Consider the following 56,859-nt stretch of genomic DNA (forward strand, 5'->3'; position numbering starts at 1 on the left):
TGCTTATTTTTGGCCAGTGGTGGCTCGACCGACGCGCCCGTGCCTAAACGCTCTGGGCGACTACCGAATGGAGATCAGACCATGTTAAACGGCCAATGCCATTGCGCCAACGTCAGCTTTACGACCGATCTCTTGCCGACGCTGCTCACCGACTGTAACTGCTCCATCTGTGTGCGCTACGGTGCCCGCTGGGCACACTTCCGCCCGGACCAGGTGCTGATCACAGTTCGTCGCGGCAGCACCCGTACCTATAGTCGGGGCGAGCACTGCATCGACTTTCATCATTGCCCGGACTGTGGCTGCGTGACCCACTATTGCACCACCGACAAGGCCGATCCGGCCGTGGCACGAGTCAGCATCAACGCCCGAATGTGCCCGCCTGAGCAGGTTCAAGGCATTCAGGTTCGGCTTTTTGATGGTGCCGACCGCTTTGTGTTTTTGGACTAAATGACCCCGATCGAGGATTTACGATGACCCCGGTAATCTATAAAGACACCCCGATATTTCCCGGTAAAATTGTCTGTATTGGCCGCAACTACGCGGGACATATTGCCGAATTGGGCAACGAAATACCCTCGGCGATGGTGGTCTTTAATAAGCCCAGCAGCGCCATCAGCGATCGACTCTTGGCGCACGCTGGTGGGCCGGTGGATTACGAATGTGAGCTGTGTTTTCTGATCGGTGACGGCGCGCTGGTGGGGATCGGGCTGGGGCTTGATTTGACCCGGCGCGACCTACAAAACCAGCTTAAACAGCAGGGTCTGCCCTGGGAGCGAGCCAAGGCCTTCGATGGCTCAGCCACCTTCAGTCCGTTTGTCGCCCTGCCAGATGACATCAATAGACTGTCCTTTACCCTGCATATCGACGATAAACTGACCCAAGCGGGCGATCCGGGTCTAATGCTGTACCCGCCGCAGACTATAATCTCAGAACTGACCCGCTTTATGAGCCTACAGGACAACGACATCCTCATGACGGGCACGCCCATGGGCGTCGGTCGGGTGATGGCAGGTTGCCAATTTGTCGCGCGTCTGTACGACGATCGACAGCTGCTGATTGAACACTCCTGGCGAGGCATTGCCCTATGACTACAAAACTCATTATCGGTAATAAGAACTATTCAACCTGGTCCTTGCGCCCCTGGCTATTGCTGAGCGCTTTTGACCTGCCCTTCGACGAAGTGAACGAGTCGCTCCAGCCCGACCGACTGCGCGCCCGATTGCTGACGCATTCGCCAGCGGGCAAGGTACCGGTTTTGGTCGACGCCGACGTTCTGGTCTGGGACTCACTGGCTATCTGTGAATATGTCTCCGAGGTCCACTTGGCAGGTCAAGGCTGGCCGCGCAACGCGCCAGACCGAGCCAAGGCGCGCGCCATCTGCTGCGAAATGCATGCCGGTTTTACGGCCCTGCGCGCCGCGCTGCCGATGAACATTCGCGCCAAACGCAAGGTTGACCTCAGTGCTGCATGTAGAGCCGACATCGCCCGCATCGATGCCATCTGGTCCGATCATCGGCCCGATAACTGGTTATTTGACACCTTCGGCATCGCCGACTGTTTCTATGCCCCGGTGGCGCTGCGCTTTGAGACCTATGGTATTGAGCTATCGCCGGCCGCACGTGCCTATCAGGTCAAATTGCTCGCTCATCCTGCCGTGCAACGTTGGACCGAGGCGGCCCTGAGCGAAACCGACGTGGTCGCCGCAGATGAGGCTGGGCTTGAGATATAAGGTTTGCCGGCCGTGCGCCGATCGGCCAAGACGAAATTAATCGCCCACCGACGGCGCTTCGGGCTAAACTGGCGCGCTTCAATACCACCAACCGAGTTTTTTGAGGATAAAGCATGACCGAACTCAGTGTGAACCTGAATAAAATTGCCCTGTTGCGCAATGCCCGCGGGCACGATGCGCCGAATGTCGTGGAATTTGCGAAAAAATTCATCACCTTGGGTGTTAAGGGCATCACCATTCACCCACGCCCGGACGAACGCCATATCACCCGTCAGGATGCTCATGACCTGGGTGACCTGATTCGCCCATTGGACGGGATTGAACTGAACATCGAAGGCTATCCGTCGGAAGATTTTCTCCAGCTGATCGAGGCCGTTCGGCCGGACCAGACTACCCTGGTGCCCGATTTACCGGGCCAACTGACATCCGATCACGGTTTCGACTTTCACACCCAGGGTGCTTTCTTAGCACCGATCCTCAGTCGACTGAAAAACAGCGGCACACGGATTTCGATCTTCCTCGATCCGGATTTGGCACAGGTAAGGCTTGCGGCCCAATCCCAAGCGGATCGGATCGAACTCTACACCGAGGCCTATGCCGACACCTTTAATCGGCCGAACCGACAGGACATCTACCAACAATATCACGAGGCTGCGGCTCTGGCCGTCAGCCTGGGGCTGGGTGTGAACGCCGGGCACGACCTCAATCTGGACAATCTGCCGCGCTTCGTTACCATCCCCGGTATTCAGGAAGTTTCGATCGGCCATGCTTTGGTGGTTGAATGTCTGGAGCTCGGTATCAATACCGTCGTACGACAGTATCTGGCCATCTGTCAGCAAGGCCACTAGCAAGACGCCACTGGACAAGCTTACCGCGCGTGCCCGTGGCGCCGATACAGCGCGGTAGCAAGGATGCTGCCAACGGCCGACTGGTTCGACTTAACGAAAATCCTCTGCTATCGTTTTTAGGTGCGTATCAAGCATTTAGGATTCGGCATAGTGTCAACAAGCGTTCCAGTTGTAGTGATGGTTAATCTCGCGGTCATGGTTATCGGACTGGCTGCTTTTGTGGTCTATCAGTTGGCTCAGCATCACCAAACCAACCGCAGCTTGGCAGGCCAGGTCCAACAGTTAAAAAGCTTACTGGCCGGGTTGCGCGGAGCGCTAAAGGCAGACCCTGTTGCCGACAACCGGGATCATCTCAGCGCGGCCTCATTGCGCACCCATCAGCTCAACATTCTCAATGCGACCTTAGACCTTGAAGAGCGGATTACCCATACCGATCCGAGCGTCGCGACAAAGTTGGCGGCACAACTCAATGCGCTGAAAACGCAGGCCAATTATGCCCATAAGATGTCCGAACAATTAGGCGCGCAGGCCAACTCCAGCCGGTTCAGACGCCTGTCGTTGGAAAACAAACTGAAGCAGAGGCAGGTGGCCCTGAATAAGGCACGCTCGGTCAATCGCCAGCTTAAAGACCATTACGCAACGATCAAAGTTGCCCACCAGCAGATATTAGAGCGACGGGCAGAACTGCGCATTACCAAAGACCAACTGACTCAGGCGGCCGATGAAAATGGTCGACTCAATGCCCAATTAAGCGACTTACGGAGCGGTTAAGCCTCAGCGAAAGGTCAGGCTGTAGCGATAAGCGGTGCGCGCCAAGAGAAACTCTGGATGCACACTGGGGCTCCAGGAATCATCCCCACCCACGCCCATATGCTCGGCATCGAGCCGCAGATACAGGCAGCTATCCTTCTGCAGCTCATGGGTATGTTTGGCCGAGGCCACCGTGCTCTGACTGTACCGACTGACGCCCAGATGAAAGGCCCCGGCAACCGCGACCCCGGCAACTTGGACCGACTGGCAATCGCAGCGCAGGCCGCTTTCGGTCGGAAACACATAAGGGGTAAAAAAATCATCGATCGGCGCCGAATAGGCACCGAACAGGGCCGAATGTTTGCGATCGGGATAGTTCTCGTGCGGCCCACGGCCGACCCAATCGACTCGACTCTGAATGTCTCTCAAGCCCAATTCAATACCGACCCGCGCCAAGGGTGGTAAGCCAGGCGCCACCTGCACCGAGATTGCCAAGTCCCAGCTGCCGTCGGCATAAAAGCTATAGCGCCAAACGGAGGCAAGCAGCACATTACCATCGACACAATGCTGCTGACTGACGCAGACAGCCACCCTCGACTCGTGCTGCTCGGTATCGATCGACACCAGGGTGCGCGCCAGGCGATCCAGTCCGGCGGCCTGCCAGCGACTCATCCAGGCATTGGGGTCCATCTTATGGGCTTCGCTGGTGCCAATATCGTTATCGAGCGGCGCGCGCCAAAAATTGTCGAGCGGCGCGCGGGCGATCAGCTCGACACCGTCGGCCTTACGCCAACTGAGCAACAGGCCGGTGTGGGCATTGAACTGCCATTCGGCCGCGCCACACTGCACCCTGTGGATCTCGCCTAGTACCAGCGTGAGCGCACCACTGGGCCTGATCACAGCCGGAGCCAGTGCCATCGACATCGGCAAGGCTATCTGGGCTTGGGCCAACAGATGCGCCGCCTCGGCCCAGGCAGTGGCCGCCTTGAGGTGCACTTCGAGCGTCAACTGGTAGTTGCAACCGGGACGAACCGGCGGCAAGGCAGTCGCGAGCTCAATACGCTCGCTGCCCCCCGCTTGGACCATTATCGGCGCCTGACCGGCAAGGATCGCCACGCCGTCTTCCAGCACGCGCCAACTCAGGATCTCATTATCGGTACTGCGAAAGAGAAACTCACTGCTTACTCGCACCGCCAAGGCATCGCCCGGTATCCGCTCAAAGTGCAGATGCTGTTGGCAGAATTTGGCTTCGAATGCTGTTGGATGGGGCGTTCGATCGGGGAACATCAGACCATTGATACAGAATTGTCGGTCGTTCGGGACATCGCCGAAGTCGCCACCATAGGCCGAAAATTCGGTGCCCTGAGCATCGACTTGGGTTAGGCCCTGATCGACCCAGTCCCAAATAAAACCACCCTGCAAGCGGGGGTATTGGCGAAAGGCCTGCCAATACTTATCGAACGAACCCAGGCTATTGCCCATGGCGTGCGCGTATTCACAGAGAATCAGTGGGCGCTGTTCATCGGGCAGACCGAGCCATTTTTTGATGGACCACTTGGGCACCGCCGGATGCGCCATATCGGTATCGACGCGCGCATACATCGGGCAAATAATATCGGTCACCGCCGAATCGGCCCCACCGCCTTCATATTGGATCGGGCGGGTCGGATCGATCGCCTGAGTCCACTGATACATCACATGATGGTTCTTGCCGACACCCGATTCATTGCCGAGTGACCAGATAATAATCGACGGGTGATTGCGATCGCGCAGCACCAAGCGGGTCATCCGTTCGACATAGGCATTGAGCCAGAGCGGATCTTCCGATAGCCGAGAGCAGGGCCACATGCCGTGTGTTTCAACGTTCGCCTCATCGACCACATAGAGCCCGTATTGGTCGCATAGGGCATAGAAGTCGGGATGATTGGGGTAGTGCGAGGTGCGCACGGCATTGAAGTTGAATTGCTTCATCAGGCGCACGTCTTGTTCCATATCGGCGCGCGTCACGGCATGGCCACGGGTTGGGTGGTGCTCGTGTCGGTTTACGCCACGGATCAGCAAAGCCTGGCCGTTGACCCGCAACTGCCCGCCGCGAATCTCCACCGTGCGAAAACCGACCTGAGTGCGTTCGACATCGAGTACCTCGCCCTGGCTATCTTCAAGGCTCAATACCAGGGTATAGAGATTGGGTGTTTCATCGGTCCATTTACGCGGATTGAGCAGCGCTATCGAGTGATGGGCTAATTCGGGATAGCCGCCATGCTCATCGACGGCGGCGCTGCCCAGATTGACCCGCTCATCGGCGATGCAATGATCGGCATCGAACAGTTGCGCCCGAAGCTGGGCCGGGGCGGCCGGCAAGGTGCCCGAAATACGCGTTTCGATGCGCAGTTCAGCATCGCGATAGAGGGCATCTAGGTGGGTCTGGACACAATAGTCGGCAATGGCGAACGCCGGCTTGAGCAGCAGGGACACGTCGCGGAACAGGCCACTGAGCCACCACATATCCTGATCTTCCAGATAGCTGCCATCGCACCAGCGCAAGACCATGGCGGTAATCTGATTGTGGCCCTCGACCACAAAGGCGGACAGGTCAAACTCGGCCGGCAGCCGGCTGTCTTTGCTCAGACCCACGTAATGACCGTTGCAAAACAGATAGAGCATGGCGTTGGCACCATCGAAAATGATCCGACACTGGCTCTGGAGATCGGTACTGGACAGGTCAAAATTTCGCCGATAGACACCGGTCGGATTGTCCACTGGCACAGTCGGTGGATTCACGGCGAAGGGATATTGCACATTGGTGTAGATCGGTCGATCGTGGCCCTGCAGTTGCCAATTGGAGGGCACCGTCTGCGTTTCGCTAAAGGGATAGGCATCGAACACGATTGTATCGGGCACCGCCTCGGGCCGTTCGAAGTAGGCAAAGGACCAATCACCGTTAAGCAGGCGTCGTTGCGAGCTGATTTGCGCTCGGGCTTGGTCGGTCGAGCGGTAGCCGGCCAGCGGCGCGTGGGCCGGCAGGCGATTGTGCTGCACCAGGGTCGGATTCTGCCAAGCGTTCTGGAGCAGCAGGTCACTGATTTTAGTCATGGGGGGAGCCTCGGCAGATGATTTGGTAACGTTTTCAAATTAGCCGAAATCATAGCCCAAGCCCTGCTCGGGCACAAAGGGTTTTGCCCCGCTGGATCCGCCTGGGCGTTAGCTTCGGTTGCCAGCGGAGGCCTTGACCAGAGCCAGCAAGGCCACCAGCGCCATCAGGGCGCAGACGCCAAATACCGCCTGAATACTCAGCCACTGGGCAACGGCACCGCCTAACAGGGCGCCGACCAGACTGCCGACCTTGATGGCGTTACTGTACAGGGTCGATGCCATGCCCATCCGACCCTGCATCAGGGCCTGAAATACCGAGATACCCAGGCCCGCCATCACGCCGATAAAGGCGCCATTAAAGATCTGCAACAGCACCAGCGGGACCAGACTGTCGGACCAATAAACCCCCAAATAGAACAGCAGGCCACAGCCAGCGGCCAGTTTGAGCGGGGAAAACAGGCGCCAACGACCGGCGAAAATGCCGGCGCCAATCATAATGGGGATTTCCAGTCCGGCGGCGGCGCCCATCAGAAAGCCCGGCACCACGGCCGCCAGTTGCAAGCTGTCGTAGCTGTAAATCGGCATATAGACGATATACATATTGTTCGAGGCAAAGGTGGCGGCAATCGCCAGGATCATCCATTTCAGGCGACTATCAGTCGGCTGCGGCTCGGTGCGCACGGCGGGCAGCGGCGCGTCTTGGATTGAGGCAACATTCAGACGGGTAAGCAAGAAAATCAGCGCGCAGATCAGGGTCAGGCCTAAGAAGCCAATCCGGGCGAACAGTAGGTAGGCGAGCGGTGGCCCGATAATCCAGCTGAGCGAGAAGGTTGCGCGCAAGAGCGACTGAAACAGGGTGGCATCGGCATCGCCAACCTGCTCGCGCGCCAGCGCAAAGAGCTGCGGCTGCACCGGCGACACCGCACCAAACATCAGCATCCCGGTAATTAGCAGCAGCCAGTATTGTTCGGCCAAACCCAGCCCGATGGAGGCCACGAAGGAAATCGAGACGCAGACTCGAATAATACCGATGCGGCTCAGTCCGGCATCGGATTGTTTGGCCAACCAGTGCGACACCAGGACCCCGGACAGGGTATTGGCGGCAAACAGGACACCGATCCACATCGGCTCGATGTGCAGGTTTACCGCCAAATGGGTGCTCATCACCGGCATAATGGCCGCGCCGGCCAAGCCCATTGCGAGCGACAAGAGGATCAATCGCAACCGCGTGGCGTCGAGTATCAAACTCTTCAGTGATGCATGGCTCAAGGCTGACTTATTGCCCCCAAGGTTTGGCGGCAGGCGGTCGATTATCGACGCAGATTTCAATCTGTGCCATCACCTCGGGGGTGAGTAACGGCACGCAGTCGAGTGCTTTGAGGTTATCCTCCAGTTGCGTCAATTTGGACGCACCGAGGATAACGGTGCTGACGTTCGGATTTTTCAGGCACCAGGCCAGTGACAGATGGGTCAGGCTTATGCCCAACTTATCGGCCAATTCACCGAGCGCGCGAATCTTCGCCATCTTCTGCGCACCGTCGGCAGTGCTCCAGAGATCCCGCAGCCACTCATAACCGGGCAAGGCCAGCCGGCTGTCATCGGGAATGCCGGCACTGTACTTGCCGGTCAGCAGACCAGAGGCCAGCGGTGACCAGATGGTCGTACCCATGCCGTAATCTTCGTACAGGGGCCGAAATTCCGCCTCAACCTTATCCCGATGCAACAGGTGGTATTGCGGTTGCTCCATGGTCGGCGGGGTCAAATTGTATTGACGGGCCACGGCATGAGCCTCGGTGATCGCCTGAGCAGACCATTCAGAGGTGCCCCAATAGATGATTTTGCCCTGCAGCACCAACTGGTGCATGGCGCGAACCGTTTCTTCGATCGGCGTGTCGATATCGGGACGGTGGCAAAAAAACAGATCCAGGTAGTCAACCTTAAGGCGCACCAATGCCGCGTCGCAGGCATCGCGCACGTGCTTGGCACTCAAGCCCATCTGGGTCGGCTTGGCACCGCCCCAAAAGACCTTAGACGACACGGCATAGGTATCGCGCGCAAGGCCCAGGCCGGCAATGGCCTCACCCATAATCTGTTCCGATAGCCCGGCCTCATAGCCTTCGGCGTTGTCGAAAAAATTAACGCCGGCATCATAAGCGGTTTTCAGCAGCGCCGTGGCATCGGTCATATCGACCTGTTTGCCAAAGGTCACCCAGGAACCCAGGGATAGGGCACTTACTTTCAGTCCGGACTTGCCTAAACGACGATATTCCATTGTATCTCCCATCTATTCTAAAGGTTACCAGGGTAGCAGCTGCTGGCCTGAGGTGGTGAGGCTATTCCAATACTGTTCCAGCTTTGATCGTTGCACGGCGTTGAGGCTCAGGCCGGCACTGGAAAAATTCGCCTGTAACTGTTCGCTCGAACGGATGCCGGGGATCACCGCCGTCACCTCAGCATAGCTGAGCAAATAGGCGAGAGCTTGCTGACCGAGGCTGCGATCGGCCGAGACCAACCACTGTAAATCATCGATGCACGCCGCACGCCGACGCACCTCGGTCGCATCCCAGCGCGCGCGCACCCCATCAAAGGTACTCTGGGCATGGTATTTTCCGCTCAGCCAACCGCTGTCGAGCGGAACCTTGGTGATCACGCCGATGTCATGTTGCCGCACCAGATCGAAGGCCAGGCGGACATCCTGATGCAATACATTGAACATCAGCTCCAGCACCTGGGCATCGGTGGTTTGCAGCGTTTCACGCACCTCATGGGCATAGTCGACACTGGCACCGTAGTGGCGGATTTTGCCCTGCTGTTGGGCCTCGCGCAACGCGGGCCAAATTTCATGCTGGCCATTAAGGACGTCCATCGGGGGTGAATGGGCCAAGAAGACATCCAGGTAGTCGGTCTTCAGGCGGGCCAGGGAGCCGTGCAGACTGCGCCAAAAGCCATCGGCGCTGAAATCCAACCCGCCGCCCGGTTGGTGACCAAACTTGCTCACGATCACCACCTTGTCGCGCTTACCCTGCAGCGCCTCGCCAAGCAGCCGTTCGCTATGGCTTAGGGCGTAGTTCGGTGCCGTATCGAAGAGGTTACAGCCCAGGTCAATCGCCTGATGCACCAGTTTGTGGGCCAGTGCATCGGTCATGCCGCCCCATTGATCACCGTTGCCCAATTGCCAGGCACCGAAGCCCACTTCAGACACCAGCAACTCGGTCTGGCCGAGTCGGCGCAGGGGTAACATCAGATAACGCCTCGGATGTGCGCACGCACGTGCAGGCGATAAAAGTCGGCCAGGGCCTTGTGGGTATCGGCGCTCAGCGGCGCTAATTGGGATGCCTCGGCGTTACGCTCAATCTGCTCGGCCGAGCTGGCCCCAGTAATTACGGAACTGACCGCCGCGTGGTCGAGCAACCAACGCAAGGCCAGTTGCGCCATGTTTAGGCCCGCCGGCACCATCGGGCGTAACTGTTCGATTAGGTCGATGGCCTGCTCAAAAGGCAAGCCGGAAAAGGTTTCGCCGACGTGAAAAGCGGCGCCATCTCTATTGAACGTTCGGTGATCCTGCGGCGTAAAACGCTGATCTTTGGTCATCTTGCCGGCCAACAGACCGCTCGCCAAGCCGAGCCGGACGATCACGCCAACGCCCTTGGCTTGGGCCAGCGGTAAGACCTGCTCGGCCATATCCTGACGCAACAGATTAAAAATCAACTGGAGGGAAGCAACACCGGTCTCGTTCAGGCAGAACAGAGCCTCCTCGATGGTTTCCACGCTCGCGCCGTAATGGGCGATTAAGCCCTCCTGTTTAAAGCCCTCGAGCCAGCGAAAGATCTCGCCGCGCTGCAATTCGGCAAAGGGAATGCAATGTAATTGCACCATGGCCAGTGTATCGACCTGCAAACGCCGGCGCGAGGCATCGATCGCCGCGCGCAGCTTGTCCTGCGTATAGCCTTGGCCATAGAGTTCGTCGGTGCGACCGGCCTTGGTGACGATAACTCGATCGGCGTTCGGATGGGCCTGGGCATAATCACCGATCAGCTGCTCGCTGACACCGCCGCCGTAAACATCGGCGGTGTCCCAAAAGGTCACCCCGGCGGCATCGGCCGCGCTCAGAATGGTGCGGCCCCGATCCGCGGATACCGGCCCCCAATCGCCGCCGAGCTGCCAGCAGCCCAAACCAATTTCAGAGGTCATCAAACCACTTTTTCCTAAGGATCGTTGCTTCACCATATCAATTTGCTCCGTTAATACTTTTCGATGCGCGAGTGTAATTGGTTTAGAATGAAAGATAATTAGCCATTTATTAACCCAATTGATTAGTAGGATTAACCAATGGATCACTTATCAGAAATTCAGGCCTTCTTGGCCATTGCAGATTTGGGCAGTTTCACCAAGGCCGCCGAGCACTTAGGCTTGTCGCGCAGTCGCATCAGTCAGTTGATCAGCCGCTTGGAAGATCGCCTCGGTGTGATGTTGATGCACCGCACCACCCGCTCCTTGACCCTGACGCCGGAAGGCGAGCAATTCCGCACCGGCTGTCGCCAAGGCATGCAACACTTGGAGCAAGCCGAGGCAAGCCTCAAGCTGATGTCCACCCGACTGTCCGGACCGGTGCGCATCAATTCGGTCGGCGGCGTTTTTGGCGAAACCTTCCTGTCCAAGGCGTTGGCGGAGGTGGTCAGCGAGCACCCGGAGGTCACCGTACATATCAGCTATTCCAGCAGTCTGATCGACCTCAATCGAGATCCGGTCGATCTGGTCTTGCGCATCGGTAAGGCCCCAGGTCATCAGGTGGCGTCGGCCCATCTGGGCGAGATCCACCATGTGCTCTGTGCCAGCCCGAAGTTCGTCAATCTGTATGGCTTTGCGCAAAGCCCCAGTGACCTGGAACAGCTGCGTACCATCAGTGGCACGCCAAAAACCTGGGAGCTGACCCGGGCGAATGAGCGTCAGGTGGTGACGCCTAAATCGTGCTGGCACTCGCCCAGTTCTCAGGCACAACGCATCGCCGCGGAACAGGGCCTGGGCATCGCACGGCTGCTTACCGCGGTGGCCCAGGATGCTCTGGCTGAAGGACGCCTACTCCGGGTCCTGCCGGAATGGCAGATCGAGCCGACTCAACTTTGGTTGCTCTGGTCCAATCAGGGTGATCTGCCCAAACGTATCGAGATGGTGCGCGACCATTTGCGCGTGCGCCTGACCAATCTGATCGGCGATAACCGTTGGGACGGCCTAGCCCAATTGGGCCAAGCCTAGTGCTATCAAGGCGCCGACGGCCAGACCGGCGGCCACCTCATTGACGCTGTGGCCAATGCGCTCATGAAAGCGGCGGATCACCAATTTGGTGCGTTGCGGGTGATCGCCTCGGGCCAGCTCGCGCAGTTGTTTAAACTCATCGACCAATATATTGAGCGCCGCGGCATGACGTCCCGCCGCCAAACGCACGCCCATGGCGTCGTAGGCCACCACACCGGTAAAGACCAAGGCTAAGGCAAACAGACTAGACCCGAAGCCATCCTGCAGGCCAATGGCGATGGCCAGGGCGGCGACTGTGGCGGAATGACTGCTGGGCATGCCACCGGACGCGAAGATCACCTCTGGGCTGATGCTCTTGTTGGCAATGGCTTGGATCAGGCCCTTAGTCGCCTGGGCGGAAACATTGCCGACAATAGCTGCGACCAGGGGATAGGAAAATAGTTCCATAATAGATTTAGGGCTCCGGGGAGTGATTTTGAAGGATACACCATAGGGCGCATTACCGAGGGCGAATTCCAGCCCAGGGCATTATTAACCCAAGGCCAGCCAAACCCCCACGGCCAGCATCAGGGTGCCGGCAATCCGATTCAAGAGTCGGACATTGGACGATTTTTGCAGCAACCGGTTCAATGTTGCCCCGCCCAAAGCATAGATCAGCAGGGCACACAGTTCGATCAATAAGATGATCGCGATCAACGCACTCAGCTGCGGGGCCATGGCCAGGGATTGGTCGAGAAAGGGTGGTAGCAGGACCATAAAGAAGGCCCAACCCTTGGGATTAGCAATGGCGGTTATGAATCCCTGACTGAACAGCGCCCGGCGGCTGATGGCCGAGCCCGCGCCGGCCAAATCCTCCGGAATGGCCATCTTGCCTCTAGAGCGCCACATCTGCAGCCCGAGCCAGACCAGATAGGCTCCGCCCAACCAACGAAATGTGGTAAACACCCAGGGCGCAGCCAAGAGTAGGGCGGCAACGCCGAGCACCGCGGCCGCGGCAATCAGACCGACGCCAATCAGTTCACCGAACATCATCCATAGGGTTCGTTTGACGCCAATGGTAATACCCAGGGTCATGGCCAGGGTCATGCACATACCCGGGGTAAAGGATACGAACATAAAGGTCGGGACAAAGGCCGCCAAGAGTGTGAGATTGAGCATGAACTTCCTTAGGTCAGCGGCGCCTGCTAAGGCGGCCGAGTTACATCTTAAGCTTAGCGCATAGTGGCGCCGGCTTCTGTGGTCTAGACTCTTTTTGGGGGTGTGGGCAAGGTCCTGGTCCAAAAGTCTATTCTACAGGCCTGCGATACACTGACTAAAGTACTTTATTTAAATGACAGGGTTGCTGTGCCAGAGTGCCAGAGCTTTAGTCAAGGAGAGTCCTGATGCATTATGCAATGAGCGTGAGCTGCGCACTAATGGCTGCTGCCACGTTGGCCAGCCAAACATCCGCCGATGTCGGTGTGCTCGATAAGTATGAATGCCACGACCATGGCCTAACCGGCCAGTACCATTGTCATGGACCCGCCGATCTGGCCAAGCTGGGCGGCTTGGTGCTCGGCCTGGATACCCGCGCGCAAGGCTGGTCGACCGGAGGCGAGGAGCTATTTGTCTTTGCTGGGGCGGCACTCAATGCCGAATACACTCATCGCTGGCTAGCGCTTACCGGCAGCTATTTTTATCTGCCCTTGGTCAGTGGTGTCGCTGGCACCAGCGTCGATTTTGACCAGAGCGTTGCGCAACAGGGCTGGGAAGCCGGACTCAAGTTGGGTCCCGGCGTCGGCCGCCTGGGTTCTAAACTGTACGCCACCGCCGGCTGGTCGAATGCCGAGCTCACCGACAGCGGGGATAGCACTAATGATGTCACCTTGGCCGGTTATTATATCGGCGCCGGCGTAGGCAGGAATACCAAGGCGCTCAGTGTCGATCTGATCGGCACCTATCGCGACCCGGCGGCCGTAATAGACTATTTAACGAAACAAACCGGCAGTCGCACCGATGTGGTACATTTCGATATACGTTTAGCACTGGGGTGGCGTTTTTAAGCCAGCCTTATATTTGATAGTTGTGGGAATGCTCTAATCGATGAAGATTGCTGTTGTGGCGCTCGCACTGTTTGCAGCCCTCCCCGCCCTCGCCTCGCCAGGAGCGGTGGATCAATATGATTGCCATCGGGATACTCCATCGAGTGACGATCACTGTCACGGTGCGGTGGCAGATGCCAAGCCAAGCCAACTGCAAATCGGTATCCAACTTGCGGGTGACCAATGGCTCTGGGATAACGGCCCGGGCAATATCTTTGCCGGCGCGGCGCTAGCCGGTGAGTGGACCTTTGATGCGTTTGCGCTGCGCGGCAACTATGGCCATGCCATGCACCTGAACGGTGATAAGGGCTTCGCCTTAAGTGGTTGGGATCTTAATATTAAGGTTGGTAGTGGCTTAACGCGTTTGGGCAATCACCTATTTGCCCAGGCCGGATACGCCAGTCGGCGTTTTGTCTTGCCAGATAATAGCTCGCAACCCTTTGGCGGCTTTCAGATGGGGGTTGGCTGGGTCAGGGTCATGGAGAAGTATGCCGTCGATGCCGTGCTGCTCTATCAAGACCCGGCCGCGCTCGAACAGCTCTGGAAAGAACTCAAGTTCCCCGGCAAGCTGACCTCATACCGAGCCAGCCTGGGCGTCTATCGACGTTTTTAGGCGCAGATCCGCGCCATGGCCTAGTGAGCGGTACCGCGTTCAGAGTCCAACGCCATGCCCAAGCGCACGTGCAGGTCGGCAGCCTTAGGCAGATTATTCAGCACCTGTTCCGCTAATTGATCGGGCCGCATCGGCGACTTGCGCGCCGAGAGATAGAGCTTAGCGTTTTCGGTACTGGCAAAAAACTTCAGGGCAAAGACCTGTGACGTCAATTCAGTGCGCAATTCCTCCGGGATGGAGGCCGACCAGATGGTCGAGATCCGCCGATAACCCACTTCAAAGCCATGGCTGAAGCTGTTGAGCGCGCTGGCCGGTTTCAGCGCGGCAAGCGGGTCGGTCTCGCTTGGTAGTGCATATTGATGCTGCGCCATGCGCGCCAAACTGTGCACCTGATAAGAAATCAATAGGTTGACCGCAGCCGCTGGCGCTTCCCCTGTGATCTGAATCAGGGGTAATAGATCACTCAGCCATTCACTGGGCGACACCTTGGCCGGCACGCTGTTGATGGCAAAAAGATAGCCGTCTATCGATTCGATATTGGGCATCAACTCACTGCGCGCGACTCGATCCTGCTGCTTAAGTTGGATGAACCGTGCAGTTAAATCATCGAGCGCGACGCGATAACTAACGCTCTTGGCCCATTGCTCGGTCATGTTTGATCTCCGCCACGATCTGACGGCTGGGTTGCTGTGCCCTCGTCTGAGGCCGGGCTCTGGTGTAAGGCTTTCCAATCGGCGTAAGGCATGCCATAGATATACTCTCGAGCCGCCTCCTTATCGATCTGGTGGCCGCGTTCTTGCGCCGCCGCAGCGTACCATTTGGCCAGGCAGTTACGACAAAACCCGGCCAGGTTCATCAGGTCGATGTTCTGCACGGCCTTGTTCTGGTCCAAATGAGCGACCAGTCGGCGAAAGGCAGCGGCTTCAAGTTCTATCTGAGTTTGTTTATCCATGCGCTTATCCACCCGATTTTTTTACTCGGTAACCCTTGGTTGTTAGCGTTTCCAGGAGCAGGTCCCGGAAATCGCCCTGTATTTCGATAACACCGTCTTTTACGGTGCCACCGGTACCGCATCTGGCCTTGAGTTCTTTGGCCAAGAGCTTTAACTCGGTCGGTGTTGCGAGCACGCCCTTGATCAGCGTCACGCCCTTACCCTTGCGGCCTTTGGTTTCCCGATGCAGACGCACTATACCGTCACCGTCGGGGCGGATCTCATTACCGCAACTGCAGGCCCCTACGGGCTGGTCGCAGTCCGGACAGATCTTGCCACTTTCGGTACTGTAAACTCGCGCGCTGGGACTGAACAAGGCGTCCAGTCCGGTTTTTTGTTTCTGTGCCATATTAAAATCCGATGCGCCGGCGTCAGCTAAGGCTGAAACCGGCTAACGCCGATCAAACGATCGCGAGCATTTCGACTTCAAAAACCAGCGCCTGATAAGGCCCGATTGCACCGCCGGCACCTTGCGCGCCGTAGGCGAGCTGATGGGGAATGCAGAGCTTCCACTTATCACCCGGTACCATCAACTGCAGCGCTTCGGTCCAACCCGCAATCACGCCATTAACGGCAAATTCGATCGGCTCGCCACGTTGCACCGAGCTGTCAAAGACTTCGCCATTGATCAGGGTACCATGATAATGCACCTTAACTTTTGAGGTTGGCAACGGCTTCACACCGCTGGCATCGCCGGCACTGATCACTTCGTATTGCAGACCTGATTCGGTCACCGTTACCGCATCACGTGCAGCATTTTCGGTTAAAAACACCTCACCGTCGCCGGCCAATGCCTGCTCTTTTTCGGCTTGGGCACTGGTTAAGCGCTCACGAATGACATCGTAGGCATTTTGCATATCGATACTGCTGACCGGATCGGCGACCTGATTGAATGCCTCTAACACGCCTTGCGTGACTGCGGCTATATCCAGGCCGTCGAACGGCTGCTCTAAAAGTTGGCCACCCATCTGGCGACCGATACCGTAGCTGACGCGTAATTCCGGCGTATCATAGTTAGACATAATTTGCTTCTTCCTTAGTGAGGTGGTGTTAAAAGTGGGCAGTGTACCACAGGGCTCTGTGCATGCACTTAGGCGCCGCTTGTTTCGGCCTGAATTTGCGCTAGGGCCTGGCGGAACGCAGCCACAGGCTGGCCGCCGCTGATACTATATTGGTCGTTAATAATAAAGGTCGGTACGGCGGATATACCCAACTGCCGCATGCGCTGTTGCTCGCCTAGGACCAGGTCCCGGTAGTCATCGCCGGCGAGTATTTCAGACGCTCGATCCCGTGTTAGTCCCACCTGCTCGACCAGTGTTAATAGGGTATCGCGGTCGTTGAGGCGCTTATTGTCGGTGAAATGGGCACTAAAGAGGGCCATCTGCAACTCGCTTTGCTTGTCGTGCTCTTGGGCCCAAGCCAATAATCGATGGCAATCAAAACTGTTTATCATGATGCCATCGTCGGCGAAGTTAAAGCTGAAGCCTGCCTTAGCGCCCAATTCGCTAATATGCGTCCGATTTGAGTCGCTTTGCTCGGCCGTCATGCCATACTTTTCAAGCAGATGTTCGCGCATATTTTGGCCTGCGATCGGCATTTGCGGATTTAATTCGAAGGGCTGCCAACTGATTTCGGCGCGTAATTTCGGTTCCAGCGCTGCTAAGGCCTGGGTTAGGTTTTTATAGCCGATAACACACCAAGGGCACATCACGTCGGACACTATTTCAATTTTCATCTCGGCTGCCTCAAAGATTTCAACGACTTTGGGCGCAACAGCTGTTGCGCCCTACCCCATGGCAATGGCACCAGTTCGAGCGACTTCAAGGCCCTGAGCAGATTTAATGCTCGAGCACAGAACCGATCAGAGTCTCAATGGTGAGCACGGCAAGATCGGACGGCTAGGCAAACTCGTCTAATAAGATCGTCGCCAAGCGGTGGGCGCTGATCCAGGCCGCCTCAATCCGATTGCCTTGGGTCCAATCGCCGGCCAGGCCGATGCGACTGGCCGGATGCCATTGTTGAATCGGCTCCAGCGTGGTGGCTTGGGCATAGAGCCAACGGTGGCTGAATGATTGATGGATCTCGGGCAGGGTGGCATTGGTTAAGCGCTCCAATACCTCGACTACCTGCTGTTGCAGCAATTCAGGCGACGCATCGAGGTGGTTTGCGCTCCACTGAGCGGTAAAATGCATCACCCAGGTTTCGTGCTGTTGCGGCCGATCTGGCTTGGCTGAATCGCGCGCGGCCCAGCCGACAATCCCATCTTTAACAAAGACCGCATCGGCTTCGATACCCGTTGTTTCAGCAAACGCTATGGCGACGGCCCAAGTGGGTGTCATGTTCTGGCTATCGAGCTCGGCGGCGCCGATCACCTCAGCAGGCAATAAGGCTTGGGATTGGGCCAGCGGTGCGGTCAAAATTACCGCATCAAAACGGCCATAATGCTCGCCATGCTCGTCCCATAACCGCCACCGATCGCCATCGGCCTCGAGACGATCAATCCGAGTTTGCCGATAGAGCGGAATGCCTTCGGCTAATCCGTGCACCATGGCATTCATGTTCGGCGTACCGACAAAACGCTCTCGTTTATCCGGTGATGGACTCAACTGCTCGCGCGTCAAGCGCCAAGGTGTGACGGCCCAGGGCTTAACCCAACCGCGCTGCAGCCAACGGCCTACTTCGGCCTGAAAGGCGGCGGAGCTAGCGGTAAAGTACTGCGCTCCGTGATCCGCCTGCCAGTGTTCAAGGCGTCGGGTGGCCAACCGCCCACCCAAACCGCGACTCTTTTCAAATACGACACAGGTGTGGCCAGCCTCTATAAGCTGATGGGCCAGGCTAATACCCGCTAGACCCGCACCAATAACTGCAAATTCTGCCATCTTCGCCTCCCTAGGTTGCGTTGCCGCCAATAAATTTAAGCAAATAATGAGAAGAAGTTCAGGCTTTAATACACTAAAGTTGCACCTATATACTTATCTTTGTTACTTTTGGATTTTTCATGCCCGTTACCCTACGTACAAGCGTGCCAATACCCCTAACCGATCAAGCTATCGCAACTCATTTCGTGAGTTTTTCAGGCTTTAGCGACGGCAAGGAACACATTGCCATTATCTATGGTGCGCCCGAAGAGCAGGATACGCCACTGGTTCGCATTCATTCCGAATGTCTAACCGGCGACGTCTTTGGTTCACAACGCTGCGATTGCGGCGAACAATTACAGGAAGCCCAGCGCTTGATGGCCGTCCAAGGTGGCGTCGTGCTCTACCTGCGTCAAGAGGGACGTGGCATTGGCCTGTACAACAAGCTCGATGCCTATGACTTACAGGATCAGGGCATGGACACCTACCAGGCCAATGAGCAGCTTGGCTTTGACCACGACCAACGCAACTTTGCCCCTGCCGTGGAGATGTTAGCGGCCCTGGGTTTGAAGCGCATCCGATTGCTGTCGAACAATCCGCATAAGGCCGATGAGTTGTTGGCCGCGGGGATCGAAATCAGCGAACGAGTGGATACCGGTGTCTATGTCAATCAACATAACGCCGGTTATCTAAAAGCCAAGGTCGATCAGCAGGCGCATCGAATCAAGCTGCCGAAATCGGCAAAGTCTGTGGATAGCCAGTAGGATAACCATAGTATATATATTGAATAAGCTGTGGATGACTGTGGATAAGTTCGATACATCACAATGGCAGGTACTCTATGCAATACCTTGAAGAATTCCTTTCCACGCCCGATGGGCATGATATTCCGATTCGCCTTTGGCGCCCCCGAAGCACCCGTCATATATTGATCATTGCCCACGGCATGGCGGAGTATTGTGAACGCTATGCGCCCTTGGCCGAATGGCTGACCGAGTCGGATATAGCCGTAATAGCGCTAAACCATCGGGGCCATGGCATGGATTGCGACGACGCTAAACTCGGCTATTTTGCCGATCATCGAGGCTGGACACGGGTAGTTGATGATTTGCATCAAGCGGTTTGTTTTGCCAAGGCGCAGATCCCCGATTGTCCTATTACCCTGCTCGGACACAGCATGGGATCCTTTATCGGCCAAAGTTATCTACAGGCCTATGGCGATTCGGTGAGCCAGGTTATTTTTAGTGCAAGTAATCGAGTCGACCGTCCCAAGCTGCTGATCTCCCAGGCATTGATCGCTGTGATCGCAGCGCTGAAGGGCCGTCGTGCAACCAGTGGTCTAGTCGACTTCCTCAGCTTTGGTCAGTTCAATCGCCCGTTTCGACCCAATCGCACCGCGAGCGATTGGCTCAGTCGGGACGCCGAGCAGGTTGATGCCTATATCGATGATCCCTATTGCGGCTTTTCCTGTTCTCTGGGGCTATGGCAGGATTTTATCGGCGGCATGCTCACGCTGCAACCGGCGGGCTGGCCGAGCACGGTACCGATTCACCTATTGTCGGGCGGTGCTGACCCCGTTGGTGAGTTCGGTCGAGGCATTGAGCGCTTCGCCGGCCAACTGCGCCGCGCTGAGCGGCGGTTGGTGAGCTATAAACTCTATCCCGAGGCGCGCCATGAGATTATCAATGAGACCAATGCCGACGAAGTCTGGGAAGATATTCGCGCTCTGGTCTTGCATGGCCGGCTGAGCGACGCGCCAGAGCACTCAAACTAAACCGCTAAAAGGCATCTCGACTAGGGCATATCCTGCCCTAGGCTGGCCATTATTCTAGCCGCGGTGGCTATTTTTTATTGCCCAGAGCGCGTGCAATTAGCATTACTATCCCCACCAGAATCAACAGATAGGTCAAGCCAGAACAGGCCCATTTGATCATAGAGAACACTGAGGCCAGCTGCGCGTTAGATGACGCAATCAGGCCATCGGCCAGGTACTGCTTGGCTATCACCGCCAGCTGATAATTTTCCAGCCAATCGAACAACACCTGATTCAAGGGCAACAGGTTCAGCAGACCAGTTTTATGGGCCAAGGGTTTGAATAAAACCGACACCCAGACCACATACATTAGGCCGTAGGTTAGGCCAAAAAGTGTATCCCAAATCTGATTAAAACGGATGTAGGCCTCGATCATGTTGTCGCTGCGCGCGGCCAGAAACTCCCTAATGTCGGCCTGATCGAAACCGAACGACGTCCCGAGCGATTTTATCGTGCTACCGGTCACTTCAAAGCCTGTGGCTTTGGCTAACATAACCAGCAGGAGGTAGGCCAAAAACAGGGCGGTAACCAAAAGACCTATCTTAACGTTGGCTTTATGGTAAAAAAACTCCGATAAGCCTTTGATTAATAATGGGGTCTTTTTTGACCTCCTCTGTGTTGCTCGCGCTAACATTTTTGCTTCGCCCCGTCGTCGATAGCCTTGCCATTCTCATGAGTCCGTCGTCAAATAAAGTTCGACAGCTGTCGCTTGAATTAGCGCGGCTCTAATTTGTATATGGTCTTGATTATGCCGCTTGGGTCTGCCGATGCAAGCGACTCTATGTTTAATGTCTGTATTCATCGTGACCGGGGTACTTGAAGACAAATACTGGCCACCAATGACTGGAATTGTTATCCATGAATTTGCCTCTAGACTTATGGGTGCTTAAGCAAACAACGCTGTCTTTAACCACTTAACCGGAGCGGGTGATCAACCATGAAACGTAAACAAACGCTTTTTCTGTGCCTTGGCGCAGCCCTCATTACCACGGCCCTTGCGGGAGACTTTGACCGCGAGATCAAGGCGCGCCAGTCCTTTATGCAAGTCCTAGCCTACAACAACGGCCTGTTAGCCAATATGGTGCGCGGGAAAGTACCCTATGATGCCGAATTGGCCCAAACCGCCGCGCTGAATCTGAAATTGGCTGCGCAGATGAACATGAGCTCGGTCTGGGTGGTCGGTTCGGATATGAGCGTTGCCGGTAACGACACCAAGACCAAACCAGAACTTTGGTCGACCTGGCCTAAGGCCGGCAGCTATTTAACTGATCTGGGCAATGCCAGTGCGCTCTTAGATGGCGTGGCGGGAATGGGCTTGGAGCAGATGAAGGCAGCCTTTAGCGACGTTGGTAAGGCCTGCTCGGCCTGTCACAAAGATTTTCGCGCCAAGTAGGCGGCAAAAGGGCTATTTGCCAATACAGAAGCTACTGAAGATTCGTCCCAGCAAGTCGTCGGGACTGAATTCACCGGTGATCTCATTGAGCGCATTCTGTGCAAAGCGCAGATCCTCGGCGAGCAATTCCCCTGCGGCCGGCCCAAGCAGTTGGGCCAAGCCAGAGTCGAGCGCGGCTTCGGCCACGGCCAAGGCATCCAGATGGCGCCGACGCGCGATAAAACCGGACTCGTGGTTACCGGTGAAGCCCATCAGCTGTTTTAGATGACTGCGCAAGGCCTCGATCCCTTCGCCCTGCTGCACCGAGAGGCGCAAAACCGGCGGCTCGGACGCGGTAAAGCCGGCCGTCTCGCCAGTCTTATCGATCTTGTTACGCACCACGGTGATATTTTGCCGATCAACCAGACGATGCATCAGATCGGGCCAAATCTGGTCAGGTTCGGTGCCGGCCGATTCACTGGCGTCGACCAACAGCAAAATACGGTCGGCGTTTTCAATTTCCGTCCAGGCTCGCGCCACGCCAATGCGTTCTATCGCGTCGGGGGTATCGCGCAGACCTGCGGTATCGATTATATGTAGGGGCATCCCGTCTAGATGAATGGGTTCCTTGAGAACATCACGGGTGGTGCCGGCTACCTCGGTCACAATGGCCCGATCGTGGCCGGCCAAGGCGTTGAGCAGACTGGATTTTCCGGCGTTTGGCCGACCGGCAAGCACTACCGTCATGCCTTCACGCATCAGGCTACCCTGATTCGCCGTCGCCACGACGGTCGCAAGTTGGGCCATTATGCCGCGTAAATCGCCCTCTACCTTGCCGTCGGAGAGAAAGTCGATCTCCTCTTCGGGAAAGTCGATCGCGGCCTCAACATAGATGCGCAATTGAATTAACTGTTCCACCAGACGGTGAACAGCCTTGGAAAAGTCACCCTGCAACGATCGAACGGCCGATCGAGCCGCCTCGCGAGAACTGGCGTCAATCAGATCGGCGATCGCCTCCGCCTGGGTCAGGTCGATCTTATCATTGAGGAACGCCCGCTCCGAGAACTCTCCCGGCCGGGCCAAGCGACAACCAAGGCGCACCAGCTGTTCGAGCAGCATCTCGAGTATCACCGGACCACCGTGACCCTGCAGTTCTAAAACGTCTTCACCGGTAAAGGAATGCGGGCCAGGAAAGAATAGCGCGATACCGCTGTCAATCACCTGCTGTAGGTCGTCATAGAAGGGGCCGTAATGGGCATAGCGAGGCTTAGGCTCGAGCTGTAACAGGCCTGTTGCCAGGTCCCGCGCCTTGGCACCGGAAATACGAATGATGCCAACACCGCCGCGCCCAGGCGGCGTGGCGACGGCGACAATGGTTTCACTCGAATGATACATATGGTTGACCCCGATGTGACCCTGTGGTGAGGGATGGATAGATTAACGCTACACAATGCAAAAAGGCAGAGCAAGCTCTGCCTTTCCCATGGCCGATGGACTCAAAGAGACGGTTCGTTAGGCTTTATTTTTCTGGATAAGTTTATCCTGAACAAGCTTGGCATCGGCACGCGCCACACTCTTGTTTACCATGTGTTGCTGGGTGATGGTCGACAGGTTGTTAATAAACCAGTAGAGGGTCAAACCCGCCGGGAACCACAAAAACATAAAGGTAAACATCACCGGCATAAACTTCATGATCTTAGCCTGCATCGGGTCCATCGACGGCTGCTGCTGCATCTGCATCTGCACGAACATCGAGCCGCCCATCAGCAACGGTAGGACAAAGAACGGATCCTTAATCGATAGATCGACGATCCAGAACATAAAGGGCGATTGGCGCAGTTCGACCGACTCCATTAAGACCCAATAGAGCGCGATAAAGACCGGCATCTGCACCAACATCGGCAAACAACCACCAAGCGGATTAAGCTTTTCTTTCTGATAAAGCTTCATCGTTTCCTGACTCATGCGAGCCCGGTCGTCGCCGTAGAGCTCCCGCAGCTCCTGGATTTTCGGCGTAAACTTACGCATCTTCGCCATTGATCGGTATGAGGCCGAGGTGAGCGGGTAGAGCAACAGTTTTAACAGCAACGTCATCAGTACGATGGACCAGCCCCAGTTGCCTACCAAGCCGTGAATAAACTGCATTAATTTAAAGATGGGTTGAGCGATCCACCATAACCAGCCGTAGTCGACCGTTTTTTCCAAGTTTTTGGCCACAACAATAAGCGAATCTTGGTCTTTTGGACCAACATAAAGACCCGCATTGGCCTGCGCGGTCTCGCCCGGTGCGATCACCAGGGTTGGCGCCTTAAAGCCAGCATAGTAGAGGCCATTACCACCTTGCTCACCATAAAAACCATTGGTGTCATTGGCGCCGGGCACCCATGCAGTTAAGAAATAATGTTGGATAATCGCGACCCAGCCGCCCGTGCTGGTATTGGTGTATTTTTCTTTCTCTAAATCTTTAAAGGATACTTTTTCGTAGGCCGACTCCACCGTGGAGAAAGTCGTACCTAGGTAGGAATTCATACCGATGCCGCCCATACTGCTTGGATCTTCCGACTTATCACGCCGTAACTGGGCAAACATATTTGTCGATAAGGTTCGTGTGCTGTTGTTGGTCAGTTCAAAGCGCAGACCAATCAGGTAGCTGCCTTGGGTAAAGGTGAACACCTTGTCCACGCTGAGACCGGAATCTGCAACATGGCTCAAACGGACTTCGAGTTGACTACCATTGAGATCGAAACGATCCTGCTTGGCGGTGTAGCGGGCACGCGCCTTGGTATCGATGCCATCTGCCCCGACTAAACCGCTCTGGGCATTATAGGTCCGGTCACCATATTCCAATATTTTAAACGGGCTGTCGGGGGTTTCGAGACTCGCTGGATACTGCGGCAGTGCGGCTAAGATAACGTCGCCACCGTTCAGATCGATAATAACGTTCAGAGTGTCGGTAAATACCCTAACCTGGTTGCCAGTGGAAACCGGTTGATCAGCTACACGGCTGTCCGTTTCGGTATCAACATTACCAGCAGGCACGTCGCTAGCACCTAAGCTTGGTGTTACAGCGCTTGCAGCTACCGAGGTTTCCTGAGCAACCGGCCTGGTATTAGAATAATCATTCGACCAAGTAAAAATCATCAAATAAGAGACAATTGCGAGGCCTGCAATTAAGGTAATTCGGCGTACATCCATAATAAATCAGTTCCAGTTAGATTGGATAACGGGCAAAAACTCGTTTGAGCCGTTTTATGCAGGAAAAAACGGCGAAATACTACCTGTCAGCGGCCCGAGATGCCAGTTCTATTCATCAAAGTAAAGATTAAGCTAGGTTTAGCAGGGTGGTGGGGTGGTTTTAGCAGGCGCTGGCGCGTTTCTTTAACTTGCTAAACTGCTTGTTCAGCAACTGGTAAATCTCAATATTGGTGCTCTTATCGAGGCCTTTCCGACCCATAAAAACGATATCGAGATTCGGTAACTCGTGCTGGTGCAAGCGCAAGTAATCCCGAGCGATGCGCTTTATGCGATTTCGTTCGACTGCGCGTTTGATATTCTTCTTCGAAATAATAAATCCAAGACGAGGTTGGTCTTGTTTATTAAAACGCGCAAGCAGCAGGCAGAGGTCGGATGGCGCCTTGACGTCAACCTGGTCGAATACGGTTCGGAAGTCGGCGGCTGTCAACAAACGCAGCGTACGCGGGTATCCGAACGATATTGGCACTTCTGTCTGGACAGGCAGCAGTGTTTAAGCGCTCAGCAGAGCACGACCGCGTGCACGGCGACGGGCGATTAACTTACGGCCGTTCTTGGTTGCCATGCGAGCACGAAAACCGTGACTGCGCGCGCGCTTCAGATTGCTTGGTTGAAATGTACGTTTCATGTTCCGGTCTCTCTTCAGTTGCAGCAGCAAGTGTGCAACATGGGTTTGGTGTCATCAGACGTAGCTAGGCGCGGCTAATGACCTGAAATTTGGATGGGCGATTCTAATGATTTTCTGTACTCAAATCAACGGTGTTTTTTTAAACAACGCTATTTGTTTTCTCATGGTTGGTTTTGTCTTGAGTTGGGTTCTGACCTTTTCGATGTTTAAACAGGGTTTCATAAGTAAGTTAATATTATATATATATATGTTTATTGTTATTTGTTGTTACTTATTGAGTGCGCCTTTTTCTGGGGTTATGTCAAAAAAATACTTTAAAAACAATAACTTACGACAATGACAAGCGCGTGGTGTATCGGTCGATAGGCTGCGAACAAGGGGCGCTTAAGCTGTGTATAAAAGAGCTACTTATCCACAGCCTAAGAGGCTAATTGTTATCCACACCTTTAGTCACAGGCTTATACCCCTGGTTGCCCACAGCCTAATTTTACAATAATCCAGCGTTAAAAGGCCTATTGGCAGCGTTTTAGGTGCCCGGAAAAAGTGCTATAGATCTGCTTTTTCAGTCTTTTAAGGGTGGTAGGTGGATCGATTTGCACCTTAAGCCGCGTCGATCAGCGTTTATGCATCTACAAATTAGTACCTTTTGCCAAGGCAAGGGTCTGCTTGTTAGTCACTAGAGGAGTGCGATCAGGGTTTAAATGGCGTAAAGCACACCTTAGCTTTGGCCTATTTGATCCGATTATTACGCCAACATATTTTGTTACCCCGGGGCTTGGAAGCTTGGGTCGTTGCGCAGCGCCGATGACGATCCAGTTAGACCGGTCTCGCCCCAATAGGCCAAGGCCCTGAATAAAAGGGCCCAAACGGGGAAATGAGTCAAAATCAGGGTAGCGGCGCCTCATTGGGTCAGTTAAAATGATCGGCCGTTTGGTATTTTCGGAGTGCTTGTGCAGGACGCGTTATGGCAGCAATGCTTAGAACAGCTACGCAGTGAGTTGCCGTCTCATCAGTTCAATACATGGTTAAAACCTCTGTCAGTTTCTACGGAAACCAACGGCCTATTACTGTCTGCACCAAACAGATTTATTGCCAATTGGGTCAGGGATAAGTATCTCGAACGGATCGAGACCTTAGCCAGTTCTTATGGGATCCAAGGCGCCGTCAGTATTGATGTTCAGACCAGTAGCACTGGGCGCGCCCAGGGAGTCGCCAGCAGCAGCAATTCGACTCGTAACGAACGTCGGTCGGAGTCGAGCGACAGTGCTCGAGCTCCGGCCTTAGAATACCCAAGCCTCCTGACCCCGGCTGTCGCCGACCGGGTCGAGGTCGACCCGCGTACGAGATCGACCGAAGTCCTCGAGGTCCAAACAACAGGGGCCAAACGGGGTCGGATCAAGGTCCAGAGTTACCTCAACCGGTCCTTTACCTTTAAGTCGTTTGTTGAGGGTAAGTCTAACCAATTGGCTTTAGCGGCGAGCCAACAGGTGGCCGAGAATGCTGGAGGCGCCTACAACCCGCTATTTATTTACGGGGGCGTCGGTTTGGGCAAGACCCACCTGATGCAGGCCATTGGTAACGAAATTCTTGAACAAAACCCTGCGGCGAAAGTGGTTTATCTGCACTCGGAACGCTTCGTGGCCGATATGGTTAAGGCCCTGCAATTAAATGCGATGGCAGAATTTAAACGATTCTATCGCTCACTTGATGCCCTGTTGATCGATGATATCCAGTTTTTTGCCAAGAAAGACCGGTCCCAGGAAGAGTTTTTCCATACCTTTAATGCCTTGCTGGAAGGCAACCAGCAGGTCATCTTAACCTGCGATCGTTTTCCGAAAGAGATAGACGGTCTAGAAGACCGGTTGAAGTCTCGTTTTGGATGGGGTTTAACCGTAGCCGTTGAGCCCCCCGATCTGGAGACTCGGGTAGCGATCCTGCTAAAAAAGGCAGAGGAGGCCAAGATAAAATTGCCGGCTGATGCCGCCTTTTTTATTGCCCAGCGTATCCGCTCAAATGTTCGCGAGTTGGAAGGGGCACTGAAGCGGGTGATTGCCAATTCGCAGTTTACCGGCTCCGCCATTAACGCGGCCTTTGTTAAGGAGTCCTTGAAAGATCTGCTTGCCCTGCAGGACAAGCAAGTCAGCGTGGACAATATTCAACGCACCGTGGCAGAATATTTTAAAATTAAGATCTCCGATCTCCACAGCAAGCGTCGCAGCCGCAGCATTGCCAGGCCACGCCAGGTTGCGATGGCACTGGCAAAAGAGCTGACCCAGCATAGTTTGCCAGAGATTGGCGAGGCTTTTGGTGGTCGAGATCACACCACCGTGCTGCACGCTTGTCGTAAAGTAAAAGAATTACGTGAAACCAATCAAGATATACGCGAAGATTATAGCAATCTCCTTAGAACTCTGACCACCTGATGACCGGATGGATAACTGCCTCATGATTCAATTTTCTCTGGCACGTGAACAGCTACTGAAACCCCTTCAACTGGTGAGTGGCGTGGTTGAAAAACGCCAAACGCTCGCCGTTTTATCTAACGTCCTCTTAGAGGTCGAAGGCACTCAACTTTCGCTTACAGGAACCGATCTGGAAGTGGAATTGGTTGGACGGGTAGCCTTATCGGAACCGGCGACAGAAGGTTTAATTACCGTGCCGGCGAAAAAATTCCTCGATATCGTTCGGTCTTTGCCGGATGACGCGATCATTAGTGTGCACCAACAGGACGATAAGGTGATGGTGACCAGTGGTCGCAGTAAGTTTACCCTGTCCTGTTTGTCTGCCGGCGAGTTTCCCAATGTCGAGCAAGACAGTGGCAGTGATGACTATGAGATGCCGCAAAAGGTCTTAGCCCAGCTGATCGGTGCCACGGCCTTTGCTATGGCCCAGCAAGACGTGCGCTATTACCTAAATGGTATGTCACTGGAATTAAACCAGTCAATGGTTCGCACCGTGTCGACCGACGGTCACCGTCTGGCCATGAGTTCTCGCCATGTCGAGGGTCTCAATGTGCCCGAGCGCAAGCAGGTCATCGTGCCGCGTAAAGGTATCTTAGAACTGAATCGTTTGCTTGCTGATGATCAGCAAATGGTTCAGCTGTATATAGGCGCGACTCATCTGCGTGCAACCACAGCCGATTTCAGCTTCACCACTAAGCTAGTCGATGGCAAATTCCCCGATTACGATCGGGTGATTCCACGCGGTGGCGATAAGGAGATGGTCGGTGATCGGCAGGTCATGAAGGCAATCTTCAGTCGCGCAGCGATCTTGTCCAACGAGAAGTACCGTGGCGTGCGCATGACCCTAAGCCAGGGCAATCTGGTGGTCAAGGCCAACAACCCCGAGCAGGAAGAGGCTGAGGTGGCAGTAGAGGTCGATTACGATGGACCGGATCTGGAAGTGGGCTTTAACGTCAGTTACCTATTGGATGTGATGAATGTGATTCAGGGTGATCAGGTGCGGTTTATTCTCGCGGATGCCAACTCAAGCGCCTTGCTGACCGATTTTGATGATGACGCATCGGCCTATGTCGTCATGCCGATGCGGCTTTAGGAGCCGGACGGCGTGGCTTAGGTGTCAATCGAAAACCTATCGCTGAGCGGAATTCGCAATCTGCAGGAATCCCAACTCAGCTTGGGGGCGGGCGTCAATGTCTTCTATGGCGACAATGGCGCGGGCAAGACCTCACTCCTAGAAGCTATCCATCTGTTAGCGATGGCCCGCTCATTCAAGGCTTCTCGGACTCGCACCGTAGTTGGTGACCAGTCTGAGGAGCTGCTTATTTCGGCCACCGTGGCCGGAGTAGGTCGTTTGGCTGTGCGCCGCACTTTAAAGGGTCAAAGTCAGATTCGTCTTAACGGCACCTCCCTAACAACGCTCGCCGAATTGGTGCATCTATTGCCGTTGCAACTGATCCATGCGGACAGTTTCGCATTACTCGAAGGCAATCCAGGAGATCGTCGGCAATTTCTCGACTGGGGGGTTTTCCACCAGTTTCCGAGCTTTCACACCGATTGGCAGAAGTTGCAGAAAAGCCTTAAAAACCGGAATTCTCTGCTCCGTTCTGGTAGACTGAACCGCTCTGAGTTGGACGTTTGGGAGCGGGAATACCTAACCGCAGCGGATCGAATAGATGACGACCGTAAGCGCTATTTAGAAGGCTTTGTGCCCTGCTTTCACACGGTACTGAGCCAGCTTATCGACTTGCCGGCCTTGCGAATCCATTATTTTCGCGGCTGGGACAAGGATCGGCCCTTAACCGATGTTCTCGAGCATCAGCGTGCGCGTGATAGCAAGCTGGGTTACACCCAGTCAGGCCCGCAGCGGGCCGATATGCGCATTAAGATCGGTAAGGTTAATGCCGCCGATCTCTTGTCTCGAGGTCAGCAAAAGCTGGTTGTCTGCGCGTTGAAAATTGCACAGAGTCTTTATTTACAGACACAGCAGGCACTGCCAACAGTTTTTTTAATCGATGATTTGCCCTCAGAGTTGGATCATCATCATATTCAGAAGTTAGGGGCCCTTATGGAGGGACTGCAAACCCAGGTATTTATGACCTGTGTCGATCCCAGCCCATTAAAGACTTTTTGGAAAAATCCTGACCGAATTAATATGTTCCACGTGGAACATGGTCAGATCAGGCAAGCGACGGATTTTGGAGATCAGCATGAGTGACAATTACGATTCCTCCAGTATTAAAGTACTGAAAGGATTGGATGCCGTTAGAAAAAGACCGGGTATGTATATCGGCGATACAGATGATGGCACCGGTTTGCATCATATGGTCTTCGAAGTTGTCGACAACTCCATCGATGAGGCTTTAGCGGGTCATTGCAGCGAGATCACCATTACCATTCATCCTAATGAGTCGGTGAGTGTTGAGGACAATGGTCGAGGTATTCCAACCGAGCCGATGCTCGAGGAAGGCGGCCTATCCGCAGCAGAAGTCATTTTAACGGTCTTGCATGCTGGCGGAAAATTCGATGACAACTCCTACAAGGTCTCTGGTGGCCTTCACGGCGTGGGCGTCTCTGTTGTTAACGCGCTCTCATCGGAATTGAAGTTGCTGATTCGCCGTCAAGGTAAGTTGCATGAACAGCATTACCGCCATGGCGTCGCGGTAGAGCCACTGAGAGTTGTTGGCGATGCCGAAGGCAGTGGCACCACGATCACCTTCAAGCCGTCCGGCGAGACCTTTGCTAACATCCTGTTTTCATTTGATATTCTGGCCAAGCGTTTGCGCGAGCTAAGCTTCCTTAACTCCGGTGTATCGATTCGGCTGAAGGATGAGCGCTCTGGCAACGATGAATTGTTCCATCACGAAGGTGGTCTGAGTGCCTTTGTGGCATATCTCAATCAAAATAAGACAACCATTAACGATGTATTCCATTTTGCCTACGAGCGACCGGAAGACTCAATCGTGGTCGAGGTGGCCCTGCAGTGGAACGATACCTATCAGGAAAATCTCTACTGCTTTACCAACAACATCCCCCAGCGCGACGGAGGTACCCATTTGGCGGGCTTTCGAGCCGCGTTGACGCGTACCCTGAATAACTATATTCAGGCTGAAAATCTGCTCAAGAAGCACAAGGTCGCGACCGGCGGAGACGATGCCCGAGAAGGTTTAACGGCCATTATTTCAGTCAAAGTACCGGACCCCAAGTTCAGTTCGCAAACCAAAGACAAGTTGGTCTCCTCGGAAGTCAAGTCCGCAGTGGAGCAAGAGATGTCTCGGGTGTTTGCGGAATACCTTATGGAACATCCTAACGAGGCGAAGATCATCGTCGGTAAGATGATCGATGCCGCCCGAGCCCGTGAAGCTGCCCGTAAGGCTCGTGATATGACCCGGCGTAAGGGCGCGCTCGATATAGCGGGTCTGCCGGGTAAGCTGGCCGATTGCCAAGAAAAGGATCCAGCTCTATCTGAGCTCTATTTGGTGGAAGGTGACTCGGCGGGTGGCTCTGCCAAGCAGGGGCGCGATCGTCGCACCCAGGCGATCTTGCCGCTTAAGGGCAAGATCCTTAACGTGGAAAAGGCCCGTTTCGATAAGATGCTGCAATCGCAAGAGGTAGGTACGCTGATCATCGCCTTGGGTTGTGGCATTGGTCGGGAAGAGTTCAATATCGATAAGTTGCGTTATCATAATATTATTATCATGACCGATGCCGATGTCGATGGTTCCCACATTCGCACCCTGTTATTGACCTTCTTCTTTCGTCAATTGCCTGAGTTGATTGAAAACGGTTATGTCTATATTGCCCAGCCACCACTGTATAAGATTAAACGTGGCAAACAAGAGAGCTATCTCAAAGACGAGAAAGCGTTAGAAGTTTATCTTATGGCTCAAGCGCTTGAAAACACCGCGCTCTTTACTGATCCGAGCGCGCCTGGTATCGGCGGTGTTCAGTTAGAGTCTCTTGTGAAGCAATACCAAGATGTACTGCTGCGTATTGAGAAGATGAGCCGGGTGTATCCGAAGCCTATACTGGAACAGTTAATCTATATGCCGGCCCTGACGCTGGAGATGCTGAGCAATCAGGAACAGGTGGCCGCATGGGTCGACGAGATGAACGAACGCTTTGTCGAAGCCCTATCGGGTGCCGCGGTCTATCAGATATTCGTTACCGAAGACAAGGAACGCCACATTTGGCTGCCTAAGGTTCAGATGACAGCCCACGGCCTAAACACCGACTACACCCTGTCCTATACTTTTTTCGATAGCCAGGAATACACTGCGGTTGTCGCGCTCGGAGCCATCTTGCAAGGCTTGATTGAAGAAGGTGCTTATGTTCAGCGCAATGAAAAGAAACGTGAGGTCGCCAACTTCGAAGAAGTTATTGCTTGGTTAATGACCGAAGCTCGGCGTGGTTACCAGATTCAGCGCTATAAGGGTCTGGGCGAAATGAATCCGGGTCAGTTGTGGGAAACTACCATGGATCCTCAGGCGCGTCGCATGCTCAAGGTAACCATTGAGGATGCCATCGCTGCGGATCAAATCTTCACCACTCTGATGGGCGACGATGTCGAACCGCGTCGAGCCTTTATCGAGGCCAATGCCCTGTCGGTTGCTAACCTAGACTACTAGTGCTGACTTTCGTCGGCCAGGACCCATAAAAAAACCCGCTTCGGCGGGTTTTTTTTATGAAAAAGGTTCCACGTGGAACCTTTTGTTAGCAGCGTTTTTCCATCCAAAAAACATCATGATAACGGCCGAATTTACGCCCCGCTTCGTTCAAGGTGCCAACCTCATAGAACCCGAACTTCTGATGTAGGCCTATCGATGCCTTATTTGGCAAGGTGATCACCGCGTGGGCCCGATGCACATCTTCGTCGGCCAGGGCGGTAAATAGCTCGGCATAAAGTAAGCTACCCAAACCCGAAACAGTGCGCTCTGGCGACCGATAGATGCTTACCTCGACCGAGGTGTCATAGGCTCGTTTCGGACGCAAGGGTCCGCTATTGGCAAAGCCAAGTAATTCACCGTCCGGCGTCTCGGCGACAAAACAACGATATCGACCGGTGTCTTTGAACTGATGAAACCAAGGCAGACGGGTAGTGACAGTGTAGGGTTCGGTATCGAAGGTTGTAGCGCTGGTCTCAATGAAGGGATTGAGGATGGCGACGATGGCGGGCAGATCTGTTAACTGGATGGGACGAATGATAATGGACAAGGGCCGTTTCTCTAACGCTACTAATTGGCTTAATAGTACTACGATAGCAGCGGAGGCCAATATAACTCTTTTGGAAATCGGCCGAGTCGATCGGGCAACAGACCCTCCGCCGCCAGCAAACGATATTGTCGAGCTGCCCCAGCATGATCACTGATACGACATTGACTGTTTAGGATGCGAAACCAGGGTAAGGTGGAACCCTCAGGCACTGCGCGTAACCAAGCCAGCACTTGCCGGACATGGACACCACATAGATCAGCCAATCGGCCATAGCTGGTAAAATGACCGGGGGGTACACTGGCCAGAGTTTGGTTAAATATTTCCACCGACATGGGTTCCCCTTGGTCATCGATGCCAGAAAACAGAGCGATGTGATTGAATTAAAGTTGCGCCATAACCGATTCGGCAGAACTCTGATCCAACCCCGTCGGATCAATACCGATCCAGGTGACGACACCATCAACCGCGATCAAAGCATAACGTTGAGATCGAACGCCCATTCCGGCGCCGGTTAAATCCTTAACGAGATCGACGGCTTCGGTAAAATCCGCGCTACCATCGCCTAACATACGCAGTGCCGTAGCATTCTGCTGGTGTCCCCATGCACCCATTACCCATGCATCGTTAACACTGACACAGATAATCTCATCGACACCGAGGGCTTTTATCTTATCGGCATTGACGACAAAACCGGGCACATGCGCGGCGCTGCAGGTTGGCGTGAATGCGCCAGGCAGGGCGAAGATCACAACTTTCTTGTCACTGAAGAGCGACTCGGTACTCAAGGCCACCGGGCCCTGATCGGACAGTTCGTAGAGGTTAACATTGGGTAGGGTATCGCCAATCTGTATCGCCATGAGGGGCTCCATAAAAGTTAGGTAAAAATTGACTAGGGTCGCTATGATGGCCCATTAACATTGGAATGCAAGCTTGGACCATGACCTTCAGCCTGAGATTAATTCAAGCACAGGACAATCAGCCTGTGGAACTTATCATTCGCGCCGTATTGGCTGAACACGGTGCCGATCGGCCCGGCTTTGCTTGGCAGGACCCGGAGCTGTCGGCGCTTTGTCAGGCTTATAGCGCCCCGGGTCATGCCTATTGGGTTGTCAGCCATGGCACACAGTTGCTCGGGGGCGTCGGTATTGCGCCGCTTAAGCCGGAGGTGGTGCAAACCTGTGAGTTACAAAAAATGTATTTGAGCCCTGCCGGCCGGGGTCATGGCTTAGGCCACTTGCTGTTGCAAACGGCCTTGGAATTTGCCCAGCAACATTACCGCTGGTGTTATTTGGAGACCCTAACCAATATGTCCGACGCAGCTTCGCTGTATCGTAAAGCCGGCTTTATGGCGTTACCGGCACCGATTATCAGCACCGAACACAGCGGCTGTGACCGTTGGTTTTTGAAGGAGTTAGGCCCGTAGAGTAATCTTGGTGAGGGACCCAAAAGCGCCTCAGTCGGCTTCTGCGATCACTCTGTTACGGCCATTCTGTTTACCTGCATAGAGCGCCCTATCCGCTCGTTCGATCCAGGCATCGGTAGCCTCGCCCGGACGCCATTGCGCCACGCCGGCGGAGATGGTTAGCGGTACCGGCTTGTTGTGAAAGTGAAAACGACAGTGGGCGACCCGATAACGAATCTTTTCCACGGCACTATGGGCATCGGGCAGCAACGTTTGGGGTAATAGCAAAATAAACTCTTCCCCGCCATAGCGGGCAATATAGTCGTGCTCACGGCAGATACGTTTCATCTCGAGGGCGATTACGCGCAATACCTTATCACCGACCAAATGACCGAACTCATCGTTAATACGTTTGAAAAAATCGATATCAATGATCGCGATACTGAGCGGATGGTGATAACGGGTTGCGCGCGACAGCTCCGCCTCGAGTTGATTATTGAAGCCTAATCGGTTGGGCAACTGAGTGAGCGTATCAAGGATCGATAAATCGCGTTCGCGTTTTAACTTGCTGTGCAGTTCTTGGTTGTCTTGTTCCAGCGCCCGGATTGCGCCAGCCATCTGAGCTGTGTTGGTCTGCAGCTGATCCAATCTCGACGTATAGCCATCCTGGTATTCAACCAAGCGATGGGTAATTTGGTCGAGTGATCCGAGCAGCTCATTCTTTAGCACCTCGACCCTCGGCGAATTATCAATCTGCGCCCTCACCTCTGTTACCTGTTGGTTCATACGGCGGTTAAACAATCCATTTATGGCCCTTAACTCACCGAGTATTCGTGAGTCGGCGGTGACTATTTGATTGATGCGGGCTAAGCGCGTATCGAGTTCAGTCAGATAATCGACAAAGGCGAGTTTCTCCTCCCTGAGTTGGACCTGTAATAGGTCAAGGGTCTTATGTGCAAGCCGGTCTAAAGCCTGCCAATCAACTACCCTATCGACTTCGCTCATTAGTGCGGCCGGAGCAACAGGATCAGGGCCTATAGCCACTAGAGATTGCAACAAGGCCTTAAAGCGACCCGCTAGACGGTGCCGCAAGACGTCGAGCTGCGCACCCGAGAGCTCATTAGCCGTTCGTGATTGACCGTCTGGGCCGATACTGGGAGCCGGCAGTGCCAGCTGTGCGGTGACAAAGTGCGCCAGTGGTTCGGCGAAGCTTAACAGGTCACTGAGCACTGGTTGTAAACGCTGCAAGGGTGCCAAAATTGCAGGCGAACTGTCGGCTAAAAGACTTTTAAAGGATCTAAGATAGAGTTGTATATTTTGCTCGGTACTCTGTTCGAGCAGGTCATAGACCGACTCGACCTCGGCCATTTCTGCTTGAAATTGCTCGAGTTGAAAATCCTTTTGCCGTAAAAGTCCACGTAACGTGTGCAGGCGCAGATCCAGCCGGCTATCCAAACCCTTTAGCATCAGCGTTAAACTGGTGGCAGCGCGGGCTAGCAGGAGATGCGTGTCAGACATGTAATCGATCCTTAAAGGGTTTACCTGGATTGAGTATAGTCTTACACCAAAAGATTGTTTTGCGGTCGCACAGATAGCCTATTGCGGCAGTTCAATCTCAATGGCTACGGGAAGGTGATCGGATAGGGCAAAATCCAGGACCCCCATTTTGATGATCTTAATGTGCGCACTGACCAGTATCTGATCGTAACACTTGGTCGGCCGCCAACTCGGATAGGTCGCCCGGGCATGAGCCGCCTTTAGGCCGGCACTTTTCAACGGAGAGTCGTTCAAGATGCGCAAACTGTCGGTGTTCATATCCCCCATCACCACGGCACTTCGGTAGCGGCTAATCAGTCCACCTATATACTTGAGCTGCTCATCCTGATGACGCCGACCAAGCGCTAGATGCGCCACAACGATCAGCAGCGGGTTGCGGGTTCCGACCTCGAATGCGATAGCACCCCGTCCTTGTCGACCGGGCAAGGCATGGTCGTTGATATTGATGAGCTTAATATTGCCGATCACGGCGTTGCTATGTTGGCCAAATCGTCCGAGATTACGATTGAGTTGTTGGTGCCAATAGTCTTTGTGAGCGGCCTTGGCCAAGTAGTGAATTTGATTGACGTAACGGGTGCGGAAGCTGCCGCCGTCGATTTCTTGCAGCGCGATGATGTCATAGTGTCGAATTAATTCGGCAATTTGTTGAAGATTGTGCTCACGTCGAGCGGATGGCAAGAGGTGTTGCCACGCCTTGACCACGTAATCAGGATAACGCCGAGTCTGGATGCCGACCTGAATATTGTAGGACAGTAGCTTTAGAGTGGCGCAAGGCTGGGACGGATCCGGGTGCATAAACCGATGCCAGGATTCGAGTAGTACGGGGGTAACGGCCATTCCAGAGGGCAATGACATAAGCAGCTAATCTGAGTAAGGACTTCAGGGGATCAGTCTAGCACAGGATTGATTGCCGGCTGTGATGACCCAGCCGGCCGGTCGTGCCAATCCTATTGAACCAGAGCGTCCTGCTCAACCAACCATTTGGCCGCGTAGATAGACTGTTCATTGCCACCAACGGCGGCCGAATCGATTAGGTACTTGCCATTGGCCATAATGGCCGGCGTGCCAGAGATATTGCTGTTGCCGGTCAGATAGATCGAGGTATTGACCTTGGCGGTCACACCAAAGGAATAGGCATGGGCCAGATAGGCTTCTTCGCTCACATTAAAACGCCCAAAAAACGTCGCAAACTGGGCATCTGTACGCAGTGGACGACGCTCTTCATGGATTTCATTAAAGATTGCTTTGTGGGCCTCGGTGCCTAGCTTTAGGAGTTCTACGACGTAGTAAGCCCTTACTTCGGGGGCCTGTCGCTCATTAAACATGACTGGAACGCGGGTAAACCGGATCGACTCGGGTTTTTCCGCTAAAAAGCGCGCTACTGCCGGTTCAAAATTGTAGCAATGAATACAGCCATAGCTGAAAAACTCCATGATTTCACCGATTTCTGCACCGCGATAGGAGGTCTTAAGTGGCGTTGCCAAGGTCTGGTAGTGGGTGCCGTCGACAAAACGGGGTTCCGCTGCTTGCACGAAAACAGCAGTTAGCATCAACAACAGGATGGATACTGAACGCTTCAACATAATGAATTAATCCTTAAAATTGATAGGTTAGGGCATGGTGCCCGAACTGCGGGGTCAAAAAAAGCGGGGTAGGCCTTCGCGTCCCCGCTTTTCAGTATCTTTACTGCGCGCTTAACCGCAGCTGAAGATTGAGCCTGCTAGTGAAGACCCTGGATATAGCTGGCCACGGCGGCCATCTCGAAGTCTTTCATATTGAAAGCTATAGAGCGCATCATGCGCGCGTCGCCACCGTTCATACGGGCGTCATTCGAAGGCGCCTCGGCACTATAACCGGCTTGGAATTTCTTCAGCTGCGTTGCTGTGTAGTCCGCGTGTTGACCACCCAATGCGGGAATGCCACCGACTGAATTACCTTGGCCGTTTGGAGAATGGCAACCGGCGCAGGCAGGCACACCCGTGGCCGCATTACCGGCCTTGTAGAGTGCTTCACCGAGTTCAACGAGCTCAGGCTTTGCCTGACCAACTTGAATGGCCTGACTGGCGTAATAGGCCGCTATGTCGGCGAGTTGTTGATCATTCAGCGCTGCCAACATGCCAGTCATTGCGACAATAATGCGTCGATCGGCTTTTACATCCTGCAACTGCTTGTAAAGATAACGTTCACCTTGGCCAGCTAATTTTGGAAAGCTTGCCACCGCACTATTGCCATCCGCGCCATGGCAGCCGGCGCACATTGCAGTGAGTCCCTTGCCGTTTTCAGCATTACCAGCAGCGTGCGTAAATCCAACCAAACCGCCTAAAACGAAAAGGCCAACGATCAATTTCTTCATGTCGAATCCCATATTATTCATCAATTGAGGCCCCAAAAAACGAGACCCAGCATAAATTGGCAACAGTATATAGAGTCGATCGAGTGATGAGAAGGAATTGCTTGGCCAGAGGCGGTTATCGGCGATCGAGCAAAGGACAACATTTTTTTCCGCAACCAGCTACAATAGCGCCCTCTTATGACTCATTAATGAAAGTTTCTATGCAACCTATTAAATACGACTCCGCCGATTTTTTTATCAGCGCCCAAAAATATTCCCAATGCCCGGCCGATACCGGCTCCGAAGTCGCGTTTGCGGGTCGTTCGAATGCCGGAAAAAGCTCCGCGATGAATGCCCTCACGCGTAACTCCAAATTGGCGCGGACCTCGAAGACGCCAGGGCGTACGCAGCTATTGAACTTTTTTACCCTAAACGGCGGGGACTATCGACTGGTCGATCTACCCGGTTACGGTTTTGCCAAGGTCAATCGGACCATGAAGGCCGATTGGGAAGAAAATATTGGTGAATACCTCGCGGAACGCTGCAGCTTAAAGGGCGTGGTGCTGGTTATGGATATTCGCCATCCGATGACCGAATTCGACAATCGTATGGTGCAATGGGCGATCGAAGCGGAAATGCCGATGCGAATTTTGCTCACCAAGTCCGACAAACTCAAGAAAGGCCCGGCTAAAAATACTTTTTTAAAAATTCGTAGCGAATTGCAATCTCGTGCACCCTGGTTGAGCGTACAAACCTACAGCTCATTGAAAAAAGAAGGCATCGTTGAGCTAAACGAATGGCTTACCGGACAATTGGTCGAGCCTACCGAAGGGGAGACCGATAGCGCGGCGCTGGTAGCCCCGCTGGGCTAGCATTGGAAGTCGGCGAATTGCTTTCGCCGGCTCATTTCGAGCCATTTGGACAATGACGTCCGTGTCTGGGCTGGGTATACTAGCCGCTTTTATTGGCAACTTTTAATGAAGAAACGATTTATTGCCGGAGTGGTTTGCCCAAAATGTGGTGCCCTAGATACCATTATGGCGGTGAATGACACAGAGCAACAGGTGTTGATTCGCGACTGTATTGACTGCGGTTTTACCGATCGGTTGAGCACCGGGGTCAACGAACCCAAAGAAATGTCCACTCGGGTCACCGCCGACGAGCAATATGTTGACGCTGCGGTGCAAGTTATCAAAATCATTCAGTAAAGAAGGAAAGCTGCATTGAGTGCAACTCCCACCGCTACATCAGATCCGGTTCGAGTCGGGGTAATTATGGGCTCCCAGTCTGACTGGGCGACCATGATCCATACGTCAGAAACCCTAACCGAATTAGGCATTGGTCACGAATGCCGAGTGGTCTCGGCTCATCGTACGCCGGACCTGTTATTTGATTACGCCGACAGTGCTGAGCAGCGCGGCTTGGCCGTGATTATTGCCGGTGCCGGCGGCGCAGCCCACCTGCCGGGCATGTGTGCCGCCAAAACCCATCTTCCCGTACTCGGAGTGCCAGTGCAAAGCAGTATGCTGAGCGGTGTCGATTCCTTGCTCAGTATTGTCCAAATGCCCGCCGGAATACCGACTGGTACCTTGGCTATTGGCAAGGCTGGCGCGATCAATGCGGCGTTGTTAGCGGCCAGTATCCTGTCGTTAGCAGATGCCGGGCTGCGGCAACGGCTGAAAACCTTTCGCAGTGAGCAAACTGAGCGCGTCTTGGCGCAACCGATTCCGGGGGTTTTACTGTGAAGCTGGGTATTATTGGCGCCGGTCAATTAGGCCAGATGATGGCCCTTGCGGCCCGCCCGCTCGGCATTGATACGGCCTTTCTCGACCCGTCCGCGCAAGCCTGTGGTGGCCGCGTGGGGGAACTCTATTGTGCCGATTACGCCGATCCGACCGGTTTACAGCAATTGGCTGAGTTTGCCGATGTGATCAGTTTTGAATTTGAAAACGTGCCACCCGCCATTGTCGCAGAGCTCGCTCGCAGCCGACCGGTCTATCCACCGGCTGAGGCATTGGCCACGGCACGCGATAGATGGGCTGAAAAAACCCTGTTCCTGTCCCTAGGCATTGAGACGGCGCCCGTCGCCGAAGTCAATGATCAGGCCTCGCTGGTCGAGGCTGTGCGTCAGATCGGTCTGCCGGCGGTTCTGAAAACCCGCACCCTGGGCTACGACGGTAAAGGCCAAAAGGTGCTGCGCGACGCCCAAGATGCAGCCGATACCTTTGCCGAACTCGGTGGTGTGCCTCTTATTCTGGAAGGTTTTATTGATTTTGAATTCGAACTGTCCTGCATTGGTGTGCGCGATCAGAATGGCGCTTGCGTGTTTTATCCACTGATTCGCAATGAGCATCGCCAGGGTATCTTGCACCGAAGTCAGCCCATGCAGGACCCGCGCCTGCAGGCCTTGGCTGAACAGGCTGTCGAATCGGTGATGAGTGCACTAAACTATGTCGGTACCTTGGCGTTTGAGTTTTTTGTCCACAAGGGTCAGTTGATGGCCAACGAGATAGCGCCCCGAGTGCACAATTCCGGCCATTGGACTATCGAAGGCAGTCGTTGCAGTCAATTCGAAAACCACGTTCGAGCGGTCATGAATCTTCCCTTAGGCAGTACCGAAAGCGTTGGGCCTGTTGCGATGTATAATGTCATTGGCAAGCGCCCCGAGACGCAGGCGCTACTCGCGGTACCTGGATTGCATTGGCATGACTACGGCAAGTCCGAACGGCCCGGTCGGAAGATCGCCCATATCACAGTGACCGCTGCCAATGATGCACAACTGGCCGAGCGCTGTGCATCGGTGGAAGCGCTGCTTATTAACGATCTCTAACCAAATCAAAGGTTATGAGATGGTTTATAGGGTGCAAATGAGCCATTTTGGGGCGTTTTTTTGTCCGACGGTCATTAAGTGCGCTAAAAGTGAAAATAAATACAGTCCATTTTTACAACCTAACTCATTGTTTTAATTGAATAAATTTTAATATATCGCAACAATCTATGAAAGCAGTGTGTTATCAGGCTTGGGCTTTAAAAAAAACACTGTTTATACTGCCCGGGATTTAGTCTTAATAGTTTGCCCAGAGGTGCCCGATATAACGGTCGCGCGCCTTTGAAAGAGCTCCCAATATAAATAAGGTAAGAGGTAAGATATGCCAACTAAGCTGTTTCGTCGCGGCATGTTGCTGTTTGCTACGCTGCTGGCCACTTTGGCCCAAGCGGATCTTAAACTGAACATGACCCGAGGTGTCACCGACATCAGCAATGAAGTCTATGGTCTCCATATGTTGATATTCTGGGTGTGTGTCGTCATCGGCATCATCGTTTTCGGTGTGATGGGCTATTCCATTGTGATGCATCGCAAATCCAGAGGCGCGGTTGCCGACAACTTCCATGAAAGTGTCAAGGTGGAGTTGTTATGGACCATACTGCCGGCCATTGTCGTTATCGCCATCGGTTATCGTGCGTTTTTCACGCTCGAGAAGATGTACGATTTTGACGATTCGGACATGACCGTCGAGATCGTCGGTTATCAGTGGAAATGGCGTTATTCCTATCTTGGCGGTGATGCCGCGGAGCGAGTGACTTACTTCTCTAGCCTGGCCACACCGCGCGACCAGATAAATGGCCTAACCACCAAGGGCGAGAACTACCTGCTCGAGGTTGATGAGCCGTTGGTCTTGCCGATCGGCATGAAAATCCGATTCGTGATTTCGTCGGCCGACGTTATCCACAGCTGGTGGGTGCCGCAATTGGCTGTCAAGAAAGACGCCATACCCGGTATCGTCAATGAATCCTGGACCCATATTAATGAACCCGGCACCTACCGCGGCCAGTGTACTGAGCTCTGCGGTAAGGACCATGGCTTTATGCCCATCGTCGTCGAAGCGCTGCCGCAGGCTGAATTCGACACCTGGTTAGCCGCCAAGAAGGTTGAGACGCGCAAGTTGGCCGAGCTCACCCAGAAAGATTGGACCTATGATGAGTTGATGGAGCTGGGTGAAAGCGCCTATGTGAAAAACTGTGCCGCCTGCCACCAGGTTGATGGTAGCGGTATAGCCGGTGTGTTCCCAGCATTGAAAAACAGCGTCATCGCGCTTGGCCCAGTTGAAGACCATATCGATATAGTGGTTAACGGTTCGCGCAACAACGCGGCCATGGCGGCCTACGGCGCGCAATTAAGTGAGGTGGATATGGCTGCCATCATTACCTACGAGCGTAATGCCTGGGGCAATGACACGGGTGACGTTGTGACCCCTGTTGATATTCTCAATTATAATGCTGGCCAATAGGAGGTCTGTTATGACGACTACAACTGATCACCACGATCACGACCATGAGCATCATGGTCCGGCCAAGGGCTTGACCCGTTGGATCTATACTACGAACCATAAAGATATCGGTACGCTCTACCTGTGGTTCAGCTTCGCGATGTTCTTCCTTGGCGGACTCTTCGCCATGGTGATCCGTGCCGAATTGTTTCAGCCCGGTTTGCAGCTTATTCAGCCGGAATTTTTCAATCAGATGACCACCATGCACGGTTTAATCATGGTGTTCGGTGCGGTGATGCCGGCCTTTGTCGGCCTGGCAAACTGGATGATTCCGATGATGATCGGTGCGCCGGACATGGCCCTGCCGCGCATGAACAATCTGAGTTTCTGGATTTTGCCCTTTGCCTTCGCAATGCTTACCAGCACTCTGTTTATGACCGGTGGTGCACCTAACTTCGGCTGGACATTCTACGCGCCGCTGTCAACGACCTACGCACCGCCGAGTGTGACCTACTTCATTTTTGCCATTCACTTGATGGGTGCCAGTTCTATCATGGGTGCGATCAATGTGATCGCAACCATCCTGAACATGCGCGCACCGGGCATGACCTGGATGAAGTTGCCACTCTTTGTCTGGACCTGGTTGATTACCGCCTTCTTGCTGATTGCGGTTATGCCGGTGTTAGCTGGCGTCGTGACCATGATGTTGATGGATATTCACTTTGGCACGTCGTTCTTTAACGCCGCGGGCGGCGGTTCTCCGGTATTGTTCCAGCATCTGTTCTGGTTCTTCGGTCACCCCGAAGTGTACATCATGATTCTGCCGGCCTTTGGTATCGTGTCCGCTATTATCCCAACCTTTGCGCGTAAGAAGCTGTTTGGTTACAGCTCCATGGTTTATGCCACCTCGTCGATCGCTTTGTTGAGCTTCATCGTCTGGGCGCACCATATGTTCACCGTCGGCATTCCCTTTGCCGGTGAGTTGTTCTTTATGGCCGCTACCATGCTGATTGCCGTGCCGACTGGCGTGAAGGTGTTTAACTGGGTCACGACCATGTTCCGCGGCTCACTAACCTTCGAAACACCGATGCTGTTCTCCATAGCCTTCGTGGTGTTGTTCTCCATTGGTGGTTTTTCCGGTTTAATGCTCGCGGTTGCACCGGCTGATTTCCAATATCACGATACTTACTTCGTGGTGGCACACTTTCACTACGTCCTAGTGCCCGGCGCTATCTTTTCCATTATGGCGTCTGTTTACTACTGGCTGCCTAAGTGGAGCGGTCGGATGTATAACGAGACCTTAGGTAAGACTCATTTCTGGCTCAGTTTTGTCGGCGTTAACGTGACCTTCTTTCCGCAGCACTTTGTCGGTCTCGCGGGTATGCCTCGTCGAATCCCGGACTACTCGGTCCAGTTTGCCGACATCAATATGATTTCCAGCATGGGCGCGTTTCTATTTGGTGCCAGTCAGCTGTTGTTCTTGTTTGTCGTCATTCATACCATTGTCGCGGGCAAGAAAGCGCCAGCGAAACCGTGGGAAGGTGCCGAAGGTCTGGAATGGGAAGTCGCGTCACCAGCGCCCTACCATACGTTCACAACACCACCGAAAATTGATTAATAGCAAAGGGCCTAGACATGACTGAGCAGCAACAACCGCCACGTAGCCATATCAAGGTCGTAATGGTGTCTATTGGCACGGTGATCGGTATGTTGCTGTTTGTCTATTACGGCTTACGCCCGCTGTATTTCTTAATTTGTGAGTGGACCGGCATTACCGGCAGCAGTTTTGACCAAGCCGAAGCGCAACCCTTTGTCGTGCAGGAAGATCGGCCGATAAAGGTGCAGTTTTTGGCCCTAAACAATGCCGCCATGTCGTGGCAGTTTCACGCCGTGGACAGCGAAGTAATCGCTTATCCGGGTGAGGTCGTTCAGGTCAGCTACTATGCCCGCAACGCCAGTCAACGTGACATGGTTGGGCAAGCGGTACCGAGCCTGTCGCCCTTTGAAGCGACCGGTTATTTTAGCAAGACCGAGTGCTTCTGTTTCAACCAACAGCCGTTGGCAGCCGGTGAAGACGCCGAACTGGGCTTGGTGTTTCAGATTGATCCTGACCTACCCGATTGGGTGAAAACGATCAGTCTCACCTACACCCTGTTCGACGTCACCGGGGAGATGGAAGTCTCGTTACTAGACTAGTTAAGACTTTGAAGAGGCTGCCGGGCATCGTTTGCCAGGGCAGCGATTGACTACAACACTAAATACTGGAGACTGATATGTCTGCATCGAGCGACAACCATGCTCAAGAACACGAAAGCTATTACGTCCCGGCCGAGAGTCGCATTCCGATCTTAATGGCCTTATCAATGTTTTTGACCGTTTTTGGCGGCGGAACGCTGATTAACGCCGCGAGTCAGAAAGTCGATTCCAACGGTGAATGGATTATGTTTGCCGGTTTCTTAGGCTTGGCATTAGTGTTGTACACCTGGTTTTCCACGGTGATCCGTGAGAATCAAGCCGGCTTGAACGGTCACCAGCTGAAGAAGTCCTACGTCTGGGGCATGGGTTGGTTTATCTTTTCCGAGGTGATGTTTTTCCTAGCCTTCTTTGGTGGATTGTTTTACATCCGTCATTGGGTCGGTCCATGGCTCGGCGGCGAAGGCGATAAGGGTGTTACCAACTACCTCTATGAAGGCTTTAGCTACAGCTGGCCGATGCTGAGCAACCCGGATAATGTCCAGTTCCCAGGTGCTGAAGCCGTTATTGACCCATGGCATCTGCCATTGCTCAATACGGTTCTGTTGATCACGTCCAGCGTAACCCTAAGCTTTGCGCATCATGCCTTGCGTAAGCAGCAGCGTCGACCGTTGAATATTTGGTTGGGCCTGACGGTTTTGTTAGGGGTCGTGTTCCTTTATTTCCAAGTTACCGAGTATGCCGAAGCCTATAACGAACTGGGCCTGACATTGAAGAGCGGTATCTATGGATCGACCTTCTTTATGCTGACCGGCTTTCACGGCGCCCACGTCACCATCGGCACCTTTATGTTGATGGTTCAGTTGGGACGTTCATTGAAGGGCCACTTTACCCCGGAAGATCATTTCGGCTTTGAAGCCTCTGCCTGGTATTGGCACTTTGTCGATGTCGTTTGGGTCTGCCTGTTCATCTTCGTGTATATTGTTTAACGCCCTATGATCCGTCGTGTTGGGGTGCAATCCATTGGATTGCCCCTAGTATTGACCGCTCCATGGTGCACCGAAAGACAATTCACCGGTAACAAATCCAATCAGTATCACCAGTAGCATTGCTACTGCGATGCTTATTCGTAGGATCAGCCAATTAAAGGTGTTGGGTCGATCGGCATGACCTGCGTTGTTAAACAGCGATCCCAGGGCGCCGGATAAGGACACCAACATTGCAATCACTAATATAACTAGTATGACTTTAAACATGGACGCTCCTAAACATTCGAATCAGCCGGGAAGGTTTCAACCTGGCCTGTGGTTATGGGTTTTTACAGCTTGTCTATTACCCTTGTTTATTGTTCTGGGCGGTTGGCAGCTTACCAGAGCCGCTGATAAAGCGCAGCTGCTCGACCTGGGCGAAGCTGAAGTGCTGATCTTTGATCAAATCGATTGGCAGGCCATCCCGTTGTATCGAGATGTCTTGGTTACCGGCCAGTTCAGTCAACCGATGGTATTTTTGCTCGATAATCAGACCCTAGCAGGTCAGTTTGGTTATGAAATTTGGTCCGTTGTGAACACATCAGCGGGTCATCTAGCGGTGTCCTTGGGTTGGTTGGCCGGCGACTATGATCGAAGCCAATTACCTTTGATAAAGCTGCCAGTAGGTCTGAGTGCGGGTCGCGTGACTCTGCGCCCAGCACCGAAGAATGCCCTGTTCGATGTCGATAGTAATCTGGCTCAGCCTGGCGCGACCGATCGCTGGGTGGTGCAGGGTCTAACAACAGACTGGTTAGAGGCGCACCTTGGCGTCCCTGTGATAGGATTTGGGCAATTGATTGACAGCGCAGAGCAGGGCCTCGGGCCGAATATCTGGCAGCCATCGGTGATGACGCGGGCGAAACATTTAGCCTACGCCATCCAATGGTTTAGTATGGCCGTAGTATTGTTGTGCATGTTTCTATATGCCGGCTTTAAAAAAAATAATTGAGGGGTATATATTGTGAGTGAAGTATCGTCGTCAGGGGACGTGGAGGCTGTGCGTTATAGCCGGACCCAATTGCTGATTATTTTAATAACCCCCTTACTGGTCCTGGTGGCATCCACAGCGCTCTATTTCAGTGGCCTAATGTTACCGGATGAGACCTCGAATAAGGGCATATTGTTGACGCCGGTCCTATCGGTTACCGACCTGGGTTATCCAGAAGTCGTGATCGGTACCGAGCGGCATTGGACCCTGATTCAGCTCTCCCCTACCTGTGCGGACAGTTGTAGCGAACGCCTGTATGAGCAACGTCAGATGCACATCGCCTTAGGCAAGCTGGAGTCGCGTATAGAACGGGTGCTGTTGACCCAGACGCCACTGGCACAAGACGAAGTCGTCCAGTACCCGCGCCTGCAGGTCCGAACGCTGGCCACCGATGACCTATCGGCAGAGTTGCTCAGTCGTATTCCGGCCGCAGACTTAGCCGACGATATCGTCTTCGTCGCTGACCCCTTTGGCAATATTATGCTGTATTTCACCAATGCCCATGATTACCGTGCCCAAATAAGTGATCTCAAGAAACTCCTTAAATTATCGACCATCGGATAGAGCGAATGCGTAAGAGTCTAAGAAAACCAAGCTTCGGCTTGGCACTGGCTGCCACCTTGATGGCAATTTGTGTTGTGGTGCTGGGTTCCTTTACTCGGCTGTCGCATGCTGGTCTAGGTTGTCCCGATTGGCCCACCTGTTACGGTCATATCTGGGCGCCGCAGACGGCAATCGACATTGCCATTGCCAACGAAACCTACCCGGAAATACCGGTTAACTTAGCCAAGACGTGGCCCGAAATGGTGCACCGTTACCTAGCAACCGGCCTCGGATTGTTTATTGTGGCCTTGGTTATTATGGCCATACGGCATCGGCGCGAGCACAATCAACCACTCAAACTGCCGCTGCTGTTGCTCTGCCTAGTGTTACTGCAAGGTGCTTTCGGGGCTTGGACGGTGACGCTGAAGTTATGGCCCCAGGTAGTTACGGCCCATTTACTCGGGGGCTTTACCACCCTAACCCTGCTCGCTATCCTCACCTTGCGACTGAGCGGCAACCGGTTCAGTGCCTTTGCGCAGATTAAACAATTCCACAAGCCGCGCCAATTGGCCGCCTGGACACTGGCTGTGGTACTGATGCAGATCTTCCTGGGCGGTTGGACGTCGGCCAACTATGCCGCGCTGGCCTGCACCGACTTCCCCAAATGCCAGACCCAATGGTGGCCTGAGGCAGATTTTGAGACAGGTTTTGATTTTGCGCATCCGATAGGGCCGAATTATGAGGGTGGCAAGTTGGCGGTACCGGCGCGCACAGCGATTCACCTGAGTCACCGGATCGGCGCAATCGTTGCCTCTGTATTCGTCCTAGGGCTAGCCTGGGCGCTGATCGGGGTGCGTCAACGTGGTTGGGCCGCCCTACTGGTCGGGCTGTTGGCGGTGCAGGTTGCGTTGGGCATTAGCAACGTGGTGTTCAGCCTGCCCTTATCGGTGGCGGTGTTGCACAACTTGGGCGGCGCCCTGTTATTGGTGACCGTTGCCCTGATCAATGTTTTGTTAAATCGTAAGGATCCAATCTATGTCTGAGTCAACCTTGGCGGGGTCGATGATGACGACTAAAGCCTTCATCGCCGATCTGTATGAAATGACCAAACCCAAGGTGGTCTTTTTAATGCTGATCACCGCCTGGGTTGGTATGGCCCTAGCGCCTCTTGGTGCCGTGCCTTGGGTGGCGGTGATCATGGGCACGCTGGGTATCGCATTTCTTGCCGGTGCCGGTGCCGCAGTGAACCATATCCTCGATGAGCAAATCGACCAACGCATGGCCCGAACGCAGAAGCGGCCCATCGCCACGGGTCGGATTTCCCCGCGAACTGGTTTTAGCTTTGCGATCGTCCTGACCGTCTTAGGTATGGCCATTCTATTCGCCTATACCAATGCCCTGACCGCCTGGCTCACGCTCGCATCGATGGTTGGCTATGCCCTGATCTATACCGGTTATCTAAAGCGGGCAACCCCACAAAACATCGTTATTGGCGGTTTGGCCGGTGCCATGCCGCCCCTGCTCGGTTGGACAGCTGTGACCGGCCAAATTACCGGACTCCCACTACTGCTGGTGCTGATCATCTTTGTCTGGACGCCTCCGCACTTTTGGGCGCTGGCCATCCATCGCAGGGATGACTATGCCAAGGCTAACGTCCCGATGATGCCGGTCACCCATGGCATCGCCTATACCCGTATTCAGATCTGGCTTTACAGCTGGTTGTTGTTGGCGGTGTCCTTGTTGCCCGTCGCCTTGGGTGCCAGCGGCGGTATCTACGCGCTTGTCGCCTTGGCTTTGGGTGTGCGATTTTTGCAATGGAGCTACCGTCTGCTGTATGACAAGCAGATCGATGCCGCATGGAGCACCTTTAAGTTTTCGATCAGCTACCTGCTCTATCTGTTTCTAGCCTTGTTGGTCGACCGGTTCGCCTGGTCGCCGATAATCTCTTGGTATGGGTAAGCTCATATGAATAGTACGAACAAAACTAATCGATCCATTGCCTGGACCGTCGGTCTATCTCTGGTTGTGATCGCGCTAATGGTGTTAGCCATTGTGGTGAAAACGCTCGGCGATCGGCCGACACTGAAACAACAGCTTGAACTGGTCAATGGTGTGCACTTTGACACCCCAAGGCTGGTACCCGAGGTTGAGCTGACCCGCCATGACGGCGACCCCTTTACCACCGCGCAGTGGCAAGGTAAGTGGGATCTGATTACCTTTGGCTACAGCTATTGCCCAGACATTTGCCCGACCAATATGGCCGATATGAACGTCGCCCTGCAGCAATTAACGGCATTGGGGTTGGCCGATCGGGTTCGTTTCTGGTTGGTTACGGTCGACCCAGAGCGTGATTCAGTAGCGCAACTGTCACTTTATGTGCCCTATTACAACCCGGAATTTGTCGGCCTGACTGGAGCGGATGATCAGCTCGCGACACTGGCGAACCAGCTCGGTGCCGTTTACTTTCGGGAGGGCAGCGGTGAAGAAGACTATACCGTAGCGCACAGCGATAATTATGCGATTGTGGACCCAGACGGAAACCTAACAACCCTGCTGCGACCGCCTCATAAGCCCAGCCATATCACCGATGCGTTGGCCTTACTGATGAACAGCTCAGGCCGCTAAGGCGGTCTGAGCACTGTTCAGGGCCCACGCACGGGCCTGTGCGAAGTCAGTGCGCCATTTTAGTTTTTGCGTCACCCTAACCACTGTGCCAATATGAGGGGAGTTGATGGAGAAACCGAAATGAAAACGCTGTTTCCAGACATTCGACCCTATCGAACCGAGATGTTGCCGGTCAGCCATGGCCATCAGCTATATCTAGAATGTTCTGGCTCGCCCGAGGGCATACCGGTATTGGTACTGCACGGCGGTCCCGGTGTGGGCTGCTCCGACAAGATGCGCTGCTTCTTCGACCCCGAACGCTATCACATCATTATCTTTGACCAACGCGGCGCAGGCCGTTCGACACCCTATGCCGACACCGAGCACAACAGTAGCGCGCTAATATTGGCCGATATAGAGCAGATTCGGGCGCACCTTGGGATCAGTCGTTGGGTCTTATTCGGTGGCAGTTTCGGTGCGACCCTGGCCCTACTTTATGCTCAGCAGTGTCCCGAGCAGGTGCGCGGTATGATTTTGCGCGGGGTGTTCTTGGGCCGCGCAGAGGATTTGGATTGGCTTTATCGGGCCGGCGCCAGTCGGTTCTTTCCGGAGGCGTGGCAACGCTTTATCGCACCGGTTGGTAAGCGTATCGGGCCCGATCTGATCGAAGACTATTATCACTTATTACGCGGTGAGAACGAGCTGGCGGTGGTGTCGGCGGCCAAGGAATGGTCGCGCTGGGAATCAGTCAATGCCTCGTTTCGCCCGAGCGTCAGTGCCGAGACCTATTATATGGCCACCCATACGGCGATCGCGATGGCCCGGATCTCGACCCATTTCTTTCGCCAACAATGCTTTTTGCGGCCTAATCAGATCATAGCGGCAGCCAGCCAACTCGCTGGTATCCCGGGTTTTATCGTACATGGTCGTTACGATATGATTTGCCCACCGGAGCAAGCCTGGGCGCTGGCCCAGCATTGGCCCGATGGGGAGTTGAATCTGGTGCGTGAAGGTGGCCACTCGGCTTTCGATGTCGGCTTAACAGACGCCCTGATCGGTGCCACCCAAAAACTCGCTCTGCGTCTGGGTTCACCGGAGAGTGAAGCGTGAAGGCCCTTATTCAGCGGGTTCGTCATGCCCGGGTTGAGGTTGCGCAGCGCTGCATCGCGCAGATCTCTGAGGGTATGCTGGTTTTGGTGGGAATCGATGCCCATGACACCGAACAGAGCGTCGACCGTCTCAGCGATCGCCTCCTCCACTACCGACTCTTCGCCGATGCCCAAGGCCGAATGAATCTCGATATTGGCCAATCCGGGGGCAGCATCTTAGTGGTGTCCCAATTTACCCTGTCTGCGGATACGGGTAAGGGCCTTAGGCCCGGCTTTTCCAATGCGGCTGCGCCAGAAGAAGCCGAACGTTTGTTTAATCGGGTAGTAGAACGCATTCAACGGAAACACCCGGCAACGACCTGCGGGCAATTCGGTGCCGACATGCAGGTAAGCTTACAAAATGACGGTCCGGTGACCTTTATGTTAGAGAATTAGGTCAATTAAAAATAACAAATAAAAGCAACTTAACCACCAGCACTAATAGTAAGGATGCCACCAGCAGCCAGGCCCAAAAAATCAACGTATGCCACAGTCCAACAAACCAGCCAACCAGGCCCGCAGGCTTGGGCCGGTGATCCTGTATCTGTTTGAGCAGAGCATAGGTCGCCCAAAAGCCGGCGCTTAAGCTGATGCAGAGCAGCCACCATTGCGCATCTAACTGCGGATTAACGAGTGGTAGTAGGATCGAACCCGCAAACAATCCGGTGCCGATGTAACCAAAGGGCGCATGCCACTTGGCCAATGGTGTGAGGGCACTAAAGAGTCGTTGTTTGATCTGCACGGGTGCCTCCATAGCGCATTAGGCTGCGATAAATATCATTGCCGTACCCAAAAAGACCACTATCGCCGAAACAAAGGCTGCCGCCGAAGGTCTACGCCGAGTGGTGAGCCATAGTGCTGGCAGGACCATCACCGGTGTTGTCGCCGACAGGATGGCGACTGTTCCCAAGGGGGCAAGCTTCACCGCATAGAGCAGTAGGCTCATGCCGACTGCCATGCCGAGTAGGCCACTGAGAATCGTTTGCCCGACCATTGTTGAGCTCAATACTCGGTAAGGCAGAACCGTACCCGACATACCCCGGACCAACAAACTGAGGAGTAAAAACACCACCGCAACGGCCACACGAATTAGGGTAGCAAAGACTGGATCCTGACCGGCGCGCAAGGTATCAAATACAATAAGGGTACCCAAGGACTGACATAGGGCAGCGCCAAGCCCGGCCATCAGGCCCAGACCGACATGGCCCATCGACTGCTCCCACTGATGGCCGCCGGTCTTGGTGCGCGAGGCAATCGCGAAAAACACCCCGACCGTTGTCGCGCCCACACCGAGTAGATTGAGCCAATAGTAAGACTCGCCTAATAGCCACAAGCCGAGAGCGAAACTGATCGGTGCATTGCATGCGAATAACAGGCCGGCCAGGCGTGGGCCAAGAATTCGCATGGAGACAAACAACAGAGTATCGCCCAAAAATATGCCAATAAAGCCTGACGCCATTAGGGTCCAGAGCACGTCTGGCTCGGGCCAATGCCAGCGCTGACTGAGCAGCAGCCAGAGACTAAGCAGCAGCGCCACCGAGGTCATGCGCAGAGCGTTAAAGGGAATGGCCCCCAGAGTGCGCACAGGCGAGATGGCCAGCAAACTGCTAAGCGCCCAGCACAGGGCTGCAGCAAGCGCTGAGATATAACCAATAATTACCACGCTGTCACCTGAATGAAATAGTAAAAAGGCAGCCCAGGCTGCCTTGACGGAAGGATCTATTGAGTCGCTCGGTCGTCAGTCAGCGACGATGGCGTCGAGGGTGATTTCGACACGGCGATTTTCCGCACGACCGTTAGCGGTGCCGTTATCGGCGATCGGTTGGTTCTCACCATAGCCGACCGCTGCGACGCGTTCGAAGACTATGCCAGACTCTAAGATAATATTGGCGACAGCGCTAGCCCGCTGTTCGGATAAAAGCTGGTTATACTCGTTACTGCCGCTGCTGTCGGTGTGGCCACTGATGGTCACCAGGGTATCATCGTATTCGGATAGGACCCTGGCAACCGATGCCAGGGTCGGTTTAAAAGAGGCCTGTACGGCCGCACTGCTAACATCAAAGGTGATGTTGCCAGGCATAATGAGATCGATTTGGCCTGCTTCGGTGCGGCGTACCTGCACACCGGTGCCGACCAGTTCTTCGCGTAGTTGCTTCTCTTGATTGTCCATATAGAAACCGACACCGCCACCGGCAACGCCGCCTATGCCGGCGCCGATCAGGGCGCGTTTGGCTCGATCGGCCTTGGGCGCTGTGGCCGCTCCAATAACGGCACCGAGCAGACCGCCGGCAAGCGCGCCTTTTGAGGTGCCGCTAATTTGGTTTTCACCGGTAAAGGCGTCCATGGTCGTGCAGCCTGAAATCAGCGCGCCCGACAGGGCTAGTGGCAGGGACAGTTTAAGCCAATGATTCATGGTAAAGCTCCTTAAAGAAATGACACAAATGGTTCAGCGTTGTTAAAGCCTAGCCGATTTTTGGCGTTTGGGCACCTCGAATAAGGCCGACAGGGGGCAATCGATTGGATTCGACCTAGGCGGTGATGCAGTGGCTGGGTTGATCTAAGTCTTGTGCCGATGGGCGATTAAATCCAACGGCAAAATCGCGCTCTGCTTGGTTTCTTCAATGACAATATGGCTTTTTGACTCCCGCACGTGGGGCAAGGCCAGCAGCAGGTCGCCGAGATGCTTTCGGTAACTCTTTAAATCGGGCAAGCGCAGCTTTAATAGATAATCAGATTGTCCGGAAATAAGATGACATTCCTGCACATAAGCAATTTTTTCGGTAGCGGCATGAAAGGCTTGAAAGGTTTCCGGTGATTGGCTCACCAAGGTAATTTCTAAATACACCAAAAGCTCGAGGCCTAGGGCCTCGGTGCTCAGTTTGGCGTGGTAACCTTGGATATAACCCGACCCTTCGAGCCGCTTGACCCGGTCAAGGCAAGGTGTAGTCGACAGCCCAACTCGCTGCGCCAGCTCGACATAGGACAGGCGCGCATTATCCTGTAAGGCCTTGAGTATTTTCAGGTCGATTCGGTCGAGGGGGCGTTGCTTGGGCAATTCGGGCGTCAAAATCCTAACCTTAGGGCAAACGAAAAAAAATTTAGGATAGGCCTCTCAAAGACGAAAGCCAATAATATGTTATCCGTTTTGTTAGATCGCCATATCCTTTAATTTTTTCAATGGGCGAATCTTAACCGTGGTGGTCGCCGGCTTGGCGGCAATCATAATTTCTTCGCCAGTAAAGGGATTGACGCCTGGGCGGGCTTTGCGTGCCAGCTTCTTAACGGTCTGAATCTTCATTAGGCCCGGTAAAACAAATTCGCCCACGGCACGTTTCTTAATATGGCGCTCGATCAAGTCTGACAATTCGTCGAGTACCAGTTGCACGTCCTTCTTGCTCATCTGGGTATTGTCGGCAATTTCGGTAAGAATTTGCGTTTTTGTCAGCCGCTCTTTCAAGGCAGTTGTTTTCTTGGCCATTGGGATTTCCCTTAGTTTTAGTTCAAATGGAGTCACATTCCTCGGCCGATTATTGCAAAGTTCGCCAAAAAGACAATAGAACTTTGATTAATTCATGCAATGATCCTTCATGCTAGAGCCGTGGTTCCGCAAAAGGCACCCTCAACGATGGTCCTCTCGGTCAGCTTAGCGCGCCCCTAGGGCGCCCCATGAGGCATGCCCAGGCTTGCTTTGTTTCACCTTTGGAATCATGGAGTTAACGAGTATATGAAGGCTTGCATTCGAACCTCTTTTTACCAATTATAACAGCCATTATCTGGTTAACCGCTAAGCCCAAGGAAACCCATGTCGCAGATTGAACAAAAAATTGCCCGTGAACTCAATGTCCAGGATCGGCAGGTGGTTGCGGCCGTAGCCCTGCTCGATGAGGGCGCCACCGTACCCTTTATTTCCCGTTACCGTAAGGAAGTAACGGGCGGTTTGGACGACATACAGTTGCGCGCCCTGGAAGATCGACTGCGCTATCTACGCGATCTTGAGGATCGCCGTAAGTCCATTCTGGCCACCATCGACGAACAGGGTAAGCTGACCGATCCGCTGCGACGGGCCATAATGCAGTCTGAAACCAAGACGGAATTGGAAGACCTTTACCTGCCCTACAAAAAGAAGCGCCGTACCAAGGGGCAGATTGCTCGAGAGGCCGGTCTTGAGCCCCTGGCCGAGGCATTGCTCGGTGACCCAATGCTCGACCCGGAACTCCAGGCCGCGGCCTATCTGAACCCGCAGGCGGAGATAAACGATAGCAAAGCGGCGCTGGATGGCGCGCGCTATATATTGATGGAGCGCTTTGCCGAAGATGCCGCCCTGCTGGGCAAGTTGCGCCAATATATGTGGCAGTTTGGTCAGATTCAGGCGCGCCTGATTGCCGGCAAAGAACAGGATGGCGCTAAGTTCCAAGATTACTTCGAACACGACGAGGCCCTCAATAAGGTGCCCGGTCATCGTGCTTTGGCGATGTTTCGCGGGCGTAACGAGGGCTGCCTTAGCCTAGCCTTGGTGTTGCCTGACGAAGATCCGCGCAGTGCTGGTGCTGGCGCACTGATGGTCGCCGAAACCTTTGGTATCGAAGATCAGTCGCGGCCGGCAGATAAGTGGCTGCTCGACGTGTGCCGTTGGACTTGGCGCATCAAGTTACTGACCCATATCGAGACCGACCTATTCGGCCAAATCCGGGAAAGTTCTGAACAGTCGGCCATCGACGTCTTCGCCCAAAATTTGAAAGCCCTATTGCTGGCCGCGCCAGCCGGTCCACGTGCCACCATCGGTCTGGACCCTGGGTTGCGTACCGGGGTCAAGATTGCCGTGGTCGATGCCACCGGCAAGGTGCTCGATCATGGCGCGATCTTCCCGACCGCGCCACAGAATCGTATCGCCGATGCAGAAAAGGTACTCTCGGCTCTGTGCCTGAAATACGACATTGAATTGATTGCCATCGGTAATGGCACTGCCAGTCGCGAGACCGAACGGTTCGTAAAAGATATGCTCAAGAAGCATCCGGCCATTAAAGCCGAACCAGTAATGGTCAATGAATCCGGCGCCTCGATCTATTCCGCCTCTGAGTATGCCTCACAGGAATTCCCCGACTTGGATGTAACCATCCGCGGTGCCATATCAATCGCTCACCGGTTACAGGATCCGTTGGCCGAGTTGGTGAAAATAGACCCCAAAGCCATTGGTGTCGGACAGTACCAGCACGATGTTTCTCAGGTTGCTCTGGCGCGTCAATTGAACGCCGTGGTCGAAGACTGTGTGAACGGAGTCGGTGTCGATCTGAATATGGCATCGGCTCCTTTGTTGGCACGAGTGTCCGGTCTAAACCTAACCATTGCCAGCAATATAGTGGCGTTTCGAGACAGCAACGGCGCCTTTGCCTCGCGCAAGCAGCTGAAAGATGTGCCACGACTGGGGCCCAAGGCCTTTGAGCAGGCCGCCGGTTTTTTGCGCATCATGAACGGCACCGATCCACTCGATCGTTCTGGTGTCCATCCCGAGGCCTATGCCCTGGTGCATCGCATCGTGAAAACCAGCAGCAAGGCGGTTAACGACCTTATCGGCGACAGTAAATTTCTTAAGGCTTTAAATGCCAGTGACTACACCGATGAGCAGTTTGGTGTGCCCACCGTAATGGATATTATTGCCGAGTTGGATAAGCCGGGGCGCGACCCGCGACCGGAATTTAAGACTGCCGTGTTTCAGGATGGTGTCGAGCAGTTAAAAGATTTGCGTTTGAATATGGTCTTAGAGGGCGTGGTCACAAATGTCACGCACTTCGGCGCCTTTGTCGATGTTGGGGTGCACCAAGATGGTTTGGTGCATATTTCCGCC

General features: G+C 54.1%; 63 protein-coding genes (1 of these 63 running past the window's edge). 32 read left to right on the plus strand and 31 right to left on the minus strand.

The window, feature by feature from the left end; all coding sequences use genetic code 11:
• The 5 genes from AC4FIC_RS00175 to AC4FIC_RS00195 form a co-directional block, all read left to right on the plus strand.
• On the plus strand, positions 1–447 hold a 447-nt coding region (locus AC4FIC_RS00175; protein WP_476194849.1), incomplete at its 5' end, for a GFA family protein.
• 23 nt (positions 448–470) lie between these two features.
• Positions 471–1,088 (plus strand): fumarylacetoacetate hydrolase family protein, encoded by a 618-nt coding sequence (locus tag AC4FIC_RS00180; protein WP_476194342.1) that lies wholly within the window; start codon positions 471–473, stop codon positions 1,086–1,088.
• Positions 1,085–1,729: a glutathione S-transferase family protein gene (locus AC4FIC_RS00185; RefSeq protein ID WP_100258615.1), complete on the plus strand. Its 645-nt coding sequence runs from the start codon at positions 1,085–1,087 to the stop codon at positions 1,727–1,729. Before AC4FIC_RS00180 ends, AC4FIC_RS00185 begins: the two co-directional genes overlap by 4 nt.
• A 113-nt stretch (positions 1,730–1,842) precedes the next feature.
• Positions 1,843–2,577 carry a pyridoxine 5'-phosphate synthase gene (locus AC4FIC_RS00190; protein ID WP_273285105.1) on the plus strand — a complete coding sequence of 245 codons (735 nt, stop codon included), beginning with the start codon at positions 1,843–1,845 and terminating at the stop codon, positions 2,575–2,577.
• A gap of 150 nt (positions 2,578–2,727) precedes the next feature.
• Positions 2,728–3,348, plus strand: a complete 621-nt coding sequence (locus AC4FIC_RS00195; RefSeq protein ID WP_145980321.1) for a hypothetical protein — start codon at positions 2,728–2,730, stop codon at positions 3,346–3,348.
• 3 nt (positions 3,349–3,351) lie between these two features.
• On the opposite strand, the gene AC4FIC_RS00200 is transcribed toward AC4FIC_RS00195, so the two are convergent.
• From AC4FIC_RS00200 to AC4FIC_RS00220, 5 genes are all read right to left on the minus strand, one after another.
• Positions 3,352–6,420 (minus strand): beta-galactosidase, encoded by a 3,069-nt coding sequence (locus AC4FIC_RS00200; RefSeq protein WP_273285104.1) that lies wholly within the window; start codon positions 6,418–6,420, stop codon positions 3,352–3,354.
• 108 nt (positions 6,421–6,528) lie between these two features.
• Entirely contained in the window at positions 6,529–7,689 is a 1,161-nt protein-coding gene (locus AC4FIC_RS00205; RefSeq protein ID WP_145980322.1) for a sugar efflux transporter, read from the minus strand.
• Between the two features lie 7 nt (positions 7,690–7,696).
• Positions 7,697–8,692 (minus strand): potassium channel beta subunit family protein, encoded by a 996-nt coding sequence (locus tag AC4FIC_RS00210; RefSeq protein ID WP_100258620.1) that lies wholly within the window; start codon positions 8,690–8,692, stop codon positions 7,697–7,699.
• A gap of 24 nt (positions 8,693–8,716) precedes the next feature.
• Entirely contained in the window at positions 8,717–9,661 is a 945-nt protein-coding gene (locus tag AC4FIC_RS00215) for an aldo/keto reductase (RefSeq protein WP_476194850.1), read from the minus strand.
• Positions 9,661–10,647, minus strand: coding sequence for an aldo/keto reductase (locus AC4FIC_RS00220; protein WP_476194851.1), 987 nt, complete (start codon positions 10,645–10,647; stop codon positions 9,661–9,663). The genes AC4FIC_RS00215 and AC4FIC_RS00220 overlap by 1 nt, the downstream gene beginning before the upstream one ends.
• A 102-nt stretch (positions 10,648–10,749) precedes the next feature.
• On the opposite strand from AC4FIC_RS00220, the gene AC4FIC_RS00225 reads away from it, so the two are divergent.
• Complete coding sequence (locus AC4FIC_RS00225; protein ID WP_100258622.1) at positions 10,750–11,673, plus strand: LysR family transcriptional regulator; 924 nt, start codon at positions 10,750–10,752, stop codon at positions 11,671–11,673.
• Here AC4FIC_RS00225 and AC4FIC_RS00230 read toward each other — a convergent pair.
• Complete coding sequence (locus tag AC4FIC_RS00230) at positions 11,650–12,120, minus strand: divergent PAP2 family protein (RefSeq protein ID WP_100258623.1); 471 nt, start codon at positions 12,118–12,120, stop codon at positions 11,650–11,652. The genes AC4FIC_RS00225 and AC4FIC_RS00230 overlap by 24 nt on opposite strands.
• Before the next feature lie 84 nt (positions 12,121–12,204).
• Positions 12,205–12,831 carry a LysE family translocator gene (locus AC4FIC_RS00235; RefSeq protein WP_100258624.1) on the minus strand — a complete coding sequence of 209 codons (627 nt, stop codon included), beginning with the start codon at positions 12,829–12,831 and terminating at the stop codon, positions 12,205–12,207.
• Between the two features lie 224 nt (positions 12,832–13,055).
• Between AC4FIC_RS00235 and AC4FIC_RS00240 the strand changes: the two genes are divergently transcribed.
• Positions 13,056–13,715 carry a hypothetical protein gene (locus AC4FIC_RS00240; protein ID WP_100258625.1) on the plus strand — a complete coding sequence of 220 codons (660 nt, stop codon included), beginning with the start codon at positions 13,056–13,058 and terminating at the stop codon, positions 13,713–13,715.
• A 40-nt stretch (positions 13,716–13,755) separates the two neighbouring features.
• A complete protein-coding gene (locus AC4FIC_RS00245; RefSeq protein WP_100258626.1) occupies positions 13,756–14,367 on the plus strand; it encodes a hypothetical protein in 612 nt (203 codons plus the stop codon).
• A gap of 20 nt (positions 14,368–14,387) precedes the next feature.
• On the opposite strand, the gene AC4FIC_RS00250 is transcribed toward AC4FIC_RS00245, so the two are convergent.
• From AC4FIC_RS00250 to AC4FIC_RS00275, 6 genes are all read right to left on the minus strand, one after another.
• Complete coding sequence (locus tag AC4FIC_RS00250) at positions 14,388–15,020, minus strand: UPF0149 family protein (protein WP_100258627.1); 633 nt, start codon at positions 15,018–15,020, stop codon at positions 14,388–14,390.
• Entirely contained in the window at positions 15,017–15,319 is a 303-nt protein-coding gene (locus AC4FIC_RS00255) for a DUF1244 domain-containing protein (RefSeq protein ID WP_100258628.1), read from the minus strand. Before AC4FIC_RS00255 ends, AC4FIC_RS00250 begins: the two co-directional genes overlap by 4 nt.
• Positions 15,320–15,323: 4 nt before the next feature.
• Positions 15,324–15,707 (minus strand): translation initiation factor Sui1, encoded by a 384-nt coding sequence (locus AC4FIC_RS00260; protein WP_100258629.1) that lies wholly within the window; start codon positions 15,705–15,707, stop codon positions 15,324–15,326.
• Positions 15,708–15,759: 52 nt separating this feature from the next.
• Entirely contained in the window at positions 15,760–16,380 is a 621-nt protein-coding gene (gene bamJ / locus AC4FIC_RS00265) for a BamJ family beta-barrel-assembly machinery protein (protein WP_100258630.1), read from the minus strand.
• 68 nt (positions 16,381–16,448) lie between these two features.
• Positions 16,449–17,093 (minus strand): DsbA family oxidoreductase, encoded by a 645-nt coding sequence (locus tag AC4FIC_RS00270; protein WP_100258631.1) that lies wholly within the window; start codon positions 17,091–17,093, stop codon positions 16,449–16,451.
• Positions 17,094–17,256: 163 nt separating this feature from the next.
• Positions 17,257–18,237, minus strand: a complete 981-nt coding sequence (locus AC4FIC_RS00275; RefSeq protein WP_100258632.1) for an NAD(P)/FAD-dependent oxidoreductase — start codon at positions 18,235–18,237, stop codon at positions 17,257–17,259.
• 119 nt (positions 18,238–18,356) lie between these two features.
• Between AC4FIC_RS00275 and ribA the strand changes: the two genes are divergently transcribed.
• Positions 18,357–18,980 (plus strand): GTP cyclohydrolase II, encoded by a 624-nt coding sequence (gene ribA / locus AC4FIC_RS00280; protein WP_273285089.1) that lies wholly within the window; start codon positions 18,357–18,359, stop codon positions 18,978–18,980.
• 77 nt (positions 18,981–19,057) lie between these two features.
• A complete protein-coding gene (locus tag AC4FIC_RS00285; protein ID WP_100258634.1) occupies positions 19,058–19,990 on the plus strand; it encodes an alpha/beta fold hydrolase in 933 nt (310 codons plus the stop codon).
• 67 nt (positions 19,991–20,057) lie between these two features.
• Here the strand turns inward: AC4FIC_RS00285 and AC4FIC_RS00290 are convergent, their stop codons facing one another.
• Positions 20,058–20,561, minus strand: a complete 504-nt coding sequence (locus AC4FIC_RS00290) for a hypothetical protein (RefSeq protein WP_273285088.1) — start codon at positions 20,559–20,561, stop codon at positions 20,058–20,060.
• 405 nt (positions 20,562–20,966) lie between these two features.
• Here AC4FIC_RS00290 and AC4FIC_RS00295 point away from each other — a divergent pair, with 405 nt between their 5' ends.
• The gene (locus AC4FIC_RS00295; protein ID WP_100258636.1) at positions 20,967–21,422 is read left to right on the plus strand and encodes a c-type cytochrome; all 456 of its coding nucleotides are present in this window, start codon (positions 20,967–20,969) and stop codon (positions 21,420–21,422) included.
• 12 nt (positions 21,423–21,434) lie between these two features.
• On the opposite strand, the gene mnmE is transcribed toward AC4FIC_RS00295, so the two are convergent.
• From mnmE to rpmH, 4 genes are all read right to left on the minus strand, one after another.
• Positions 21,435–22,796, minus strand: a complete 1,362-nt coding sequence (gene mnmE, locus AC4FIC_RS00300; RefSeq protein WP_100258637.1) for a tRNA uridine-5-carboxymethylaminomethyl(34) synthesis GTPase MnmE — start codon at positions 22,794–22,796, stop codon at positions 21,435–21,437.
• Positions 22,797–22,913: 117 nt separating this feature from the next.
• Positions 22,914–24,596 (minus strand): membrane protein insertase YidC, encoded by a 1,683-nt coding sequence (gene yidC / locus AC4FIC_RS00305; RefSeq protein WP_100258638.1) that lies wholly within the window; start codon positions 24,594–24,596, stop codon positions 22,914–22,916.
• A 160-nt stretch (positions 24,597–24,756) separates the two neighbouring features.
• On the minus strand, positions 24,757–25,122 hold the full coding sequence (gene rnpA / locus AC4FIC_RS00310; RefSeq protein WP_100258639.1) for a ribonuclease P protein component: 366 nt from the start codon (positions 25,120–25,122) through the stop codon (positions 24,757–24,759).
• Between the two features lie 24 nt (positions 25,123–25,146).
• A complete protein-coding gene (gene rpmH / locus AC4FIC_RS00315) occupies positions 25,147–25,281 on the minus strand; it encodes a 50S ribosomal protein L34 (RefSeq protein WP_100258640.1) in 135 nt (44 codons plus the stop codon).
• Between the two features lie 950 nt (positions 25,282–26,231).
• On the opposite strand from rpmH, the gene dnaA reads away from it, so the two are divergent.
• The 4 genes from dnaA to gyrB are packed head-to-tail and all read left to right on the plus strand — an operon-like array spanning position 26,232 to position 32,368.
• On the plus strand, positions 26,232–27,704 hold the full coding sequence (gene dnaA, locus AC4FIC_RS00320; protein ID WP_273285083.1) for a chromosomal replication initiator protein DnaA: 1,473 nt from the start codon (positions 26,232–26,234) through the stop codon (positions 27,702–27,704).
• 25 nt (positions 27,705–27,729) lie between these two features.
• The gene (dnaN, locus tag AC4FIC_RS00325; protein WP_193437329.1) at positions 27,730–28,836 is read left to right on the plus strand and encodes a DNA polymerase III subunit beta; all 1,107 of its coding nucleotides are present in this window, start codon (positions 27,730–27,732) and stop codon (positions 28,834–28,836) included.
• 21 nt (positions 28,837–28,857) lie between these two features.
• Positions 28,858–29,958, plus strand: coding sequence for a DNA replication/repair protein RecF (gene recF / locus AC4FIC_RS00330; protein WP_100255604.1), 1,101 nt, complete (start codon positions 28,858–28,860; stop codon positions 29,956–29,958).
• Positions 29,951–32,368: a DNA topoisomerase (ATP-hydrolyzing) subunit B gene (gyrB, locus tag AC4FIC_RS00335; RefSeq protein ID WP_100255605.1), complete on the plus strand. Its 2,418-nt coding sequence runs from the start codon at positions 29,951–29,953 to the stop codon at positions 32,366–32,368. Before recF ends, gyrB begins: the two co-directional genes overlap by 8 nt.
• 85 nt (positions 32,369–32,453) lie before the next feature.
• On the opposite strand, the gene AC4FIC_RS00340 is transcribed toward gyrB, so the two are convergent.
• Genes AC4FIC_RS00340 through AC4FIC_RS00350 form a run of 3 tightly spaced genes read right to left on the minus strand, consistent with a single transcriptional unit; the run spans position 32,454 to position 33,811 of the window.
• Entirely contained in the window at positions 32,454–32,954 is a 501-nt protein-coding gene (locus tag AC4FIC_RS00340; protein WP_273285080.1) for a GNAT family N-acetyltransferase, read from the minus strand.
• Between the two features lie 38 nt (positions 32,955–32,992).
• Positions 32,993–33,286, minus strand: coding sequence for an MGMT family protein (locus AC4FIC_RS00345; protein ID WP_100255607.1), 294 nt, complete (start codon positions 33,284–33,286; stop codon positions 32,993–32,995).
• A gap of 48 nt (positions 33,287–33,334) precedes the next feature.
• Positions 33,335–33,811 (minus strand): peroxiredoxin, encoded by a 477-nt coding sequence (locus AC4FIC_RS00350; protein ID WP_100255608.1) that lies wholly within the window; start codon positions 33,809–33,811, stop codon positions 33,335–33,337.
• Between the two features lie 125 nt (positions 33,812–33,936).
• On the opposite strand from AC4FIC_RS00350, the gene AC4FIC_RS00355 reads away from it, so the two are divergent.
• Positions 33,937–34,377, plus strand: a complete 441-nt coding sequence (locus tag AC4FIC_RS00355; RefSeq protein WP_227003718.1) for a GNAT family N-acetyltransferase — start codon at positions 33,937–33,939, stop codon at positions 34,375–34,377.
• A 30-nt stretch (positions 34,378–34,407) separates the two neighbouring features.
• Here AC4FIC_RS00355 and AC4FIC_RS00360 read toward each other — a convergent pair whose 3' ends face one another.
• The 4 genes from AC4FIC_RS00360 to AC4FIC_RS00375 form a co-directional block, all read right to left on the minus strand.
• Positions 34,408–35,874, minus strand: a complete 1,467-nt coding sequence (locus AC4FIC_RS00360) for a GGDEF domain-containing protein (protein ID WP_100255609.1) — start codon at positions 35,872–35,874, stop codon at positions 34,408–34,410.
• Between the two features lie 78 nt (positions 35,875–35,952).
• A complete protein-coding gene (locus AC4FIC_RS00365; protein ID WP_100255610.1) occupies positions 35,953–36,768 on the minus strand; it encodes an endonuclease/exonuclease/phosphatase family protein in 816 nt (271 codons plus the stop codon).
• A gap of 92 nt (positions 36,769–36,860) precedes the next feature.
• Positions 36,861–37,496 (minus strand): thiol:disulfide interchange protein DsbA/DsbL, encoded by a 636-nt coding sequence (locus AC4FIC_RS00370; RefSeq protein ID WP_273285074.1) that lies wholly within the window; start codon positions 37,494–37,496, stop codon positions 36,861–36,863.
• Positions 37,497–37,633: 137 nt separating this feature from the next.
• Entirely contained in the window at positions 37,634–38,266 is a 633-nt protein-coding gene (locus AC4FIC_RS00375) for a c-type cytochrome (RefSeq protein ID WP_100258644.1), read from the minus strand.
• Between the two features lie 200 nt (positions 38,267–38,466).
• Between AC4FIC_RS00375 and yihA the strand changes: the two genes are divergently transcribed.
• The 8 genes from yihA (at position 38,467) to AC4FIC_RS00415 (ending at position 45,695) form a co-directional block, all read left to right on the plus strand.
• Positions 38,467–39,117, plus strand: coding sequence for a ribosome biogenesis GTP-binding protein YihA/YsxC (yihA, locus tag AC4FIC_RS00380; RefSeq protein WP_100255612.1), 651 nt, complete (start codon positions 38,467–38,469; stop codon positions 39,115–39,117).
• A gap of 105 nt (positions 39,118–39,222) precedes the next feature.
• On the plus strand, positions 39,223–39,453 hold the full coding sequence (locus tag AC4FIC_RS00385; RefSeq protein WP_100255613.1) for a YheV family putative zinc ribbon protein: 231 nt from the start codon (positions 39,223–39,225) through the stop codon (positions 39,451–39,453).
• A 15-nt stretch (positions 39,454–39,468) separates the two neighbouring features.
• Positions 39,469–39,990 carry a 5-(carboxyamino)imidazole ribonucleotide mutase gene (gene purE / locus AC4FIC_RS00390; RefSeq protein WP_264371425.1) on the plus strand — a complete coding sequence of 174 codons (522 nt, stop codon included), beginning with the start codon at positions 39,469–39,471 and terminating at the stop codon, positions 39,988–39,990.
• Complete coding sequence (locus AC4FIC_RS00395) at positions 39,987–41,075, plus strand: 5-(carboxyamino)imidazole ribonucleotide synthase (RefSeq protein ID WP_100255615.1); 1,089 nt, start codon at positions 39,987–39,989, stop codon at positions 41,073–41,075. Before purE ends, AC4FIC_RS00395 begins: the two co-directional genes overlap by 4 nt.
• Before the next feature lie 319 nt (positions 41,076–41,394).
• Complete coding sequence (coxB, locus tag AC4FIC_RS00400; protein ID WP_100255616.1) at positions 41,395–42,534, plus strand: cytochrome c oxidase subunit II; 1,140 nt, start codon at positions 41,395–41,397, stop codon at positions 42,532–42,534.
• Positions 42,535–42,544: 10 nt separating this feature from the next.
• Entirely contained in the window at positions 42,545–44,131 is a 1,587-nt protein-coding gene (ctaD, locus tag AC4FIC_RS00405) for a cytochrome c oxidase subunit I (protein WP_273285069.1), read from the plus strand.
• A gap of 17 nt (positions 44,132–44,148) precedes the next feature.
• A complete protein-coding gene (locus tag AC4FIC_RS00410) occupies positions 44,149–44,709 on the plus strand; it encodes a cytochrome c oxidase assembly protein (protein WP_100255618.1) in 561 nt (186 codons plus the stop codon).
• 77 nt (positions 44,710–44,786) lie between these two features.
• Complete coding sequence (locus AC4FIC_RS00415; RefSeq protein WP_100255619.1) at positions 44,787–45,695, plus strand: cytochrome c oxidase subunit 3; 909 nt, start codon at positions 44,787–44,789, stop codon at positions 45,693–45,695.
• 45 nt (positions 45,696–45,740) lie between these two features.
• On the opposite strand, the gene AC4FIC_RS00420 is transcribed toward AC4FIC_RS00415, so the two are convergent.
• Positions 45,741–45,962 carry a DUF2909 family protein gene (locus tag AC4FIC_RS00420; protein WP_100255620.1) on the minus strand — a complete coding sequence of 74 codons (222 nt, stop codon included), beginning with the start codon at positions 45,960–45,962 and terminating at the stop codon, positions 45,741–45,743.
• A gap of 82 nt (positions 45,963–46,044) precedes the next feature.
• Here AC4FIC_RS00420 and AC4FIC_RS00425 point away from each other — a divergent pair, with 82 nt between their 5' ends.
• The 7 genes from AC4FIC_RS00425 (at position 46,045) to dtd (ending at position 51,413) form a co-directional block, all read left to right on the plus strand.
• Positions 46,045–46,683 carry an SURF1 family protein gene (locus AC4FIC_RS00425; RefSeq protein ID WP_158524242.1) on the plus strand — a complete coding sequence of 213 codons (639 nt, stop codon included), beginning with the start codon at positions 46,045–46,047 and terminating at the stop codon, positions 46,681–46,683.
• A 12-nt stretch (positions 46,684–46,695) separates the two neighbouring features.
• Complete coding sequence (locus tag AC4FIC_RS00430; protein WP_145980193.1) at positions 46,696–47,286, plus strand: redox-active disulfide-containing membrane protein; 591 nt, start codon at positions 46,696–46,698, stop codon at positions 47,284–47,286.
• Positions 47,287–47,291: 5 nt separating this feature from the next.
• Positions 47,292–48,308: a COX15/CtaA family protein gene (locus AC4FIC_RS00435; protein ID WP_100255623.1), complete on the plus strand. Its 1,017-nt coding sequence runs from the start codon at positions 47,292–47,294 to the stop codon at positions 48,306–48,308.
• Positions 48,301–49,224, plus strand: coding sequence for a heme o synthase (gene cyoE, locus AC4FIC_RS00440; RefSeq protein WP_273285062.1), 924 nt, complete (start codon positions 48,301–48,303; stop codon positions 49,222–49,224). The genes AC4FIC_RS00435 and cyoE overlap by 8 nt, the downstream gene beginning before the upstream one ends.
• A 6-nt stretch (positions 49,225–49,230) precedes the next feature.
• Positions 49,231–49,890, plus strand: a complete 660-nt coding sequence (locus tag AC4FIC_RS00445) for an SCO family protein (RefSeq protein ID WP_100255624.1) — start codon at positions 49,231–49,233, stop codon at positions 49,888–49,890.
• 120 nt (positions 49,891–50,010) lie between these two features.
• Positions 50,011–50,979 (plus strand): prolyl aminopeptidase, encoded by a 969-nt coding sequence (gene pip / locus AC4FIC_RS00450; protein ID WP_100255625.1) that lies wholly within the window; start codon positions 50,011–50,013, stop codon positions 50,977–50,979.
• Positions 50,976–51,413, plus strand: coding sequence for a D-aminoacyl-tRNA deacylase (dtd, locus tag AC4FIC_RS00455; RefSeq protein ID WP_100255626.1), 438 nt, complete (start codon positions 50,976–50,978; stop codon positions 51,411–51,413). The genes pip and dtd overlap by 4 nt, the downstream gene beginning before the upstream one ends.
• A 1-nt stretch (position 51,414) precedes the next feature.
• Here dtd and AC4FIC_RS00460 read toward each other — a convergent pair whose 3' ends face one another.
• The 5 genes from AC4FIC_RS00460 to AC4FIC_RS00480 all read right to left on the minus strand — a co-directional run bounded on the left by AC4FIC_RS00460 (position 51,415) and on the right by AC4FIC_RS00480 (position 54,495).
• The gene (locus AC4FIC_RS00460; protein WP_145980194.1) at positions 51,415–51,759 is read right to left on the minus strand and encodes a hypothetical protein; all 345 of its coding nucleotides are present in this window, start codon (positions 51,757–51,759) and stop codon (positions 51,415–51,417) included.
• An 18-nt stretch (positions 51,760–51,777) separates the two neighbouring features.
• On the minus strand, positions 51,778–52,680 hold the full coding sequence (locus AC4FIC_RS00465) for a DMT family transporter (RefSeq protein ID WP_100255628.1): 903 nt from the start codon (positions 52,678–52,680) through the stop codon (positions 51,778–51,780).
• A 75-nt stretch (positions 52,681–52,755) separates the two neighbouring features.
• Entirely contained in the window at positions 52,756–53,430 is a 675-nt protein-coding gene (locus tag AC4FIC_RS00470; protein ID WP_100255629.1) for a YiaD family glycine zipper/OmpA-like lipoprotein, read from the minus strand.
• Between the two features lie 144 nt (positions 53,431–53,574).
• Entirely contained in the window at positions 53,575–54,084 is a 510-nt protein-coding gene (locus tag AC4FIC_RS00475; protein ID WP_100255630.1) for an Lrp/AsnC ligand binding domain-containing protein, read from the minus strand.
• Between the two features lie 81 nt (positions 54,085–54,165).
• Positions 54,166–54,495 carry an HU family DNA-binding protein gene (locus AC4FIC_RS00480; protein WP_273285055.1) on the minus strand — a complete coding sequence of 110 codons (330 nt, stop codon included), beginning with the start codon at positions 54,493–54,495 and terminating at the stop codon, positions 54,166–54,168.
• Between the two features lie 324 nt (positions 54,496–54,819).
• Between AC4FIC_RS00480 and AC4FIC_RS00485 the strand changes: the two genes are divergently transcribed.
• On the plus strand, positions 54,820–56,859 hold the 5' portion of the coding sequence (locus AC4FIC_RS00485) for a Tex family protein (protein ID WP_287419402.1). The gene runs 279 nt beyond the window's last position; 2,040 of the gene's 2,319 nt are visible here — the first part of the coding sequence; it begins with the start codon at positions 54,820–54,822; its stop codon lies beyond the right edge, outside the window.

The organism is Reinekea sp. (assembly GCF_982785585.1).

Bases quoted from the DNA above. Each gene is read 5' to 3' on its own strand.
- AC4FIC_RS00180 (WP_476194342.1), top strand. From the start codon at position 471: ATGACCCCGGTAATCTATAAAGACACCCCGATATTTCCCGGTAAAATT.
- AC4FIC_RS00185 (WP_100258615.1), top strand. From the start codon at position 1,085: ATGACTACAAAACTCATTATCGGTAATAAGAACTATTCAACCTGGTCC.
- AC4FIC_RS00190 (WP_273285105.1), top strand. From the start codon at position 1,843: ATGACCGAACTCAGTGTGAACCTGAATAAAATTGCCCTGTTGCGCAAT.
- AC4FIC_RS00200 (WP_273285104.1), bottom strand. From the start codon at position 6,420: ATGACTAAAATCAGTGACCTGCTGCTCCAGAACGCTTGGCAGAATCCG.
- AC4FIC_RS00210 (WP_100258620.1), bottom strand. From the start codon at position 8,692: ATGGAATATCGTCGTTTAGGCAAGTCCGGACTGAAAGTAAGTGCCCTA.
- AC4FIC_RS00215 (WP_476194850.1), bottom strand. From the start codon at position 9,661: ATGTTACCCCTGCGCCGACTCGGCCAGACCGAGTTGCTGGTGTCTGAA.
- AC4FIC_RS00220 (WP_476194851.1), bottom strand. From the start codon at position 10,647: ATGGTGAAGCAACGATCCTTAGGAAAAAGTGGTTTGATGACCTCTGAA.
- AC4FIC_RS00225 (WP_100258622.1), top strand. From the start codon at position 10,750: ATGGATCACTTATCAGAAATTCAGGCCTTCTTGGCCATTGCAGATTTG.
- AC4FIC_RS00230 (WP_100258623.1), bottom strand. From the start codon at position 12,120: ATGGAACTATTTTCCTATCCCCTGGTCGCAGCTATTGTCGGCAATGTT.
- AC4FIC_RS00235 (WP_100258624.1), bottom strand. From the start codon at position 12,831: ATGCTCAATCTCACACTCTTGGCGGCCTTTGTCCCGACCTTTATGTTC.
- AC4FIC_RS00240 (WP_100258625.1), top strand. From the start codon at position 13,056: ATGCATTATGCAATGAGCGTGAGCTGCGCACTAATGGCTGCTGCCACG.
- AC4FIC_RS00245 (WP_100258626.1), top strand. From the start codon at position 13,756: ATGAAGATTGCTGTTGTGGCGCTCGCACTGTTTGCAGCCCTCCCCGCC.
- AC4FIC_RS00250 (WP_100258627.1), bottom strand. From the start codon at position 15,020: ATGACCGAGCAATGGGCCAAGAGCGTTAGTTATCGCGTCGCGCTCGAT.
- AC4FIC_RS00255 (WP_100258628.1), bottom strand. From the start codon at position 15,319: ATGGATAAACAAACTCAGATAGAACTTGAAGCCGCTGCCTTTCGCCGA.
- AC4FIC_RS00260 (WP_100258629.1), bottom strand. From the start codon at position 15,707: ATGGCACAGAAACAAAAAACCGGACTGGACGCCTTGTTCAGTCCCAGC.
- bamJ (WP_100258630.1), bottom strand. From the start codon at position 16,380: ATGTCTAACTATGATACGCCGGAATTACGCGTCAGCTACGGTATCGGT.
- AC4FIC_RS00270 (WP_100258631.1), bottom strand. From the start codon at position 17,093: ATGAAAATTGAAATAGTGTCCGACGTGATGTGCCCTTGGTGTGTTATC.
- AC4FIC_RS00275 (WP_100258632.1), bottom strand. From the start codon at position 18,237: ATGGCAGAATTTGCAGTTATTGGTGCGGGTCTAGCGGGTATTAGCCTG.
- ribA (WP_273285089.1), top strand. From the start codon at position 18,357: ATGCCCGTTACCCTACGTACAAGCGTGCCAATACCCCTAACCGATCAA.
- AC4FIC_RS00285 (WP_100258634.1), top strand. From the start codon at position 19,058: ATGCAATACCTTGAAGAATTCCTTTCCACGCCCGATGGGCATGATATT.
- AC4FIC_RS00295 (WP_100258636.1), top strand. From the start codon at position 20,967: ATGAAACGTAAACAAACGCTTTTTCTGTGCCTTGGCGCAGCCCTCATT.
- mnmE (WP_100258637.1), bottom strand. From the start codon at position 22,796: ATGTATCATTCGAGTGAAACCATTGTCGCCGTCGCCACGCCGCCTGGG.
- yidC (WP_100258638.1), bottom strand. From the start codon at position 24,596: ATGGATGTACGCCGAATTACCTTAATTGCAGGCCTCGCAATTGTCTCT.
- rpmH (WP_100258640.1), bottom strand. From the start codon at position 25,281: ATGAAACGTACATTTCAACCAAGCAATCTGAAGCGCGCGCGCAGTCAC.
- gyrB (WP_100255605.1), top strand. From the start codon at position 29,951: ATGAGTGACAATTACGATTCCTCCAGTATTAAAGTACTGAAAGGATTG.
- AC4FIC_RS00345 (WP_100255607.1), bottom strand. From the start codon at position 33,286: ATGTCGGTGGAAATATTTAACCAAACTCTGGCCAGTGTACCCCCCGGT.
- AC4FIC_RS00350 (WP_100255608.1), bottom strand. From the start codon at position 33,811: ATGGCGATACAGATTGGCGATACCCTACCCAATGTTAACCTCTACGAA.
- AC4FIC_RS00360 (WP_100255609.1), bottom strand. From the start codon at position 35,874: ATGTCTGACACGCATCTCCTGCTAGCCCGCGCTGCCACCAGTTTAACG.
- AC4FIC_RS00365 (WP_100255610.1), bottom strand. From the start codon at position 36,768: ATGTCATTGCCCTCTGGAATGGCCGTTACCCCCGTACTACTCGAATCC.
- AC4FIC_RS00370 (WP_273285074.1), bottom strand. From the start codon at position 37,496: ATGTTGAAGCGTTCAGTATCCATCCTGTTGTTGATGCTAACTGCTGTT.
- AC4FIC_RS00375 (WP_100258644.1), bottom strand. From the start codon at position 38,266: ATGAAGAAATTGATCGTTGGCCTTTTCGTTTTAGGCGGTTTGGTTGGA.
- yihA (WP_100255612.1), top strand. From the start codon at position 38,467: ATGCAACCTATTAAATACGACTCCGCCGATTTTTTTATCAGCGCCCAA.
- AC4FIC_RS00385 (WP_100255613.1), top strand. From the start codon at position 39,223: ATGAAGAAACGATTTATTGCCGGAGTGGTTTGCCCAAAATGTGGTGCC.
- coxB (WP_100255616.1), top strand. From the start codon at position 41,395: ATGCCAACTAAGCTGTTTCGTCGCGGCATGTTGCTGTTTGCTACGCTG.
- ctaD (WP_273285069.1), top strand. From the start codon at position 42,545: ATGACGACTACAACTGATCACCACGATCACGACCATGAGCATCATGGT.
- AC4FIC_RS00410 (WP_100255618.1), top strand. From the start codon at position 44,149: ATGACTGAGCAGCAACAACCGCCACGTAGCCATATCAAGGTCGTAATG.
- AC4FIC_RS00415 (WP_100255619.1), top strand. From the start codon at position 44,787: ATGTCTGCATCGAGCGACAACCATGCTCAAGAACACGAAAGCTATTAC.
- AC4FIC_RS00420 (WP_100255620.1), bottom strand. From the start codon at position 45,962: ATGTTTAAAGTCATACTAGTTATATTAGTGATTGCAATGTTGGTGTCC.
- AC4FIC_RS00435 (WP_100255623.1), top strand. From the start codon at position 47,292: ATGCGTAAGAGTCTAAGAAAACCAAGCTTCGGCTTGGCACTGGCTGCC.
- cyoE (WP_273285062.1), top strand. From the start codon at position 48,301: ATGTCTGAGTCAACCTTGGCGGGGTCGATGATGACGACTAAAGCCTTC.
- AC4FIC_RS00445 (WP_100255624.1), top strand. From the start codon at position 49,231: ATGAATAGTACGAACAAAACTAATCGATCCATTGCCTGGACCGTCGGT.
- pip (WP_100255625.1), top strand. From the start codon at position 50,011: ATGAAAACGCTGTTTCCAGACATTCGACCCTATCGAACCGAGATGTTG.
- AC4FIC_RS00470 (WP_100255629.1), bottom strand. From the start codon at position 53,430: ATGAATCATTGGCTTAAACTGTCCCTGCCACTAGCCCTGTCGGGCGCG.
- AC4FIC_RS00480 (WP_273285055.1), bottom strand. From the start codon at position 54,495: ATGGCCAAGAAAACAACTGCCTTGAAAGAGCGGCTGACAAAAACGCAA.